Origin of the sequence: Halodesulfovibrio sp., assembly GCF_025210605.1 — a bacterium.
Taxonomy (GTDB): domain Bacteria; phylum Desulfobacterota; class Desulfovibrionia; order Desulfovibrionales; family Desulfovibrionaceae; genus Halodesulfovibrio.
Genome location: NZ_JAOARI010000004.1, coordinates 1 through 57,671, shown reverse-complemented (window position 1 = coordinate 57,671; position 57,671 = coordinate 1). Strand labels below are relative to the sequence as shown.

Here is a 57,671-nt window from a genome sequence, read left to right as displayed (position 1 = left end):
AGGCACGTAAAGTATACGATAGAAACGCATTCCTGCCTAAAGAAATGGCTAAAATGCACGATGCACTCGGCGTTAAATTCCTCGGCTACTACGGTGAAGGTTTCATCGGCGTAGGTACTGTTAAGCCGCTTCAGAACGCTAACAAACCAGGCGTTGAAAAAGGCTTTATGATCCGCGTACCTGGTCTTGACGTATTTAAATTTGGCGCAGAAGAGCTTGGCTTCCGTACATCTTCCCTCCCTTACACCGATACCTACTCTGCATTGCAGACTGGCGTTGTTGACGGCTGGCTCGGTGGTCCTCCTAACCTTAACTACCTCGGTTTCCGCGACGTAATTAAAGAGTACTACCAGTACAACGTAAACTTTGAGTCCACTCAGTACGTTATGAACAAACGCCTCTTCGCAGGTATGTCCGCAGAAGATCAGAAAATTATTGAATCTGCATTCGGTGACGAGTCTCAGAACTCCTTCCTCATGGCTGAAAGCGAAGACGAAATGTACCGCAAAAAGCTTGCAGAAGAAGGTATCAAAGTAATTATGTTCACCACTCAGGAACTTGAGCAGATGGCAGACTATGTTCGCGCAAAAGCATGGCCACGTCTCGAAAAGAACCTTACTCCTGAGCTCCTCAACGGTATTAAAGAGTCTTACAAAAACTAGGTAATACCAACTACGTTCTAAACTTACACGGCGGTGCGGCATGCCGCACCGCCTATTTTTCTGAGAAGTTCAAGGGACACACAAGATGAATAAATCTCTACAAAATGCGCTGAGCATTCCGTGGAAAGGACTCGGCTTTTTCCAAAAGGCTGTCATGGCAACTACCAGCATTCTGATTGTTGGCATGATTTGCTACACCATCATCATCCGCTACGTTTTCGGATCAGACTTTTACGGTTCAGAAGAACTTATTTCCATGCTGGCTTTCTGGCTCTACTTTATGGGGGCAGCACAGGGAAGCCGCGAAAAAAGCCAAATTTCAGCAGACCTGCTCTCCTGCTACATTAAAAATGCCCGTATCCGAGGCGCTGTTCTTCTCGTAAAAGACGCAATCACCTGTGCCATCTGTGTGCTGTTTACCTACTGGGCATTACAGTTTGTATCATGGGCGTTGATTATGAATCCGAAATCCCCTGTATTCCGCCTGCCTATGCTCATCCCGCAAGCAGCAGTCGGTCTGGGTTTTGTTCTCATGTCTTTGTACCACGTCACATATTTTGTACAGGACGCTATCGCTTTCATTAAAGGCGAGAAGTTCGGCTGCACGGGGGATTTTTAAATGTCTATAACAATCGCAATTGCAATCGGCATTCTGGTCGTAACACTCTTTATCGGTGTGCCAATCCCGTTTGCGTTCTTCAGTTCTGCTACCTACCTTATTTTTCAGGGTGGCTATGACCCTAGTTTCCTGCTGCCATACGGCTTTGCAAAAATGAACTCAGTTGTTCTTCTCACTATTCCGCTCTTCATCATGGCGGGTGGTGTTATGGACAAAGGGGGCATCGGCGATAAGCTCATTGACGTAGTTGATGTTATTGCCGGACGTATCCGCGGCGGACTCGGTGTGGTCTGTGTTATCACCTGCGCTATTTTCGGTGCAGTATCCGGTTCTTCTTCCGCAACCGTATCCTGTATCGGCTCTATCATGATGCCGAAACTGAAACGCGCAGGCTACCCTACCGGACATGCTGCGGCGCTCCTCGCAAGCTCCGGCGTACTTGGTATCCTCATTCCACCTTCCATGCTTATGATTCTGTATGCATGGATGGGTAACCAGTCCGTACTTGCTTGTTTCCTCGCAGCATTTGTTCCGGGTGTTATTCTTACAACGTTGCTCAGCCTTGTTAACTTGTACATGCTGCGTAACAACAAAAATATTCAAGTTGCAGACCACGGCGACTTTGCCACTACAAGCAAACTGTTTGTAAAAAAAGGTGCTAAAGCTTCTCCAGCACTTATGATGCCTGTAATTATCCTTGGCGGTATTTACGGTGGTATTATGACTCCGACAGAAGCTGCCGCTGCTGCTGTATTGTATGCTATTCCGGTTGCGTTGTTCGTCTACCGCGGTCTTAAAGCACGCGATCTGATGAAAACCCTTATTGAGTCTGCAACCACCACAGGCGTTATTATGGCTATGACCTTTGCGGTTATGATCCTCTCCCGCCTGTATATTATGGAAGATCTTCCATCTCAGGTAATGGCTGTTTTGACATCCGTATCTGAAAATAAATATGTGATCCTCATGATGATTAACGTGTTCATGCTCATTATGGGTATGCTCATGGATGACGTATCCGGCGTACTGCTTGGCACACCACTGCTGCTGCCGCTGGTAACACAGCTTGGCGTTGACCCAATTCACTTTGCAGCTATCATGGGTGTAAACCTTGGTATGGGTAACGTAACGCCGCCGACAGCACCGCTGCTGTACCTTTCCGGTCGAATCTCCGGTGCGCGTGTAAATACCATGCTCAAACCGACTATTATCCTGATTCTGTTTGCATGGTTACCAACACTTCTCATTACAACTTACATTCCTGAAGTATCATTGTGGCTTGTTAAGCTCGCAATGGGTTAAGGAGTTGTCCTCATGCAGAGCATCAAAGAATTATATCGCATAGGTCTTGGACCATCTTCCTCCCACACCATGGGACCAAAGTTTGCTGCGGAGCGCTTTTTAGCCGCCCATCCACAAGCTGCAAGCTACAGGGTTCATCTGTTTGAAAGTATGGGTGCCACGGGCAAAGGGCACCTTACAGATTGGGCGATCCTTCAGGTTCTTGGTGAAGAACGTACAGAAATTGTATGGCGTCCAGACGATAAACTTCCTGAACATCCGAACGGTATGGTCTTTGAGGCTCTGGATGCAGGCGGTAACGTAACAGCAGAATATACTGTTTACTCCGTAGGCGGCGGCGCTCTACGAGAACCGGGTGCTGAAGGCGAAACAACTGCACCAGTGTACGACCTGACAACAATGGCATCCATCATGAAACACTGTGAGGATTCAGGTCTTACCTACTGGGAATATGTAGAACGTTGCGAAGGAAAGCAGATTTGGGATTTCCTGAAAGAAGTTTGGGAAGTAATGTCTGCTTCTATTGAAAACGGGCTTGCCAATCAGGGTGTGCTTCCTGGCTCCATCGGTCTGCGCCGTCAGGCATGGAACTACCTTAAAAAGAGCAAGCTCGCTGGAAAAGTCCTTCAACAAACAGGACTCATAACCGCCTATGCCCTTGCTGTGTCAGAAGAAAATGCAGGTGGTGGAACCATTGTTACTGCACCTACATGCGGTTCCTGCGGTATTGTTCCCGCAGTCTTACGCTATCTGCAAGAGCAGCATGATGCAACAGAGACAGATATCCTCCGCGCACTTGCTACAGCCGGTCTTTTCGGCAATGTGATTAAACACAATGGTTCTATTTCAGGCGCTGAAGTAGGTTGTCAGGGCGAAGTAGGTTCAGCCTGCTCCATGGCTGCCGCTGCTGCAACCCAGCTGCTTGGTGGTTCCATTAAACAAATCGAATACGCCGCAGAAATGGGGCTTGAACATCATTTAGGACTAACATGCGATCCAGTAGACGGGCTGGTGCAAATTCCGTGTATTGAAAGAAACGCCTGTGCGGCAACCCGGGCACTTTCTCTTGCGGAGATGACACTCTTCTCAGACGGAACCCATCACATTCCGTTCGATGAAGTCGTCGCAGTAATGACTAAAACCGGTCATGATCTGCCAAGCCTGTATCGCGAAACTTCCACCGGCGGTCTTGCAGTCGCATACGCCGACAGGAAATCCTGTGGCGGCTGTACTGCCTGTGGTTCATCATAGACCCAATTCTTAGGTTCAACCTAAGGCATATAGAGCACCGTAAAGGCGCCGTCGGTTCATCCGTCCGACGGCGCCTTTACACATGCAGCAACCTACAAAAATATCGTAGATACTCCACCGTCTTGAACACTCTAGTAGCGTTTCTCCCAAGACACACGCAGTATCAATATATACCCCTAAAATACGAATGAGACCGGTGATGGTGCACCGGTCTCCCCCATTGGCTCACTCTACGTTGCGAGAAGAGTTAGCTTTCAGCCCCTTGCATGGGCATGAATTGGTACTCATGCAGACCTGCTGAATCTGCATAAATAGAATTCGTATACGCTTGTCGTGTATGTTTCCTGCATCCGTTATTGCCGAAAACAAGCGTGAACCTTATGTTGATAAGGAACCACAACTACTGACAAACAAATTTGTTAAAACAACATCGTGAAATAAAAATGTGGAATCCATTTTATTCAAAAATGTCATTTCTGCTGTGATCTATGTTTAGCCTTATCTTTTCCTAATAGTCAACACCTGCCACCCCTGATTATCTCATCTAGAACAATCAGAACAATATCACCCCCACCACACAACCACACCATAACATACCGGATTTATTAAAATAAAGTGCCAGCAAAAGAAAATTCTACATTTTTAACTTTTTTGTAATTAGTTTTCTAACAACAAAAAAAATCCGCCAAAGGCGGATTTTTTTACATACAAGATACCCGAACAGTACCAAACCGTGACACTCACGGTTATTTCGGCTTCTGCTCCAAATCACATAAAGCATCCGCATAAACCGTTGCTACATTATCGCCATCAAGCCACTGAACAGTGCCTGTGTGCAAATCGTATATGCCACCAGCAATTTTGACATTCCCCGCACTGTAGGTTGTACGGATAAGTTCGCTCTGCATAAACAAATCATGCAGGCTTTGCCAAATATTCTGTTCAATAGAAGCATCTAGAACAGACTGTTCTTTCAGCTCTTCCTCTTGATTAAGTACTTTAACCACGGCAGGTTTGATCCTTGTAAGGATCGCATCAATACTCGGAGTCTGTGGAACATCTTTGCCGTACAATTTGGTGATTGTTGCCTGTACCGCACCACAGTTGGTGTGTCCTAAAATAACCAGCAATGGAGTTTTCACCACTCCAACACCGTACTCTACAGAACCTGTTTGCTCTACACCCAAGACGTTGCCAGCAGAACGGACAACAAATGTATCCATAATACCTACGTCAAAGATTCGTTCAACAGGTACGCGGGAGTCTGAACAGGCAACAACTGTCGCAATTGCATGGAAATTCTGGTCGAGTTCCTTTGCCATAATTGTCTGCTCATAGCTCGAGCGCGGGTGTGACGATTCGTTTGCAACGAACCGCTTGTTCCCTTCTTGCAAGGCTTTGAGCGCGCTTTCCGGAGTTCTATCGCGCATATTCGCCCTCGCTTCGTTTAGTGTGAGACTCATCATACAACAAATCGCCATCACATAGCACAGTATCCTTCGCATACTATCCTCCTGATACTGACCGCACAAAAAATCTTAGCTTTCGACTCCAATTTTCCGCACGCACAATACAGATTAAGTATGCAAAATTTAGCAGTAATACACTTATGATTAACAGCAATCAACAACCAGATTGTCATCTGGCTAATGTTCTCTAAAATATTCGGACACAAAAAAAGCGCCCTTCCTTCGAAGGACGCTTTATTAAGCTTCACTGCTTAGAAAGTCAGTCCCGGCAGTTCTAGATACATATTATAGCTATCTTCAAACGGTGTAAACTTTGCTTTGAAAATCAATCTAAAACATTGATGGTTATAGGTCAAAAAGTAACTCTGCTCAAATGTTTCTTTTTTGTTGAAATCATATTCGTAGTACGCACCTACTGCGAACGGATCAAAGTAGTTAATTTCAAGCCTATTTTTCCAAACATTCAAGTTTGTTAAGTTACTTCCTGCATAGGTGATGTCTTCATTAAGATTACGTCTGAAGTCTACACCTGTTGAGAATAAACCGTAAGAAGGTTCTGATACGGTAATGGTATGGTCATGACGATTAATCTGGTGGTCGTAGTATGAAAAGAATGTTCTGGAGCTAACCCAAACATTACTCCACGGGTACAAGCGAAGCTCTGCTTCAAGATCGCCCCACGGTCTGCGTTCATACAATCTACCACTTACAGGAATATCTTCATCACGCTTGCCTTCTTCAAAATCGTACCCCTGAAGCATGCGGAACCACAACAATTCACCATATGAGGTTGCAATAGACGGCAACTCATCTTTTTCTTTATCGCCAGAAACAACCGTTGCCTGTTTTTTCGTAATCAAGTTTACAATAGAAACAGTCAGTTCTTCTTCATCAGTTGTGCGGTCAATATCATCGTAGATAGGTGTATTGCTCAATCCGCTACCAGAGGCATGCAAGTACTGGAAACGCGGCTGAATTGCGTGCTTGAGTCCAAGCAGTTCTGTTTTGCCTGCATTTTCCTGTGTCGGGGTAAGTGTCGGGGTGTAGTTATACACTCGTGCAACTTCAGAATACCCAGATACGCCGAATCTAAAGAGCGTACGGGAATCTCTGCTGTCATCACCTGTTGCAGTTGGCAATGGATCACGGTCAGTGGTGTTGTACCAAAGCTGACGCATACCGACTTCTGGAGTAATAGTACCGTAGGACGTTACAAGCGGCAGACCGAGCGTTGGCAAAAAGTCAATTCGGTTACCATCAGTCCCCTTCTGACGCGCAAACTGCACAGACTGGAAATCAGAAGTCAGCGTAAATGGAAGTTGTTCAAGCCCCGGAATTCTGTTGCGGAAAAGATATGCATCAAACTCAGGCAAGCGCTGAAGAGTGGTATCTGTTGAAGAGTCCGCATTACCGTGCCCTAACGCAGAATTCTGATTGTATTCACCAAGCAATGCTGCGCCGAATCGATTCCAATCGCGGGTAAAGAGCAAACGTGTTGTACGAATAGGGTCACTAACATCATTAAGAGAACGTCCAAAACGATCTTCTAATTCATCCTGAGATTCATCAAAGCCCGCCATTGTTCTGTTAAATTCTCTCAGCATATCCTGATCGGATACATAATCGACATCAGCTTTAAATTTCCAGCGCGGGTCAGGGAACTCACCGTTAACCATACCACGCGCCCAGTAGCGGTTTTGATTGGTACGTAACAGGTTGTCGTATCCGAAATCTCGTGATTCAGCGATAGTATTCACTGTTTCTGCATCGTGCAGCCAATCAACACGTCCCCACACTTTGTTATCTTTTGAAGTACTGGAACGGTATTCAAGTCCCGGCATAAAGCCGCGTTTACTCATATACTGAGCATAAAACGTCATATCCCGTTCTTGATCGATAGCCCAATAGTACGGCTGGGCTACCCAGAAACCTAAGCGGTTTGTGGTACCGAATTCCGGACGAAGAAAACCGGATTCACGGCGGGTTTTAATTGGAAGAACAAAATAAGGAACACCAAAGATTGGATAATCTTTAATTTCAACATCAGCGCCCTTAATTACAGCGTAGCCTTCCAGCTCCAGAGTCGCTTTTGTTGTATTTAACGACCACGCCGGTCTGTCACCGTCACAGGTCGTAATTTTAGCATTAGTAAAGGTGTACGAATCACCCCAGTTTTTCTGAATTCGCTCGCCGGTGAAGTAAATATGCGGCCCTGCGACGAAAACTTTACCATCTTTCATCCACCCGACCTTATTACCAAGGTCGAATTCAGCGGAACTGGCGCTCAGGTTATCGTTGTTCATAAATACTTGAACATTACCGGATAAATATACCCAGTTTGTTGCTGCATAGTATCGGGCAAAATCAGCTTTCAGATAATCTTTACCCTGTTTAAGAACAACATCCCCCTCAGCTTCAATAACCTCCGCATCATTAAGAGATGATACCTTCTGAGCGGACAACTGCCATTCAACAGCTTCCTGATCATCATTTGTCGCAGTAAGTGTTGCACTCTCACCGATAGTGACAGTCAACAGAGTGAAAGCACACACATAAAAGACCACAAGTGCTTTGCGGAACGATACTAACATACATTTTTCCCAACGATTTCAGATAGAAACCAGAACTCGTTTCAACATTAAATTATACTAGATACAACAGCATAGAAGCTATAACACAGCTTCAAATGCAGGGAAAGTCTATAAACTATGCTACATACCCCGATATATCATACATCGTCAATTTTGACTCGTACCATTTATGTATAAATCAGAACATGTTCACGCCCCATGTTCACAACGATAGCACTGCAAATTCCATCTAAGACTTTTTCTCATTTCCATGTGATGACATTTTTTTTTCCATCTGCTATCGTCTCTTCCACATAATTATGTTGACAGAATTTTTCTGTTGCCTTATTAACCCTCGTTCTGCCTTGCTCCCCTTTTTATAGATGGGCGGGCCAACAGTCCATAAGGAGATTGGAATGAGAAAATTCGAAACACTTTTGCTTCTCTCCCCAGAGTTAGCAAGTGATGCTCGCGAAGAACTGCTGAGCAACCTTACAGGTGTTATCGAGCGCGTTGAAGGTAACGTACTCGAAGCTGACCACTGGGGCATGCGTGACCTCGCATACCCAGTACAGAAATTTATGCGCGGCTACTACGTTCGTCTTGAGTTTGAAGCTCCTGGCACCGCTGTTGCCGAACTTGAGCGTATCATCCGTATTACAGATGGTATCTTCAAGTACGTAACTGTTAAGCTTGAGGAGGCAAAATAAGATGGCTTTTAAAAGACGTTTTACTCCACGCCGTAAATTCTGCCGCTTCTGTGCAGATAAAGATCTTCCGTTGAACTACAAGCGTCCGGACATCCTCCGTGATTTCATCACCGAACGTGGTAAAATCATCGCTCGTCGTATCACCGGCACATGTGCTTTCCACCAGCGTGCTCTCACTCGTGAGATCAAACGTTCCCGTCAGATGGCACTCCTCGTGTTCACTTCCACTCACGCAAGTGAAGTGAAAAAGAAAAGTACATTATAGGAGGATATGTCATGAAACTTATTCTCCGCGCTGACGTAGAGAACCTTGGTGTTCTTGGCGATATTGTAGAAGTTAAAGCTGGCTACGGTCGCAACTACCTCGTACCTCAGGGTCTTGCTATGGTTGCAACTGCATCTAACATGAAAGTTTTTGAGCTTGAGCGTAAAAAACTTACTGACAAGATGGAAAAAGTACGTGGCGAAGCACAGTCTCTGGCAGAAAAACTGGAAGCAGCTGAAGTTATCATCGAAGTTCGTGTTGGTGAAAACGACAAGCTCTACGGTTCTGTTACCGCTAGCAACATCGCTGATGCTCTTGCAGATCTCGATCTCAATGTAGATCGTCGCCGCATCCTCCTCGATGCTCCAATCCGCGTTCTTGGCGATTACACTGTACGTGTACGTCTCCACGCTGGTGTTGTAGCTGAAGTTAAGGTTGCAGTTAAAGCTGAAGGCCGCATCATCGAAGAAGAAGCTCCTGTAGAAGAAAATGACGCAGAATCCACCGTGGAATCCGCAGAAGAATCCGCAGAATAGCTTTCACACCGATACCTTCGCCCATGAGGGCGAAGGTTCGGTTTCCGATGCATACGAAAATGTATCGGACGAATTGCTGCGCAATGTTCCCCCACACAGTATTGAAGCCGAACAGGCTGTACTGGGGGGTATTTTTTTGCGTGCGGACGCCTTAAACACCCTCGTTGACATCGTTACTGAAGACGATTTCTACGCCCCTGCCCACAAAATTCTCTTTGGCGCCATGATGGAACTGCACAGGCAGAGCATCGCGGTTGACCCGGTTACTATCGGTCAATACCTGCGTGATAAAAGCTTGCTTGAACAGGTTGGCGGTGCAGTTTACATTGGTGAACTTGTCAACTCCATCATCAGTGCTGCTAACGCAGAACACTACGCCAAAATCGTGCGTGATAAATCCTTACAGCGTAGCCTTATTGAATCTTGCTCTGACATTATCGGAAAATGTTATGACCAAGGAACAGAGGTTGATAAGCTTCTGGATGAATCCGAACAATCAATTTTTGCAATTTCCGAGCGAACCTCCGGTCAAACGTTTATTGACTCTAAAACACTCATCAACAGAGTGTTCGACCAGCTTTCTATCCGCATCGACAGTAAAGATCTTGTAACTGGTGTTACTACTGGTTTTTACAACCTCGACAAAATGACCGCAGGTTTGCAGCCGACCGACCTTATCATCATCGCGGCTCGTCCTTCTATGGGTAAAACAGCGTTTACGCTGAACCTTGCTGTTAACGCAGCGTTGGAAGGCAATACCCCTGTTGTATTCTACTCACTTGAAATGGGTATGGAACAGCTTATGGTTCGTATGCTGGCGACTGTAGCTGGTGTGGACATGAACAAGCTCAGAACCGGTCGCGGTATTGATAATGATGACTGGGGACGTTTGCACTACGCAGCAGATGTTCTTGGTAAGGCACCGATATTTATTGACGACACCCCTTCTCTTTCTACACTTGATCTGCGCGCGCGTACTCGTCGTCTCAAAGCAGAAAAAGATATTGGAATGGTTGTTGTCGACTACTTGCAGCTCATGCGTTCCAGCCGCAAAACAGACTCCCGTGAACTGGAAATTTCTGACATTTCCCGTAACCTGAAAGCTCTTGCGAAAGAGCTGAATATTCCTGTTGTTGCGCTGTCACAGCTTAACCGTAAAGTTGAAGAACGTGCAGACAAACGTCCTATGCTTTCTGACCTTCGTGAATCCGGCGCGATTGAGCAGGATGCTGACGTCATTATGTTCATCTACCGTGACGCTGTGTATAATAAAAAAGAAGACCGAGCAGAAATTCACTCGGCGGAAATTATTATCGGTAAACAGCGTAACGGTTCCGTTGGCACTGCGCAGCTGCAATACAACGGTCAATTTACCAGATTCGAAAACCCTACAGACCTGTACCCTTCAGAAGAAATTCCTGAAGATGCTGGAATGTAGCAGCATATTTTTTCGTTTCTCAGAAGAAAACATTTTTTCGAGCAGGTACATTTTGTACGATATTCATTAGCGAAAACAAAATTCACAAAAGGCTGTCTTGCAGATGCAGGGCAGCTTTTTTTATTCCGAGAACTCCACTATATTTCGCAATATTTTTTTCAAATGCTTATTCTATACAGTCGGTTACTCTTTTACGTGGTTAGCAATAGACAGAGCTTCTATCTCAGCATAAAAAGACCACTGAGAATATAAAAAGGCTGCAAGGAAATTCCTTGCAGCCTCGTCAGGGATCTTATCTTGCTACTGTGTTTTACTATAGAAAACCATCAACAACTGCACCCAGCCGCCGTTGTTGCAAGTTTATCTAATAAATACGTAACGGCTTAAGGTTCCTGTAAAGTTGGTGCGAGAACGATTTCGCGAATGCAAACAGGCTGTGGCTGCTCGTATGCAAATACGATGGAGTTTGCTACATCCTGAGCGCACATAACGCCGCCCATCTGTTCTTTCCACTGGTTGTAACCATCTTTGATTTCGTCAGAAGTTGTGTGGCTGAGAAGTTCGGTTTCAGCTGCACCCGGAGCAATAACAATAACGCGAACGTTATCTGGTGCTACTTCTTCACGGATGTTTTCGCTCATTGCATGAACAGCAAATTTGGTTCCGCAGTATACAGAGTGGTTAGGGAAAGTTTTGCGACCAGCAACAGAGCTGATGTTAATGATAGTACCCTGCTTGCGCTCACGCATGCCAGGAAGTACTGCATGGATGCCGTTAAGCAGACCAAGAACGTTAACATCAACCATTTTCTGCCACTCAGCAGGATCCTGATCGTGAGCCTGACCAAGCAGCATCACACCAGCGTTGTTAACAATACAATCTACAGGACCGTATGTAGCTTCAGCATCAGCAATAGCTTTTACCATTGCTTCGCGATCTGTTACGTCAACTTTAGCACAAATGGTGTTAGGAAGATTTAAAGCTTCGAGTCTGTCGAGACGACGAGCGATAAGAAGAAGTGGAAAGCCTTTTGCGCTTAAAGTACGAGCGGTTGCTTCGCCAAAACCGGAGCTGGCGCCTGTGATAACTACGAGTGGTTTAGACATATATATTCTCCAATTTTTACGGGCTAGGCCCGTTGTCTTTGTTTTTTGTAAGAATACACCTTTTTTTCTCTTTGTATAATATAGAGTTCTTTTGTTTGTGATAGGCACAACCTATACCCCGAAAAAACAACTAGAATTAGAGTATGGTTCAAAATTGTACGTACAGGGCTTCTGACAACTTTCCCCCTTGCAAAACAAAAATATGCTGCCGCATGCAATGCTGCGCCCAAACAGATTTTTTGCTTGTACTGCGCTAAGGAGAAAAGAATGACATCCCTGCAAGTTTGCAATGCAGAAACACACCCTAGCCTCACCTGAATACAGGAGTGCTTATGGATTTACGATTACTACGATATTTTATTGCTGTATTTGAAGAACAGAACATTACACGAGCCGCCCAACGCTGCCATGTTTCTCAGCCTTCTATCTCTAGTGCAATCAAACAGTTAGAAGAAATGCTCGACGTTTCTTTATTCAAACGTAGCAAGCAAGGTGTGGGGATCACAGACGAAGCACACCACTTATATCCGCGTGCAAAACGGTTGCTCGATCAAGCTCATACAATCGAAGACCTGTTTAAAGGGGATGATGAAGAACAGCACATAACAATTGGCGTATTCCCTGACCTAAGTCCACGACGGCTTGCAGAAGTTTTAAAAAAAATGCGGTTACAGCTTCCGAACCTTACTCCAAAGCTTGTTGACGTTAACGCAGAATGCGACCTTCGCATGACCGTTGATGTTCTTCGGAATCAGGGAGAAACTTGGGTTCCACTTTGGGAAGAAGATTATATTTTATGCATGCGTCCCGATCATGAATTAGCTACACGTGAATTTGTTCTGCCGGAAGAGCTTCATCAATTCGATTTTATCGAATGCCCTCCGTGTGAAGCTCATCAGCAAACAATCGGGCTACTTGCCTGCTCTGATTTGCGGATGAATATTGTTGCCAGCGGCGAACATAAAAGTCAGGTTATGCATCTTGTTCAAGCAGGATACGGTATCTCTTTCCTTCCCGATGGGGTTCTGGAAACTGCGCATGATCTTGTCACAGTGCCACTTCGCGCACCACGTATGTTCAGGCGTGTTGGCTTCACATACTCATCGGACAAGTCCAGAGCCGAAGTTCTTTCAAGCGTTGTGAAGCTGTTCATGCAATAACATTCTGCCAACCTTACCAATACTATTTCAAAGCCGGAGCGCTCTATTCAAACGCTCCGGCTTTTTACCTACCATACCAACAAGATATACCTGCAATACTTGCTACGGACTTTTGTATACCTTCTTTCGTCCACCCACTACCTGCCTCTTTATTTTTCCATTCACTAAAAAGCCGCTGCTCATCAACTCTAAAAGCAGTTTTGCGTCCTACTCTCTGCACGTGCTCTTTGTTTTATTTACAGGTAATTGTTGACATTTTATGCCATTTAGCTCTTATACTATTGAGTAAATTAGCAGTATGAGCTTTATCCAACACGTTAGCATACTTCATCTACTCTACCTTCTTTCTACTTCTGAAGCAGTTTTTGGTACACATTCCATCTTTTCTCCCCGAATATAACTCATTCTGCTTTCGTTCTTCTCCGGTCTTGTAGTGACACATACACGCGCATCCGATCTGTCATGTTCTGCATGGTACAAATCAACGGACGCTGGTGTTTGCGGCGCTACACCCAATGTTTCTTGTGGCGTACATGACGTTGTGACTTCTAGTAAGGAGGAATGGTAATGGCACAGCAAGACAAGCAACAAGATGTTGTTGTTGATAAAGGGCAAGCCAGCTGGTCTGATTTAATCAAGCTCGAAGATTATTGGGCAATATGGCTCGGGTTTGCAATTCTTGCTATCGGGCTGATGATTTATCTGCCGAACGAACCAAAAAATTTGCGTGAAACAATTGCTGAATCTAATGCAATTATGCAGATGGAGGCAAACAGAGCACCATTCAAGACCATTGAATATTACAAGGCTGCGGATGCTAAAGGAATGAAAGCGACATCCACTCCACTTGCGAAGCAAATTAAAACGTTTCAAAACAAACCGCATGGCTGGTCAACAAACCCAGTTGATGCCTTTTTTATGGATAGCGAACGCGCAAATGCAAAAAAAGCAAAAGCAGACGCGAAATATCAAAAAGCGAAAGCAGCGGAGCAAGAAGCTCTTGCAGCTGCTACTGTTGCTCAAAAGGCAGCAGCAGATGCAGACTTTGGCAATACAGAGCTGAACCAGAAAGCTTCTGATGCAATCAGCAACTGGCGCAACAAAAAATTTGCTGCCGGTAAAGCTAAAAAGAAAACAAAAGCAAAACCGTACAACCAGCTCATCTGGCTTATTATTCTTTGTATCACGCTCGGCATTTTCTTTGGAATCGGACGTGCCGCAATGGGCTACAGTCCTGTAAAATTCTTTATCGGTTTCTTCTTTGTATTTACAATCGCCACTCTTGCATACGTTGCAGCCCAGCAAAGCACTATGAAGGGCTTAGGAATAGGCTACGCAGCGTGGGCTATCTTATTCGGGTTACTCATATCAAACACTGTCGGCACTCCTAAATGGGTAATGCCAGCCGTGCAAACAGAATACTTCATTAAAACCGGTCTGGTATTGCTGGGTGCAGAAGTCCTCTTCAGCAAAATTGTAGCCATCGGTATTCCGGGTATTTTTGTTGCATGGGTCGTAACACCAGTCGTACTTATCACTACATTTATATTTGGTCAGAAAGTAGTGAAAATGCCTTCTAAGACATTGAATATTGTTATTTCTGCCGACATGTCTGTTTGTGGTGTTTCAGCAGCTATCGCCACGGCAGCAGCCTGCCGTGCCAAAAAAGAAGAGCTGACACTTTCCGTCGGTCTATCCCTTGTTTTCACCTCTATTATGATGATTGTTATGCCTGCATTCATTAAAGCTGTTGAGATGCCGTATATTCTCGGCGGTGCATGGATGGGTGGAACCATTGATGCAACAGGTGCTGTTGCCGCTGCGGGCGCTTTCCTTTCACAAAAAGCACTGTACGTTGCTGCTACTATTAAAATGATTCAGAACGTACTCATCGGCGTAACAGCATTTGGTGTTGCCATTTACTGGTGCACACGGGTTGATTGCACTCCGGGGCGCTCAGTAAATGCATGGGAAATCTGGTATCGCTTCCCGAAATTTGTGCTTGGATTCCTTGCCGCTTCTGTTCTCTTCTCATGGATTTACGCATCAATGGGAGCCGATGTGGGCTATGCAATGGTTGACCACGGCGTTATTCGCGGATTCTCAAAAGCCTTCCGTGGCTGGTTCTTCTGCCTTGCGTTTGTGTCCATTGGTCTTGCCACCAACTTCCGCGAACTCGGACATTATTTTAAAGGCGGCAAACCGCTTATCCTGTATGTATGCGGACAATCCTTCAACCTGCTCCTGACACTCACAATGGCATACATCATGTTCTACTTAGTCTTCCCAGAAATAACCGCGAAGATTTAACATGTAACGATAAGGACATTGCAAATGCAAAAAAGCAGCGCAGCACGCTACCTGTCATTCGCATCTGGCGTGTTCATCATTTGGCTGTTTATGTTCGTTCTCTCTCCCATGCTGCTTAACCATGTTGAGTCCGCACAAACCTTGGCAACTTTTATTGAACAGAATGATATTAACTCCGGTGCAATATATTGGACGGATGTTGAAATCACAGCCGATGCCGAGCTTGGGGCGCGCTCTACCGTAACATATCTCCCTAAAGGAGATTAGCAGATCAAACGAAAGGAGCGGTACATTGTATCGCTCCTTTTACAATGTTCTCTTTTGTTTCGATCAAATAAGAAAATGCTAGACAGATATTTTCGTATCTTTCGGCAGCATAATTTCCTTCTGCCTCTGAAACATATTGTTCCCAAACAACACGAGCTTCAAAAGTTTGCCCATTTCAATCTGAACCCTTTCCTGACTGATGGCACATAGCAAATTTATAGTTGGTAATTAGGCTTCTGCTTAGTGCGGCATAGCCCAACCAGATAACTGTATAATTATTTTACACATTTTTGGACATTTCCACTCATATAGTAATTGCAATAAGCACCCACTTACGCTAATAATTACTAATAACAACAAGGAGAAAATATGAGTTCTGAAATTTCACGCCGTAAATTTATTGCTATGACTACCACAGCAGCTGCTGCCATTGCCGCTCCCGTTACCCTCATTGCCGATGAAAGCCACGCTCAACAAGTACCCTCTGCACGTAAAAAGATGAAAAATATGAATGTGCTTGTTCTGCACGGAAGTCCACACGAAGACGGTAACACTGCTGGTCTTGTAGATATTGCAACAGAAACTTTGACAAAAAATGGACATAAAGTTCAGCGCATTCATGTAGCAGATTTAGAAGTTGCCCCTTGCATTGCCTGTATGGAATGTCAAAAAAATCCAAACAAGCCGGGCTGTGTTTTTGAGGACGATGGAGCCTCAACTCTTGAAGCCATGATACATGCTGATGCACTGATTATCACTTCACCGCTATACTTTGCAGCCTTTACGGCACACATCAAACCACTGATCGACAGAAGTTTTGCTTTATGCAGAAAATTTGGCACTAAAGATCATATGTCTTTTGTTGCGAACAAGCCGACTCTCTTCCTTTCCACAGGAGCAGGACCATACAAAAACAATGGTGAAATTTTAGAAGGCTCTTGCAACGATTACACTCGATTTCTTAAGTTAGATAAGGTCGGATTCTTCTATGCATCCAGCAAACCTGCTGTAAGCGATGAAAAGAAAGCAGAGTTAAAAGCTCTGGTGGAAACTTTGTAGCCTGTCGGTTTTCCCGTTGATTTATATCGACAAAAGCTACGAGTTGCACGCTGCACAGCTTGATACGATATGATGTAACTATTAATTAAAATGGTTAATCTACGCCCTTCATCATGTAGCTATCAAGCTGGATACACTTTTGAGTATCCTCAATGGCTGACTCAACGTTGATGCAGCAATGAAATATGAAAAAAGACCAGCCATCACTATATGGCTGGTCTTTTTTCACGAGTAAATCTGTTGTTAGACAAACAGAATAAGCAAGTAACTATCTTAAAAAACGAATTTATTTTTTTTGCTTTTACTTACTTAGCTTTCTTTTTGCCATTCTTTCGTGTCCACCAATCTCTATCCGGGCCTTTATACCACCAGTCTGTGTGGTCAGTCTCTTTTATGCGTTGCGCAAGAGCACGTCCCACATCTGTACGCAAACGAGGTAAAGCACCTTCCATCCATTTGCCTGCATATGTATTACCGAGGTCAAACTCTTCTTTCAGGTTCAGAATCATATCAATCTGATCTGCATCCTGAGCAAGTTGCGCTTCTAATGACTCAGCTTCTTCCAATTCTTCCCAATATGGAAGTACGAGAGACTCAAGACCGGTACCTTCTAGTGCATGGGCAAATGCGGCACTGGGATCACTGGTATTGTAGATACGGTTTACGTAATTAAAATCTCCAATGCGCGCCTCATGAAAGTCGTGGAACAAACACATCATTGCCGTATGCACAGGGTCTGCACCAGCTTCATTCGCAAGAACAAATCCTACGATAGCTGTACGGAAAGAATGTTCTGCAACATTTTCGCTGCCGGAACCTAAAAACTGGTATCCACTGCGTGGTGTTTTACGCAACATCCCAGCTTCAAATAAAAAATCTGCAAGTCTGGTTAATTTTTCCCGACCTTGTAAGTTTACCTGAGGATCGCAGGCTGTCATCATCTATCTCCTGTACAAACAGCTATATTACACTCTATTTGTTTACTTTTTTAATCACACAAACACAGTCGTGTTTCTCTATGTGCCGCACTCTCATACTCTCTTTACTAACGGCTGTACAGGCGCACATTTCTCACTGCAACATCTTGACAACATGCATATCTAGCCATATTGCTAAATATGTATTCAGGAGAACATATGACCGACTTCATAAAAATAACCAAAGCACTATCAGACCCCACACGAGTCCGCATACTTGGATTGCTTCTCGAAGGAGAAATCTGTGTGTGCAATATTGTTGCTGTTGTAGGCGTTGCACAACCTACGGTCTCCCGTCACTTAAAACAGTGTACTGATGCAGGACTGACACTTGCCCGCAAAGCTGGAGGCTGGACGCACTACAGCCTCGCAACGGACAGTGCCGCACCGTTTGTTGCAACATTTTTACTTTTACTAAAACAAGCTGTGGAAACAGACAGCGAATTTATCCAACTACGCTCTAAACTTCATGCCGTGAAAAAGGCAAAAAATTAGTATAGTAAGGAAATACCAATGAAACCACTAAACATTACCCCGACTCAGGAGAAAGAAAAATGCTCCTGTTCCACACAATGCTGTGATTCTTCAAAAGATGGCGAAGCAGCAGCACAAGCATTCGGCTCACCTAAAGCAGATACTGCGGCACCTGCAAATCCTTTCGAATCTTCTTGTGGGTGTGGGTCACCGAACGTCGAACCAGCCGCAGCTGCAAATCCTTTTCAATCTTCATGCGGATGTAGTTCATCTACAACAGAAGCGGCTGCGCCGATAAACCCTTTTGAATCTCCGTGTGGATGCGGCTCTGCTCCAGTTCACAATGAAAAGTCGCGCTTCTCTCTATCTTTCTATGGAGTTGTTGGCACAATTTCCCTTATTGTATGGGGAGTTGTGTATGCACAGCTACCAGCAATTGCAGACACGCTTACCCGATTATTTTTCGGTGCAGAGACAAGCCACCTCTCAGAAGCAATCCGATTTTTCCTGTATGACACACCAAAAATTTTAATGCTGCTGAGTCTGGTTGTTTTCGGAGTCGGTATTCTGCGTACATGGATTACACCGGAACGGAGCCGTAAATATCTCAGCGGGAAAGAATCACTAGGTAATGTTATTGCAGCCTGTGTAGGAATCGTTACTCCATTCTGCTCCTGCTCCGCCGTCCCGCTATTTTTAGGCTTTGTTGCAGCAGGAATCCCTCTGGGCGTAACTTTCTCATTTCTCATCGCTGCGCCGATGGTAAATGAAATTGCACTGGTACTGCTTTACGGATTATTCGGATTTAAAGTCGCTGCGCTGTATTTAGTAACGGGGGTTACCATTGCGGTTATTGCCGGTTGGATTCTTGGAAAAATGAAACTGGACCACATGCTCGAACCTTGGGTACGCCAAATCCGAGACGATGGAAGCAACAAATCTCCAGTTTATCCAACCTTCGCGCACCGCTTAGATTTTGCATGGGATTCCGTTGTAGATATTATCGGCAAGACTTGGCTGTACATTGTGGCAGGCATTGCCATTGGTGCCGGTATCCACGGATATGTTCCAGAAGGGGCTATGGCATCTATTATGGGTAAAGCTGCATGGTGGAGTGTTCCTGCCGCTGTAGCCATTGGTGTGCCTATGTACGCAAGTGCAGCAGGAATTATCCCTATTGTTTCTGCGCTGCTAGGCAAAGGGGCTGCGCTAGGTACTGCTTTAGCGTTCATGATGTCAGTTGTGGCACTGAGCCTTCCAGAAATGGTTATCTTGCGAAAAGTACTCAGTATAAAACTTATTACAATATATGTAGCCATTGTTGCTACAGGTATTCTGGCTGTCGGCTTCTTATTCAATATAGTTATTTAGCACCTCAAAACTACATTGCACACCGACAACAGTGCCATAAAAAACGGCATGGAAAAGTCCATGCCGTTTTCTTTATTCAGTTCAAGCACCCTGCTACGTAACCAATCTCAAACCATTATTGATAGTGCAGAATGCCTATTCAACTATCCTCGACTGCCCCAACGCTTGCCGAATATCCAAAACAAGACAAGAACAAAGACTGCTCCGAGCGTGTCTGCGAGCATATCTTTTTGAGCATCCCAAACATCACCCTGACTTCCAAGGAATTCAATACCCGCTTCACCGCCTTGGATGACAGCGTACTGCCATTCAATAATCTCATAGGCTGCCGCTACTGACATAATGGTAAATAGAGCAAACAAGGTTGTTACAATTGGGCCTGCTATTTTCCTACTTATAAATAATTCCGCAATAGGATATGCATAAAATCCTACGGAAAAATGTCCTATTCTGTCGAAATGGTTACGCTCAAAGCCGAATAAATCCGTTACCCATTCAAATGGAACGCCTGCAAAGGTGTAATGCCCACCAATCGTATGCCAAAACAGCCACACAGCCATCAATCCATAAGAAACATTCGAAAATCTGAAAAATGGAAATGTAATACACAGCAAAAGAAAGATTGCCGCAACGGGAATAACCTCGGCTATCCAAACTTCTCTCGAAACAGGGTTAATCGCCATCAACGCAAAAAAGATTGCGAAAACTGCTGCGAGGATAAAAGGGAAATTTTGTGCAGTAAAAAAGCGTCTCATGTGCTCCTCCAAGATAATGTATTGCCAAAAGTATTGGGAATGTATACGACAAAATTACTATTGTTAACATTTTTGAACATTGTTCAGCATTTTATTTTACGAGACACATTATGCAGCTGCGATTAAGTACGCTACTCTCAACCATACTATGCTATGCAGTTTTCCTACTACAGCCTGTCCCAGCGCATTGTGGTGAGCCTGTGCTTTTTATTACAGAGCATGTACCACCGCTTGTTTACCCTGAGAAAGGAGTGCTTAAGGGGTACAGTATTGAATTAGCAAAAGCTGTATGGGATAAAATGAATATTGCTAAACCTAATTTTCGCGTTCAGCCATGGGCACGCTCTATTAAATATTTTAATTCTAAAACGCCGACATGTCTTTTTCCAGCATCACTTACAACAAGTCGATGCAAAAAGTACCGTTGTGTCGCGTTTCCTGCATCATATAAAATTGGCATACTTGCGCATAAAAAAGATAAAGCACGGTTTATAACCGACGCTCAACTTAAGCAAAGCCGAATTATTACAGCGCGCTTATCAAGCACTATGAAAATTCTGATACAATTAGGATTTTCTGAAAAAAATTTTGACTATGGGTCTACAGTGCACGCTTGTGTAAAAAAATTTGCAAAAGGACGAGCACCGCTAATAACAGGTGATGTTGCCAGCATTTTGTATAATTACGCAAGCATCGGCAAAAAGAGATCCAATTTATATGTCATCAAAAACATAGCAACGTTGCAGCAGGGTTTTATTTTCAACAATGCTGTTCCCCAAAGCTATGTTCTTGCTTTCAAAAAAGCGTTAACCACAGTCGTTAACTCAAAAAAAGGGAAAGCTCTTCACCGCGCCTACTTCTCCCTTAACAAACCACACCCATAAGAAAAAAGCCCACTTTTCAGTGGGCTTTTTAAACTATCGCTTAGTAGCGAGGGCGACGCTCGCGCGGGCGAGCTTCGTTAACCTTAAGGTTACGTCCTCCATGCACGCTACCATTAAGAGCATCAATAGCTTCTAACGCACCGTTATCTTCCATTTCCACAAAACCAAAGCCGCGGGAGCGTCCGGTTTCGCGATCTTCGATAACGCGGGCTGAAATTACTTCACCAAATTCCTGAAAAAGATCACGCAGATCATCATCACCAACAGACCAGGCAAGGTTGCCAACATAAATGTTCTTAGCCACAAAAATCTCCAAAAAAATAAAAAACGAAAATGCGCAGGCGCATCCACACAAGACCAAATTAGACCTACTATTCTGGCCTTCTCCAAACCAATGGTAAATACCTAAAAGATTATCTACCTATGCATAGCGTAACCGCCAAGGTGCATTTACGCTGAAACATCTACAAAAAATAGAATACAAATAACTGGTTATGTCATGCCTAGAGTAACACTCCTAGCACAAGTGCAACCCGTTTGAAAATAAAATATTGTAATTTTGCACGCACCCGTGCAAATAATAATTAGTATCTATCGTATACTAAAAAATGTCTCATAATCACTTATAACTATTATCAAAACAACACAGCCCTACGTTCCTGCTTCCAGAAGATAGATCGTCGCAGGATCAATCATAAACAGACGCCCTTCTTTTAAATCATCTTCATGCGTGCAAAAACCATTTGAGGGAAGCGCGTAGGTTGCTGTTTTCTCCAGACTAGAATCCATAAATAGTATTTCATTACCAGCAAACTCTTTTACAGCAGTCCAATGGTTTATGAGCGGTGCACCACGAAAAGGTAAAAAACGCTTAAATTGTAACACAACAGCTTTCCCACCGGATCGTTCTCGCAATGATGCACTGTCATCAGACTCAAGGGAACTCCACGAGCCAATAGCATCCAGCACTTCTGCAATACCCGCCTTTCCGTCCGGGAAAGGATGTGTATACTGTAAGGATGTTCCTTCTGCATTGATGATTTCGATAAAGGAACGGACTTCTGCTATGTAGTCAGTGTCGTTCCAAACAATTTTGCCCCAGCTCTCAGTATTTTTTGATAAACCGACGAGACCGGCATGAAATAATTTTCGAGCACTCCAATGGTTGATTCCATGAGTGCGCTGCATTGCATTAAGCACAGCATATAATGCACAAAAATTATCAAGTTTACCTTGGAAAAAAGCTTCCATTTGCCACTATGTCCTTCTGTTAAAAATAGTATTCATGTTCAGATGTGACACAAACGTTTTTCACTAGCAAGAGGCTTGCTCTACCCATGACTATAATTCCCATTATTCCTTTTTTAACTAGACAAGTTATTCTGATGCGTATATTAAGTTGTCAAATATATCTGGATAAATTGATATGCAATTAGTTACTTCACCTTCTGAATTACAAAAAATTTGTCTCCAATGGCGCTGCGACGGCAGTACCGTTGGGCTTGTCCCGACTATGGGATACTTTCACGAAGGGCATAAAAATCTTATGCGGATTGCGCGTGAAAAAGCAGACAAACTAGTTGTCACGCTCTTCGTTAACCCGACTCAGTTCGGCGAAAATGAAGATCTTTCCACGTATCCGGCAGATCACGAAGGCGATGCTCAGATAGCACGCAACCTTGGTGCTGACATTCTATTTATCCCCGATGCAGGAAGCATGTATGCAAAAGACCATGCAACATGGGTAGAAGTGCCACAGCTGGCAAAGGGCTTGTGTGCCACCAGCCGTCCTACACATTTTAGAGGAGTATCCACCGTAGTTACTAAGCTACTTATACTTACTCTCCCAGAATATGCTGTATTCGGCGAAAAAGACTGGCAGCAGCTTGCTATCATACGCCGCCTTGTACGCGATTTACACTTGCCGACAAATATCATCGGCGGTGAGCTTATCCGTGAAAAAGACGGACTCGCGATGAGTTCGCGTAATGCATACCTCACACCAGAGGAACGAGTACAAGCTGCGCATATTAATGCAGGCATACGAGCCGGAGCTGCGGCATTTGAACAAGGTGAGCATGATGTAGAAAAACTTAAAGCCGTTATCAGAGCACATTGGCAACGACATCTACCGCTTGGCAAAGAAGATTATCTCGAATTTATTGATCCGGACTCTCTTGAACCGGTGACAACTATTACTGACAAAGCACGTTGTGCAGTAGCCGTGTATGTTGGAAAAGGAAGATTATTAGACAACTGGCCGTTCTACCTGTAAACGGAGCTTACCATGACTGCAACGCCGAAAAGATGGACTCGTTGGCAGCGCTTAAAGCATTTTTTACGCGTTAACCTTATTGCCGGTTTTCTTTTCCTCGCGCCGATTGTTGTCACTGTCTTCATCCTGCGTGTCCTCCTGAAGTGGGCGGATAACGCTTGGAAATGGGTACCGGATTTTATGAGGATTCCTGAAAAATTAGGAATTCCAGAAACTGGAACCGGTGTCCTGCTTGTTTTTATTGTGTTGCTTTGTACCGGCATATTCGTACGCAACTATGTAGGTAAAAGACTAGCGCGTTCAATTGAAAAAGTGATTCTTAAGCTCCCGGGGGTAAACCGGTTTTACGCTGCCACGAATCAACTTTTTATCAGCGTTTTTAAAAGTCCAGCAAAAGAATTTAAACAAGTTGTTCTTATTGAATACCCACGCCCTAGGCTTTACGCTCTGGCGTTTGTTACAGGCATTGCTGTTGGCGAGATTCAACGAAAAACCAAGGAAAAGGTGCTGAACGTTTTTGTTCCGACTACACCTAACCCTACATCCGGTTTTTACTTGATGGTTCCGCAAGAGGACACTATCAAACTTGATCTTACCGTCGAAGATGCTTTTAAAATTCTCATTTCAGGCGGCATCCTTAACCCTGAGTCTCCTGAGCTGAAACACAAAACGAATTTAACCACTGATACATCATCTAATTAGAGGAGCTTCCATAATGATGATCAACAACAAAGGTAAATACCATTTTACCTCTGAGTCTGTTACTGAAGGTCACCCGGATAAAGTTGCAGATGCAATTTCTGATGCGATTCTTGATACTATTATGGCTCAGGACCCTGAGTGTCGTGTTGCTTGTGAAACTCTCGTTACTACAGGTATGGCTGTAATTGCCGGTGAAATCAGCACTACTGGTTATGCAGACTTCCCGACTGTAGTTCGTGATACCATCCGCGAAATCGGCTACACCAACTCTGAAATGGGCTTTGACGCTGATACTTGTGCAGTTATCTCCTCTATTGATAAACAGTCACCAGACATCGCACAGGGTGTTGACCAGACATCTCCTGAAGAACAGGGTGCTGGCGACCAGGGTATGATGTTCGGTTACGCATGTGATGAAACTCCGACTCTCATGCCAGCTCCTATCTACTGGTCACACAAACTTTCTGAGCGCCTCACTGCTGCCCGTAAAAACAACGACCTCGACTTCCTCCGCCCTGACGGTAAAACAGAAGTTTCTTTTGAGTACATCGATGGCAAACCAACCCGCATCGACACCGTTGTTATTTCTTCCCAGCACAAAGACGGCGTGTCTCAGGACGACATCGTTGAAGGCATCCGAGAAGAAGTTATCAAAAAGACTCTTCCTGAAGAGCTTATTGACAGCGCTACCCGCATCTTCATCAACACCACTGGTCGCTTTGTAATCGGCGGTCCTATGGGTGACTGCGGTCTTACTGGTCGTAAAATCATTCAGGATACATACGGCGGCATGGGTCACCACGGCGGCGGCGCATTCTCCGGTAAAGACCCTTCCAAAGTAGACCGCTCTGCTGCATACATGGGTCGCTACATTGCTAAAAACGTTGTTGCAGCTGGTCTTGCACCAACATGTGAAGTACAGATTGCATACGTTATCGGCGTGGCAGAACCTGTATCCGTACTGGCAACTTCCTTCGGCACATCCGAAATTCCTGATGAAGTTCTTACTAAAGCTGTTAAAGATGTTTTTGATCTGCGCCCTTACGGCATCAGCAAAACTCTTGATCTCAAACGTCCTATTTACAAAAAATCTGCTTGCTACGGTCACTTTGGTCGCGAGCTTCCTGAATTCCGCTGGGAAGCAACAGACGCGGTTGAAGCTCTTCGCACCGCAGCAAAAATTTAATTCCAATAGAACACATAAAGGGTGGAGCCAAAGCTCCACCCTTTTTTATTGTATTAGTGCTTTTTTTACATTTTTCTCATATTTATTAACTAGTGGAAAACATGGAATGTTATTCCACTTCTAATTCCTACTAGCAGTAACGGCATTCTATTGTTATCTAAAATCAATATGTTGGAACGTAAAACAACGTTTTCCATTTTTGAAAAAAATACTCGACTATTCTTCTTTTAGCTCTTATCAAATACACAATCATTTGCAGCGGCACTATTTACTACATATTCATATTGCATAACACACAGTATTTTATCTATGCACACCACTGCCGCATGCAATTTATATATTAACCTCTTTTTAGAGACTTATGTTTGCATTACGAGAATTATACGCAACGTTTACTATCGCAGCAATTTTATCCACATGTATATTACTATGGCTTCATTCCAGTAAATTCTCTACCAATGGAGTACTATACTGGGCATCAGCGATGTGCTCGTTCAGTATCGGTCAGTTACTCATCACTCTGCGCGGCTACCTTCCATTCTGTATCTCTTTCACAGCCGCAAACAATATTATGCTACTCGGCTTTTTATTGCTTTGGATTGGAATCCGAAAATTCCTCAATCTATCAATAACATGGCGAATTTATCTATTTGGTGCGGTTAACATAGCAACCGCAACTGCATTACTTTATTGGTTCACAGCCATTACACCCAGTGTTACCGGAAGAGCCGGTGCTGTAAGCCTATGTGCCCTGCCATATACTATTTTTATTGCGCACAACCTTCTCACAAATACACGACAATACAATTTTACGTGGATATTTGGACTTGCCAATGCCTTTTATGCAATTGTCCACCTTAGCCACCTGTGCAAGTTAATTTCGATATCGCCGCTCACTGACGGACACCCAGATACGTGGATAGCACCATATACGGCTTGGGCAATTGTTTACTTATTTTTCGCAACCGTTACATTTATCATGCTAACAATTGAAGATACGTATAAAAAGCAATCTGCTGTAGAATATAACGATCCATTAACCGGATTATTCAATAGAAAAGCATTACGCGCCATGACATTGGCACAAGACGCTTCCAGCCCAACCGAAAAAAACAACTTAGCAATGCTGGCACTGGATATTGATTGTTTTAAAGAGATTAACACCACGTTCGGTCATATTGCGGGAGATCAGATTTTGCAGGACGCTGCGGCAAAGATATCTTCCGTGCTGCGTGCTGAAGACTTAGTGTTCAGAGTTGGTGGCAAGCGTTTTCTCATTCTCTCTCCAAGCTATTCCGCAGAACAAGCTTTGATGTTGGCAGAAAAAATACGGGCAAGTATTGCTCAACAGCCATACAAACTTGACAGTCTAAGCATACCGTACACCGTCAGCATTGGGTATACTGTAATGAATACGGCAGCTGACTCCATGAAAAAACTTTTGCATCAAACAAATTCTGCATTGTACACTGCTCAAAAACATGGGGGAAACAGAACAGAGCGCTTTATTGCAGAATGCTCCATGCAAGCGATGAAAGAAAAACACACGATGCGTTAGCAAAGTAAGGCTGTCTTATGTCTTATCAGTCTATTCTTTTCAAAACCGCCCGCCTAAGCTCATTTTCTACAAAAGCCTTGTATAATCAATTGCTAGAGTACGCTTCTTCATTGTACACACAAGTACTCTAGACAACTTGTCCTTCTTAAAAGGCAAGAATGCTAACGATGTTGAACAAAGAACACCTTCTGGCTCAATCCACCATGCAGTCAGCATAGGCTGTACAATTTTCGATGCAGACGACACCTGTCCTGAGCCCGTTGTAAAACGGGCTGCTAGTGCTCTTTACTTAGTAAAATCATATGACAAAGCAAAATCGAATTTCATCCCGCACGCTAACTCTGGTGTAAATATAATTTTATTTTCCAGCATTGCTATGATGTTATCACTGCATATCTTTTCATAATTCCTTACAGGACATCACATGCTACCTACACGAGAACTTTACGCCTCACTCGCTGTAACAGCAGCAGTTTCTACTGCTGCACTATTTTGGCTCCAGCATAGCCACTTTTCCACAAAAGGAGTTCGCTGGTGGGCTACCGCAATGAGCAGTTTTTTACTTTCCCTTGTTCTTATTGCCTTTCGTGGATTTATTCCGCCTTTTCTTTCAAAAGTGCTCGTAAATATATGTGCAACTGTTGGGTATCTCTGTTTCTGGTACGGAATTCGAGCATTTTTCAATCGTCCGCTAAATTTTTATGTAATAGCCTGCGGGGTGCTTCTCACCTCAACGACAGCCATTGTATCCAGCCTTTCGTTATTCCTTCCGCAATTTATTCTATACAAAATAATAACGTTAAGCTTCAGCTACTCAATCCCTAATGTCCTCAGTGCATACGAATTACTGCGGTACGGACGTCACTCCAAAACCGCCAAGTACCTTGGGTACATGAATATTGCCTCTGCATTTGTCAATTTTATGCACGGGGTACTTATTCTATACACACACAGCTTCAACACATTCTTTTCTACAGGTGTTGGTACCCTTGTCTACATTTTATGGAGTAATGGCACGTTGCTTTTTACTACGTTCGGACTCATTATGCTTATCGTGGAAGAATTAAACGCGAAGCTCGCTCAGCAAGCTGTCGAAGATCCATTGACAGGACTTTTCAACCGAAGAGCACTTAACGAAGTCAGTTCAACGTACTTCACCAAATCTCAGCAAAAAGAAAAAAGAGTCGGTTTGCTTATGTTAGACATTGACCACTTTAAAGTTGTTAATGACACATACGGACACGCGACCGGAGACCTGCTCCTCAAGCATTTTGCAAACGAAGTCTCATGTTGTTTGCGGGCCACTGACTCCTTATATCGCATGGGTGGTGAAGAGTTTCTTGTCATTATTCCAGATTGCTCTGCCGCTGTTCTGCAAGGGTTAGGCGAACGCATCCGTGCACACATTGAACAGACTCCGCTTGTAATGCCGCACGGTACGATCCATAACACAGTAAGTATCGGATGTTCATTATCATGCGCTAGTGATAGCTGTCTGGATTCCGCCATTGAACGAGCAGATACTGCCTTATACCTCGCCAAAGAAAACGGTCGAAACAGAGTTACAATGCATGAAGTAGCTGTGTAGCTAAGTTCATCCCCCCTTTTGCAACAAAAAAACGCCCTGTTTTTCAACAGAGCGTTTTTTAGCATCATACTGTATTATTGCGTCGGCGTATCTTCATCAAGAAGCAATGCCAACGGCACAAATGGTCCAAGCGGAATCAAATCAAAGTCAATCAACCCTGCCTGTACCATAGGCATTTTATCAATCAAGCTCCGTGCATCTTCAATTGTAGGTGCTTCAAGCACCAGCACAGTACCGGAACGATCCTGACGGAAGTACATTTCACGAACCACATCAGCAAGGTACATCTTAACAGTGTGATTCACTTCTTTCATAAAAGTATCTTTAACTTTATCAGGTGTTGCTTCAGGCATCACCTTATCAATTGCAAGAATTTTCATTTTCTTCTCCTTTATAGGATGCTGTGCAGCAAATCGTGTCACAGGGAATTATTCGCTGAAGCATTCTGCCAAACTACTCCAGAAAACCGTCTGCACGACAGCGAAAGCGCCAGACAACATACAATATCTGTCAACAATTGCGCTGCTCCACAGAATAATCAGCAACAAGGAGTACGAAATTTTCCACCGTACCTCAATCTATTTATGAGGATGCGTGTGATGCAGCCTGCTCATCGCGGGCAACCGGACAAAAGTACCCCTCATTATTACGCAACACACCGAAACATTTGTTACAGCTAATACACGCAGCACTTCGTAAGTCTCCTGACTTCCAGCGATTTGCTAAATCAGGCTCGCGAAGCAACGGTCTGCTCATCGCAACAAAGTCAATCAGCCCATCGTGTAGCAATCCCTCAGCAACACTAAAACTGCGTATTCCGCCCACAAGCATGACTGGTAACTTGGTCTGCTCTCTGAGAACCTGTGCTGCATTACGATACCAAACCTCTTTTGCAGGAGTATCAAAGCGTCCCACACGGATAGCAGAAGTGCGGGGACCATTAGAGAGCAAACCGCCACTAATCTCCACAGCATCAAGCCCTACTGATTCGAGACGCTTGATAACTTCAACACTGTCCGCAAGTTCAAGTCCGCCATCAATGAAATCTTCACAATTAATCTTGAGCAAAACAGGGTAGTCTTCGCCAACAACACGTCTAATAGCTTCGTACACCCGTACAAGTACCCTCATACGATTTTCCAGTGACCCACCATACGCGTCTGTACGCTTATTAATAGCTGGAGAAAGAAACTGACTTAAACAGTATCCGTGCGCTGCATGAATTTGCACTCCGTCAAATCCCGCCGCAACGGCTCTACCTGCCGCAAGCTGAAATGCGCTCACCATGGCATCGATATCATTTTCTGTCATTTCCCCACAAAGCGAACCATCTGTCCGTGTAAAACAGCTTGGTCCCAATGCAGGCATGCCGGTTATGTCCTGTGCAGCCTGACCGCCCGCATGGGCAAGTTGTGCCACAACCACACCGTTCTTATCATGAATACGTTTAACCATTGAACGCAGACCGCTAATACATTCTTCTGAATGAACGGCTAACTGACGCACACCAGCGCGTCCCTGTTCTGCAACAAACATATGTCCAGTAATAATCATACCGACACCGCCGTTGACCAGATCAAGCATAACTTCTTCAAGGGCTGGTGTTACGAAACCTTCATCAGAAGCAAGCCCTTCCCATGTTGCAGACCGAACAAGCCTGTTTGGTACGGTCATTCCATTGATGGAAAATTTATCAAAAAACATCACATCCCCTATTTTGTTGCCAAGTTAAAACGAGAAGACAACATCATACGCATGTTTTTTATACAAAATCAATTCGATTAAAGTCGTATACCGAAACCGCTATCTGCATAAAAACAGTTAGTAATGGCGTACTAGACTTTTTCCGCATGCAGCGATTGCCGCGAGCGCTGCAACCACCCCTCGCCAGAATATAGCGCAAGAGCACTCCAGATAAACATAAACGTAAACAGATGCCCCATAGAAAACGGCTCGTTAAACAAGAAAACGCCCTGTAAAAAAGCCAGACTCGGAGAAATATATTGCAGAAGCCCAAGAGTTGTCAGACGAAGCCTACATGCAGCATACGCAAACCACACAAGCGGCAGCGAGGTAATAATACCGGCACCTACAAGATACATATCTGTAAGTGCGTTTACATGCATAAATGACGCTGTACCCTGTAATTCTATACTAATCAGATAATACAGCACAAACGGAATCAACAGAACTGTCTCAAACATCAACCCCGCTAGAGACTCTACGTTAGCAAGTTTTCTCATTAGCCCATACAAAGCGAAAGAAATTGCCAGCACCAAAGAAACCCACGGAAGCTCACCTAGCATCAAAAGTTCTGTGCCCACCCCTGCTACAACCAGCAGTACCGCACACAGTTGGATAGGGCGAATTGTATCTTTAAAAACACCCACACCTAAAAGCATACTCACAAGCGGCGTAATATAGTATCCAAGGCTCGTTTGCAGTACCATATCACTGTTTACAGCCCAGATATACAGCCCCCAGTTAGCACCAACTAAAAGCCCGCTAAGGGTAAGAAGAAACATTGTTTTTTTAGAAGAAAAAATAGCTTTGAAGGTTCCCCAACCAGAGCGGAACGTCAGCAAAGCTCCTACAAAAAAAAGAGACCACAAAATCCTGTGGCACAACACTTCAAATGCAGGGACATGTGCAACCTGTTTCCAATATACAGGTGCCATCCCCCAAAAAACGAAAGCACAAACAGCAGCAATTGCGCCTGTTCTGCTACTATCATCGGTGTACACAGCTATTTCCTTTTTTGGCTGCCCATTTTAATAAGGCACTTCTAATTTGTAACAAATTGGACTTGTTGCAACTTTCCACCCTTACAAGGCAAAAGTAAAAACTTTGTTAAAAACGCCGCAATGCTACGTCGAAACAGATTTTTTGCGATACCACAGTAAAGAAGAAAAAATGACAGCTGCACAACGTTACACATTAGAAATACACACTACTACGCAGCCACAAAAAAAAGCGGGAGCAACGCTCCCGCAACATTGAACATTTGTTTTTTATCCGAAAGATTTTTCAAAAAGCTCTTGAATTGCTTTTTTTCCATTCTCTTCTAAGAAGCGAGTACCGGTTGCAGTAAAGTGACGGTGCGAAATAGTCGGGGTGTCAACTTCAAGCCATTCATTTTTTTCCCAGCGGAACCAAGCATTTTTAGCCTGACCAAAAACGTACAATGGCTTGTTGCAAATTTTAGCAAATTCAGCGCCCCAGCCTGTACCACCTTTAACTGTATTATCGTCCTGAATAACACCGACTACATAGACTTCATGTCCGCTGGAAACCTGCCAGCAGATAGACTGAAGTACTTTACGGAACAACGGCGCAACAGAGTAGGAACGACTCATCAAGCGGGATACATAGGTAAGACTTACGTCTTTCAAAGCCAATTCGTCTGCGGTTAAAACTCGTAGCCCTCGGGAACGCTCGAGTTTATGACCATCAAAGCTATAGTTAACTTCTTGAAGCCCGTACTTTTCTGCAAGTTCACCAAAGTATGCTTCCGTGCCTCGTGCACCACCGCTATACAGAATATGTTCTGAAGGATTCGCCATTGTGAGACCTCTCAGTGTTGGATTAAATAAACTGTGCGCCTTGCGCTAAAATATCTGCAAGACACACTGTGCAAAAACAGGTGCTTCGTACTTAGTTACCTATCTAAGAGCGTTCGCTTTTACAAGCAATTTCGAATATTGCGGCGATACTCTTTCAGGCTGACAACCTCTCAACGCAGAGCATAACGCCTTACGTAACAGTACGTATAAATTACAGATGATTCCTAGTTTCAAGCATAGCCAATCAGCAAGCGCACCAAGTATATATACCACCCTTATGAAATTCCTTTAATAAAAAATACATTTGTCCGGTACTACCCGTTACAAAAACGCAGTTACAGAAGTCTGTTGCCGCATGTAACGACTGAGCCAATGCAAATCCCCTGTAGTAAGTGGTGCTAAAGGAGAGACAACATCAAGTGTCTTAAAAACGGTGCCTGATTTTTGCACTACTTCAATATACCCTTCCCCTACTCTAGGAACCGCAATACGAATAATTTTGACATCCCGTAGTTCCAGTAAAACAGAGGAATATTCCTTTCCGAAAAGCAATGCTCCGAACCGGACACTTTCATCGTCCCACACAACAAAGCCTTTTCCTCCGAGAGCACGGACAAGCCTACGAAAAATAACAGAAGCAAAAAAGACACAGCTCACGAGTACTACAGCGCCTGCCCATACATTCCCATCACCCAAAATACCTTTTACGACACCGTAGTACCCACCATATACCAGCCCGACCGTAGCAAAAAACATGAGAAGCACATAGAGTCCACCGGGAGAAAGTGACCATGCAAACCCTTTTTTTCCATCCAATGAGAATGAGTGCAGAGCGGGATGCTCCGAAACGTCCCTTTCCAAACTGGGAATGACGGGTGGATATGCAGTACGTGCAGAACGAGAAAACCCCACCTCTGCCTGATCCTCAATAGCAAACCCCGTCATTTCTGCAATTTCCAGTGCTATTGCAGCAAGATCGGGTCCTAATACAGATCGATCAAGCGTTTCATACCCAGAATCGCGGAGCATTACATCTAAATGAAACGGATACCGACTATAGCTTTTCTCCCGTGCAGCACCATCCGGCACGAACAGTTCGCCCTGAGCACTACGCCTTGTAAGCCGGAGCGCAGTAATCATACCGAAAGGAATTGAATACACATCCGATTTGCGTCTACCTAGAAAGTATATACAGCCATCTTCCATGCTTATTTCCACAATCCGCTGCTGTCTCCTCAAGATCATTCCTACAGTCAGAAAAATGAAACATAAATATAGCACGGCAAAGCGCACCAGCGTAATTCCATCCATCAACACGCCGATGAACCCCAGACAAATTGCGCACCCTACCAATGCTCCCACAGCAGTCTGTTGCTCTGCTGATGGGACTAGCCGCAGAGTGGACGAAGATTTTTTCTCTACAGTAATGAGACTCATCATGCTGTAATAACCTGTTGTAATGCATACTTCAATTACAACATCTACTTTTATTTATCACTTTACAGCACACACCAAGGGCGGCTCCGCATTTTGCAGAACCGCCCAGTGTATGTGGTCATACCGCACACGTTGCCCTCAACTGTACCGGACTATGCTCCGGCTACATACAGCCCCCTGATAAACTGGTATTCGTCTGGTTGCGATACCAAAGTATGGAGAGTACGGAGGCTCTTTTTCCCCTCAACAATCAAAAATATAGAAGATAATTACTTGCTTCTGCAAAGTACGCTTTAAAGCAATTGTTGTATCATAGCGTTGTACGCTTTTTTAAAGTCACTATATTTCCCAATTCAATTTTTACAGTAAATTTAATTTCATGTTTCATCTGCTCTCAATCTTTTTCTATATTTAACTGCAAAAACAAAAAAAGATAGTGTCTTTTTCTTATTATCGCACAAATAAAATAGTAAATAACAAATATATTCTAATATTACATTCCAAACTAAGACATAGAAACTATCTACACACATTAAATACTGTCTATACTCTATGTAATTACAATGTAATGCATCGAATTCCACCAGTTGACACAAAAAAAGCATTTTCATAACACACCTACCAACGTACGTGCGCTATGAAAATGCTTTAAAAAGTGGCTATGCCTATTTGCTCGAATATATTTCGCGATATACAGACCGTAACGCCTTTGCCCATTTTGCCAAATCAAACCCTTTTGGTCCCCCCAGAAAAACAGGAGCTTGCGCACACTTGTTCAACTGTGCAGCAAAAGCAGGGATCAACCAACGCTCCGCCCTGAATGAAGCAATCACATACACCTGTGCAAGCCTTCGATACTGGTCGTTAGTATACGCAGGCTGAGGAATAAGAGCATTCTGTTTTTTTACAGTATCTTTTACATACGTACGTATAGGCTGAAGCAGCCCAACATGTAAAAAACGTCCTTTTTTTTGAGCAGCAGATCCGCGAGTTTCAAAATATGTAGACCGTAGCGGACTAAAAAAATCTATGAGCGTTGCAGACTCTCCATTACGCCCGATGAGGACATGCCAGCGTCGACCAAATTGATGTAGATCATTTATCCGCGCTGACACATTTATGTCCGGTGAGAACCGTCTGGAACCAAAGTCAGGTCCATTCGAGTCATGCACAACAAAATACACGGCGGGCTCACCTCGAGCACGCGACACTCGAAGCCCCAAAGCACCACCCACCTCATTCTCACGCAAGCCATGTGCAGCCACATATGCTTCGATTGCATCTCGTGAAAAATCAAACTCGCGCCCTACAAGTTCATCCAGCGTTGACGGCAACCCTTCATCTATTCCGCCGACACCGCCGTTAGCTCCAACAGTCGGAGTAAGGCACAACGCCTGCCCAACCGCATCACCGGAAAACAGCATTGTCCCACTGTTCCAGTAGCATGGTGCAGCAAACGAAGCCGTCATCGGAACAAGCGTCAGCCAAGCGCTTATCCATATACTCACCCTTATTTTTCGCATGCTATTTGATTCCCGTTTAATAAGACTCAGAGCGGGTGTACCACACATACAACACCGCATATTACCAAGCCGCGTGCAATAACGGCTGGTTGCACGTTGTCACACAACAGAATAAATAAATCAATTAAACACGTTAGGTACTCATTCCATAAAGCAGTTACTGAAATGCTTTTTCCGTGCTACATATGGATCGCGGGAGAAAAGTATATGAACAAATATCTTGGATACTTACAAATACTGACAGCAGCTACACTGTGGGGTTTGCTCGGACCTATCTCAAAATATGGTCTGCAAGATGGAATAACTCCTCATGAGCTTGCGTTCTGGCGTGCTTCTCTTGGGGCTTTCTTTTTTATTCTGCACTCTGCTAAGCATAAAACTCTTGCAGTAAAACGAAAGGACATCCCCGTATTTTTCATTTTCGGCGTGCTCGGAATTTCGGTCTTTTTCGGCTCCTACCAAATGGCTATCAAACACGCAGGGGCGGCAATATCCTCTATTCTTTTGTATACAGCCCCGATATGGGTCGCTATTTTTTCCCGAATTCTTTTTAAGGAATTACTATCACCAGCTAAAATCGCTGCACTTTGTATAGCACTTACCGGTACTGCACTGGTTTGCTTCAGCGGACAAAGTTCAGAGATGTCTCTCCCACTCACAGGATTGTTCTTTGGGCTTCTATCTGGTTTTACTTACTCACTTCATTACATCTTCGGAAAAACATTTCTAAAAAATTATGCTCCGGCAACGCTCTATGCATGGTGTCTTCCCGCCGGTGCCATTAGCTTGCTTCCGTGGGTAACTTTTTCAGCATACTCACCAATTAAACTTGTTGTCATAGTGGCTCTGGCTTTTCTTTGCACCTACCTTGCCTACTACGCATACTGCGCCGGACTAAAACGATTGGAAGCGACACAAGCGGCTATTATTGCGAATATCGAACCTGTTGTGGCATCTGTTCTTGCTTATTTCTGGTGGGATGAAAAGCTTACTGTTTCTGCATACATAGGAGGAGTGCTTATTATTGGTGCAGTAATAATTATTGCAAAAATTCTACCAGCAGCGCAAAAAAACACCCTTGCCGCCGCAGAAAAGTAACATCCTCCATAAAATAGATAAAAATTGTAGCTTCACCTATTGTTACAGGTTTATCGATACAGCCACAAAAAGCTCTTTTCCATAATTCCGGCACGTTACAACAGCTTGCCTTTCGACAGGCAACAGAATAAGACTTCACAACGGTACACCTTAATGCTACCTAGGCTGAATGTGCCATACTCTGAGCTAACGGTATGGCAGTAAGCCATGCACCCACGACACTCTCATTATATAGATTAACAGGGTGAACTTTTTTCGGGGATAACTAAGCTAATGATTCCCAAGGGGGGACATCATGTCCAATAACGAAGCGCCAAAAAAACAAAATACAACACTCAAGCGAGCACTTTGGGTTGCGCTTGTCATTCTCGCAATAGTTCTCACAGGTCTGTGGACATTTGAACCCGAAATTGTTGAGACAGAAACGCAGCTTGCGCCAGAAGGCGAAGTAACAAACCAAGTGCGCATTCCGCTTCACACCGCTACAGAGCAAGTTCCAACCACTGAATCAGGAACCACTGAAGCCGGTATTGAAACCGACAATGGAGCCGTTGCGGTTGCACCAAGCGCTACAAATACAGCAAAACCAAACACACCAATTACACCTGTCATTAAAAAAGTGACTGAAGATACTGTCATTCAGCCTTCATTCATTTCAGATTTATCCAAACTGATCGTCACTGCCTACAAGCCAAAAGGAAGCCACCCTGCTGCATCAAAAAGCGCAAAGCTCATGCTTGATGCAAAAGTCATTAATGTGCACTACGGCATCGAAATGACAGGACTTTCATGGAAAGGTGATGATCTTGCCATCGGCAGAAGATCAGTTATGCGCTATGCATTGCGTCCGACTATGATTAACGCGCTGTACATGTTGTACAAACAACGTTTTGTTGATGCCATCGACACAGAGCTTACTAACACAACGCGGACAATTGCTGGCACAGAGCGCACTCTGACAGCAGAAGAACGTAACGACTTCTACCGCCTAGCAGCACAAAGAATCCGTGCCACAGCAGGTGTCATCAAAAGCTGTGCAAAAGTAGATTCTGCCATGTCCGATATCGGGGTATGGCTCCAGTCAGAACGTGACGCCATTGCAGCAAACTTACGCTTCCAGTCCGCGTTGCATGACTATCAGGTTTCTAAAGAAATGAATTCAACTCCATCTGTTACAGATGCAGCAAAACGGAAAATGCAAGCTGAAGGCACTGCCTACGAGGAAGCAATTCGTTCTCGTGAAGAATACAAAGCCGCCCTTGCAAACATGATCCGTAAATTCAAGTGGGCAAAAGACCAAGATGACGAAACCAATTTATACATCGCCTCATGGGTCTTCCGCAGAAGCAAAGACATTTCCAACCCGAAACAAGTCATGATGACTATTCAAGACAGATTGCTTGATCTTGCAGGCACAATGGACTCGCAAGCAAGCCGCTAAAACTGCAACAAAAAGCCGCACGTTGTGCGGCTTTTTTATCAGCTAAATTTGATGTACATGTCTTTCTTAGGCACAAGTTTTTCACTCAAAAGAAAGAAGAGTCATCATGGCTAAAAGCTACGTCCCTCATATGCATACAGCTGAACACATTCTCAATGGAACTATGGTTGCCATGTTTGGCTGTGACCGTTGTTACTCTGCACACATCAACACAAAAAAGTCTAAATGTGATTACACATTTGACCGCCCTATTACCGATGAAGAAGCCGAAACACTCCAGTCTACCGTAAATACCCAGCTTCGACGTAACCTTGAGGTAACAGAAGAAATAATGCCGCTGGAACAAGCGAAAAAGCAGTACAATCTTTCACGGCTTCCTTCCGATGATATTACGACAATCCGCATAGTCCATGTAGGTGATTACGACAGTTGTCCCTGCATTGGCGAACATGTACAAAACACATCGGAAATTGGTGAATTTACCATTAACTCTTACGACTTTGAAAACGGACGATTACGCATTCGTTTCAAATGCAAATCAGCTGACTAAACGAGGAATTCATGCTCCGACATAATTCTACCCTCTGTATTCTTTTTGCCCTTTTTGTCGCCTTAAGCACAGGTTGTATCCGTAACACATCTTTTTTTGGCGACCCTGCAATGCTAGTGAGTCCTCGGTATTTTTCTGCAACACAAAGCTTACCGCAAGAGCTGCAAGACAAATTACCATCAGACGTTACATATTATGAGCCATCCAAAGCAAGCAACAGCTACAATTCACCAAAGTATTTCAGCAAAATTGCCTACAACAATCTTTCGCTGAATTTTCTTTGGACAGGAGCACAGCATAGCCTTCCTGTAGACGGAACAACATATTCTGCCATGCCTTCAGCAGGACAAACCGCTGTTCACAAAGAAACAGAGCTTATTATTTCAAGCGAGTTCAGCAAAGAAACCCTGACGCTCCTCGCAGTCCTCGATTGGGATAATACCGGCAGCACCGATTGGCTTGTGCTCTATTCATTTAAATCCCTAGTGCAGCCGGAAACCTCTACACGGCTGTTGCTCATCCGCGATGTTCAACCGCGCAAAATACTCACCGCAACCGTGCTCAATGCATCTGAGTGCTTCGGCAACAATTGCGAAGAATACTCTGGGTACAAGCTTTCAGAATTTCTTGAATACCAACCTGCGTATTAATGAGAGCATGTGGTGTCTCCGACGGCGCTTGTCAGCGGGACTTTAAGAACCTTTTGCAAAAGGGTCTTAAAAATCTCCAAAAACTTTCATTAGCAACGCCCCCTTGTTGATTGAGTCGTTTAGTAGCCGCATGAACATGTCCTTTCAAAATCGTTAAAACAATATTTGTAGCAAAAAAGAGAGCTGCCCTTCTGTGTGAAGGGCAGCTCTCTTATGTTCTTTTTTTACGTGTAATATATGGCAAAGAGCGCCACAGTTAATACCGCTGTAACTTGCTACTTTTCAAATTTTTCTTTCTCATGCTCAGGCATAGCAAATGAATGTTCTTTAGCAGGGAAGCTACCGGCTTCTACTTCTCGCTTATAATCACTGATGGCGGATGCGGCAATTTCGCGTAAGTTAGCATACTGTTTTACAAACTTGGGCACAAAGCGATCAAACAGCCCAAGAAGATCATGAAATACGAGAACCTGCCCGTCACACTCTGCGCCAGCGCCGATGCCAATAGTTGGAATTGAAATTTCTTGCGTAATACGTGCTGCGATTGGTGCAGGGATAGCTTCCAATACAAGACAAAAGACACCAGCCTCTTCAAGTGCTTTTGCTTCTTCAAGAAGCGACGTTGCAGCCTCAGCAGTTTTCCCCTGAACTTTAAATCCGCCAAGACTCGCCACACGCTGAGGTGTTAATCCTATATGTCCCACCACTGGAATACCCGCACTTACAAGAGCTTTCACCTGCGGGACTACTGTATGACCACCTTCAAGTTTTACAGCGCGTGCGCCGCCTTCCTGAAACAACCGCGCTGCATTGTGCATAGCATCTTCGACACCCGTTTCGTAAGACATAAACGGCATGTCTGCGACAACGAGCGCGCGGTTAGCCCCACGTACAACGGCTTTTGTATGATGCACCATTTCATCAACAGTTACGCTTATGGTATCATCACGTCCCAACATAACCATGCCTAGTGAATCACCAACAAGAATCATATCGATTTCGCATTCATCAACAAGCGTTGCAGAAGAGTAATCATATGCTGTCAGCATGGTAAGTTTACGATTTCCCTTACTCTGACGAATATCTAACGAAGTAACAGGCTTACTGCCCGCAGTAGCTGTGTGCTTACTCATGATTGCTCCTTTTCTGTGCTCAATAATCATAGGGATGAATGCTAAGGTGTGTTTTTAAGTATAGCGAGGAAAAAACATTACGTCGATTTCAAATTGTTATCGATAATCCCACAGACAAGCCACATACACGAACTTTTTTTTAATGAGTCTTGACCTCTGATAATTCCGATTTATTATTGCCGTAATTGTTGTTTAATCTTTTGGATTTCATAGGAGCTTCTTCGTATGTCACAATCATATGAATTTAAGACTGAAGTTAGAAAACTTCTTCATATCATTACCCATTCTCTCTACACCAACCGTGAAATTTTCCTGCGCGAACTCGTTTCCAACGCATCTGATGCACTTGATAAACTTCGCTTTGCAGAAGCAAAAGGTGAAGAAATCACCGCACCGGAGCTAGAACCTTCCATTAAAGTTGATATTGATAAAGACGCGAGCATCATTACCGTTACCGACACCGGTATCGGCATGAGCAAAGAAGACCTTGTGGATAACCTTGGTACAATTGCCCGCTCCGGCTCTGAGCGTTTTCTTGCAGAGCTGGCAGAAAGCAAAGATTCTGCAAGCAATATTATCGGTCGCTTCGGTGTAGGGTTCTACTCAGTATTCATGATTTCTGAAAATGTTACTGTTACCACTCGCAGCTACAAAGCAGGCTCCGAAGCTTTCACATGGAAATCTGACGGACTCGGCGCTTTTGAAATTACTCCGGCTGAAGATGCACCGGAACGCGGTACAGTTATCACTATCCACGTTAAAGAAGACGCAAAAGAATTTCTTGAAAAATTCCGTCTGCAAAGCGCGCTTAAACAGCATTCCAGCTTCATTCCGTTCCCTATCTACCTTGATGGCGAACATCAGAACACAACTCCCGCTCTGTGGCGCGAACCTAAAAGTTCTATCTCCAAAGAGCAGTACAAAGAATTTTATAACTACCTTACCTTTGACGATAAAGAACCACTTGCAACAGTTCACAGCGCAGTTGATGCACCTGTGCAGTTTACAAGCCTTGCCTTTATCCCAACTTTCGGACGCGATTTAAGCAGCATCGGGCGTGACGATTACGGTCTTGACCTGTACGTTCGCCGCGTACTCATTCAGCGCGAATGCAAAGACTTGCTGCCGGATTACCTTTCTTTCGTAAAAGGTGTTGTTGATACAGAAGATCTTCCATTGAATATTTCCCGCGAAACCTTGCAGGAAAACATTCTTATCCGCAAAATAAACCAGACAGTTACCAAGCAGATTCTTTCTCACCTTGAGCGTATGGCTAAAAATGATGCCGATGCTTACAAAGAATTCTGGAACGTGCATGGTAAAGTATTCCGCCTCGGTTACAGCGATTTTGCAAACCGTGACCGCTTTGCAAAGCTGCTCCGCTTCAATACTTCAACTCATGAAACTGCGGACGAGCTGACATCTTTGGATGAATACATCGAACGTGCGAAAGAAAATCAGAAAGCTATTTACTATATTTCTGCCACCAGCCGCGAAGCAGCACGCCTGAACCCGCATCTTGAACTCTTCACACGCAAAGGGCTTGAAGTTCTCTTCCTGTACGAACCTGTGGACGAGTTTGTTATGGATAACCTTGGCAAGTTTGGTGAATTTGACTTGGTTGCAGCGGAAACTGTAAATCCGGATAGCTTGAAAGATTTCAGTGATGTTGTGAAAAAAGAAAAAGCTGAAGAGCTTTCTGAAGAAGAAACCGCAACATTAAGTGACCTTCTCGCACACATTAAAGAATTGCTTGGCGATAAAGTAACTGACGTGCGCTTATCTGAACGTCTCTCCGGTTCACCTGCGATACTCAGCAGCCCGGATGGCGCGACTTCTTCTATGGAAAAGATCATGCGCATGATGAATCAGGATGAGTCTATTCCACAAAAAGTATTCGAGTTGAATGCAGACCACCCTATCGTACGCAATCTGCTCCGTATTTATAAGTCTGACAAAGATGATGCGCTGGTTACAGAAACTGTCGAGCAGCTTTTTGAGTCTTCCTTATTGTTGGAAGGCTACTTAAAAGACCCGCATGCTATGGTTTCCCGAATTAACGATATTCTGGAAAAAGCAGGTAGCTGGTACTCAGAAATTAAAAAAATCTAGATATACTCAGGCGGCAGGCTTTGCTTGCCGCCTGTTAGATTTATGCCCCTGTGTTGCTCAGGGGGGATCAAAAAAAACGGCGCTTCACATGCCATTGTGAAGCGCCGATTTTTTTCAACCGATTGCCAAATCGGTGCGCAGATAAAACTGCAATAAAAGGGGGAGAATCTTTCGCCAAAAATCTCTCCCAAGACCTGAAGCACTACCAACAGATCACATCTCTTAAAAAAAGATGCCGGTCTTTTTTTAAGAGTTGGCGCACCTGCCTTTTAAAAAGTCAAGAGCACCTAAGACAACACAATTTCCTTATACAAAGGAAGAGACTTGCCGTATCAGTTGCCACAACAAGTAAAGACAACCTACACAGCCTCCATTTTTACGTCCATGTACCTGAACAATATTTGCTGTCTTTTTTTATATCTTTCGCAAACAACACCTAATACACACATTTTTCCTCAATCAATACAAGCAATTAAATCAATAAGTGAAATCCAAGCGCAAAATACAATGCGCGTAAATCTATAAGCCAACCCAAATTGGTTGTACCAATATCGCTTCTTATTCAATGATTTCAGAAGGAAGTGTGAAGAGGACAAAAAAGTCCGCCGCTACGGGGGCAGCGGCGGACACCAGTCATGCTACAAAATCATTTAAGCAAAAGAAGGATTCTAGCCCAAAGCCTTCTCTGCAATCATCCGAAAGTGCTTAAGTCCTACAGAGTCACTTTTGAATTCACAGCTCGGGCAAACATGACATTCATCACCATACCGGCGATAAATGGCGGCAACCTTGCCCTTAGAAATGTTCTTTCCCCCATTGGTAATGATGTTACCGGACTGGGTGAACTTAACGCCTAAAGTTTCAGCAGTATCAAAAAAGTGATCTGCAAACAGTTCAGGCTTTGCGAATTTCACTGGTTTCATGACAACCTCCGTCGGACTCTATAGGATTCAGCAATCAGCATGATGGCCACCTCTCACGGTGGGAGCGTACTCATTGCCTCAACCTAAACGATGCGCTTCGACCCACAAAGCAACATCCAAGAGATAGAGGACTTCTCCAGCGACGCTATAAACACATAAAACCAATACTAGGTCAAGCTTTTAATACTGTTTGACCATTCAGTTTGCACTGATTTGTATGTCTCCATCATGTACCTAATACCACACCAAAACCGATATAACGGTAACGGAAAATTACATTCTCTTTAAAACGCTATGTATCATCACATCCTTGTGGTGCTTATCTTTCCTTTCTATGCACTAGCCAGCAATAGTACACTGCCAGTAGGGAGCAATATCATATCTCAATAAAGATACGCAGAAACTACTGCACCCAATATTGCTATGCGCATACGCTTTGCGATGCAAAAACATGCCCTAATCACAACACTACGTTGCAGCATATGTAATCATTTTCTATAAAATGTCGCGTTACGCATTCTAGATATACCTATTTAACGTAGCCGTTAGCAGCGCATTTATGCAACAAACCAACGTAGTGCTCTGCAATACCGTAACGCTCACATTGGGTTCTTTACATTTCTATGTAGCCCAGCAAAATCGAAAAGTGCATTATTTTATATGTATTATAGACTGCTCTTCAAAGTAGATTTCTGTATCCGTTTCAGAAACAAGACAAGATGATATATCATACTACTTCGACATTTCCCTGCCCTATCTGCAACCTTTTCTTTTGTTTTTTAATCTTTTTTTTAGCTAAGTCAGTCTTTCGAAATCCTCATTTTTACAAGGGTTGCTGCCCAACAGAAACTCGAATTTCAAACAAATTTCATTTTTCCCTAATTTTATGCTTGACTCTTAAGTAGTAATAGTTACTATTAAGTCAACAGATACAAACATTCCTACCTTCACAGACAGAACCGTGGTGGGGAGAGTGTGGCAGTTCTCCCCGCCATTCATCAGAGACTGAATAGGACTGTACATATAGCCATTGACTATATTGGAGGAACAATGAGTAACCTTGCACAATTCAGCGATTTACAAATTGACTGGAACATGAGTCCCGAACACGCAGTGACTATGTACCTTGAGTGGGGGAACAACGACTGGCATGCAGAGTATCCACCTGTACGGTCAAAGTCAGATTACTCAACATATTTTGTAGTAGACACATGGGGCGACCAACCTGTTGTTCGGCTCGTACGCAGAAATTCCGAAGCAGCAATTGATCTTATTGAAGTACCATTACCTGCACGTGTCGCAAATACTTTCCTCGCCGAATATGGCGACCTGAAAGGATTGTTCAAACCTACACCGGAAATCAAAAAATGGCTCAAAAAAGAGCTATATGACCAATAACTCGACCTCCTTACCACTCATTCATTAGATTATGAATACCTGTGGTAATTCCCTGAACCGGTAGCATCATCGGGGCTGCTGCCGGTTCTTTTTTATTTTTTTACATTTTTCGTTTTATTTTTTTGATATTTTTTTCACTTTTTCCCCAATTTTCTGATGATAAAATCATCAAAAAACACCTTTCCTCTCAAAGTTACTGTCGCTACTGACTTTACAGGTGCAGCCACTATATGTACTCTGGGTTAAAAATGAATATGCCAGAGGATGTATACGCTATGAATGAATTCCCAAGAATCGACCGACTTCCACCCTATGTATTCGCAGTTGTTAATGATTTAAAAATGGAACTGCGACACCAAAACATTGACGTCATCGATATGGGTATGGGAAACCCCGACCTCCCTACTCCTGACCACATTGTGGATAAACTTACCGAGGCGGCACAAAAAGGCGTTAACCATCGTTACTCAGCTTCCAAGGGCATTCCGAACTTGCGTAAAGCTATTTGTGACTGGTATCAAAGAAAATATGACGTCTACCTCGACCCCGATAGTGAAGCTATCGCAACCATGGGTGCCAAGGAAGGTCTTGCGCATCTCGCCCTTGCCATGCTCTCACCGGGTGATGTAGTTTTTGCTCCAGACCCTACCTACCCTATCCATACATACGCCGCTATTATCGCTGGTGCGGATGTTCGCAGGATTCCGATAGGAAAGGGACGAGATTTTTTTGAGGATTTGACAACTGCTACACAGCAAACATGGCCGCAGCCAAAAGTGCTGATGCTCAGCTATCCACACAACCCGACAACTGAGCTGGCTACTCCTGAATTTTTCCAGAAAGTTGTAGACTGGGCTAAAAAACATAATGTGTATGTTATCCATGACATGGCATACGCAGACTTAGCTTTTGACGGATATGTTCCACCAAGCTTCCTTCAGGCAGAAGGAGCAAAAGATGTAGGTGTAGAATTTTACTCCATGTCAAAAAGCTACTCTATGGCTGGCTGGCGAGTAGGCTTTTGTGCTGGTAACAAAAAGCTGGTTCATGCCCTTACTAGAATTAAGTCATATCTTGATTATGGTATCTTCCAGCCAATTCAGATTGCTGCGACTGTTGCATTAAATGGTCCTGATGATTGTGTGCAGGAAATTGTCGACACATACCAAAAACGCCGCGACGCATTAATTGATGGTCTCGAACGTGCAGGATGGAACGTTCCATCCCCAAAAGCCACCATGTTTGTTTGGGCAGAAATTCCTGAACCATTCAAAAAAATGGGATCAGTTGAATTTGCTAAAAAACTGCTGCTTGAAGCTAAGGTTGCAGTTTCGCCGGGACTTGGTTTCGGGCACTTTGGGGACGATTATGTTCGCTTCTCACTTATTGAAAACGAACACCGTATAAATCAAGCATGTCGTGGAATTAAAAAGTTTTTCCAGAAAGAAGGATGTATTTGTGCCAAGGAATAAGCCCCTCGTTCTAGCCATTGCCGGTTTCGGTACCGTTGGCAGTGGTCTTCTGAAAGTTATTAAAGAAAACCGTGACTCTCTTGTTGCCCGTACCGGAAGAGAGATTGTTGTAAAGTCTGTTCTCGTACGTGATGTATCCAAATCCCGTGCAGCAGAACTTCCTGAAGGAACTGTATTGACAGACGATCCTGCAATCCTTGTTGAAGACCCTGAAGTGGATGTTCTTGTTGAGCTTATTGGCGGGCTTGATGCAGCTAAATCGCTCATCACCAAAGCAATTAAAGCAGGTAAGCACATTGTAACTGCTAACAAAGCTCTGCTTGCTGAAGACGGGCACGATCTTTTTGCCCTTGCACAAGAACACAATGTGCACCTTACATACGAAGCAAGCGTTTGTGGCGCTATTCCTATTTTGGACAGCTTAAAGCAAAACCTTGCGGGCAATCAGGTACAAAGCCTTGTTGGTATTCTTAACGGCACAGCAAACTATATTCTGTCCGAAATGACTACCAAGAAGCTTGATTTCGATACCGCATTAAAAGCAGCTCAGGAACTTGGCTTCGCAGAAGCAGACCCGACGTTAGATATCGAGGGCTTTGATGCAGCGCATAAATTATGTCTGCTTACCCGCCTTGCTTTTGGTGTAGAATACCCGTTCACCGAATTGCCGGTCGTTGGTGTTTCTAAAATTCATCCTAAGGATATCGAATTCGCCCGCGAGTTTGGCTACCGTGTAAAACTGCTTGGTCAAGTGCGTAACGTTGATGGTAAAATTGAGGCTGGTGTGTTCCCTATGCTGGTACACCACACCCTGCTCATTGCCCGTGTAGGCGGCGCATATAATGCGGTTCGTCTCGAAGGCAACGCATGTGGTCCTATCTTTATGCATGGTCAGGGAGCTGGCGATCTTGCAACCGCAAGTGCTGTAATGGGTGATATTCTCACCATTGCACGCGATGCAAACCCGAATAATACAGGGTACGTTGAACAAGTTCCGCCACGAGCCGATATTCTTGCACCAGAAGATGCAACATCTAAATACTACTTCCGTGTAATGGTGAAAGATGTTCCTGGCGTTCTGCGTGATCTTGCAGGTACTCTTGCCGAAGAAGATATCTCTATTGCACAGGCAATACAGAAAGACGGCACAGAAACTACGGCTTCAGTGGTATTCCTTACCCATGAAGCACGTGCCGAAGCTGTCCACAAAGCTGTAGAGGGAATGAAAGAAAAAGGTCTCGTACTTGAAGAGCCTGTTTTCTACCGGATTCTATAAGAATGCATAAGATTATTGTGTGCATAGCAGATGGTGCAGCCGATGCCCCCTCGCTATGTCCTGAAGGTACCCCTTTAGAACGTGCAAACACACCTGTTCTAGACATCATGACCCGCCACAGTGTGGCGGGTCTTTGCTATACAATCCCAGTAGGCTTCAGTCCCGATTCTGATGTAGGTAACATGTCGTTACTCGGCTATAATCCTACCATATATCATCAAGGACGCGCCCCGATTGAGGCACAGGCATTAGGAATTTCAGCATGTTCAGATGATCTTATCTGGCGTGTTACGCTATGCTGCACAGAAAATGATTTGATTACCACGCCGTGCGCCTCGTCCATAACGTCAGAAGAAGCGCAAAACATTGTTGCAGCTCTCAACAACGCCTTTGCACATCATGGCAATATCACTGTCGTTGCAAATAAAAGCTATCGCCTCCTGCTGCTCCAAAAAGATGGGCATGCTCAACTAAAAGCGCACAACGAAATACTGCGAAATAAGAAACTGCCCGAATTGCAAACATGTGGACCGCATATGTTGCAGCAAACGCCTCTTCAAGCCCAAGTTGCACAATACCCTGAGCAACTCCAACAAGTTATTAAGACGGCTCCAAAAGTTCTTTCTCAATGTACAGATAAAACCAATTGCATGTGGCTATGGGGGCAAGGCAGCCCTTACTCATTGCCGAACTTTCCCGATAAGCACGGCACAAATGGCTGCATCATCTCCGGAACCCCTCTGCTGCACGGTCTGGGACATATGGCAGGCTTGGATGTTATCAAAGATACTTCTTTCACGGGACTGCCTGACACTGATCTGGCAAAAAAAGCCTATGCTGCTATCTCTTACTTACAGGCACCAGAAAATACCATTGCGTTTATTCACGTAGACGCACCTGACCATTACGGGCACATAGGCGATGCAAAAGGAAAACGTAGCGCCATAGAAAGAATTGATGCTGAATTGCTGCCTGTGTTGCTACGCGAGATGCCGGAAGCATGTATTGCAGTAACGGCAGATCATCTTACCCCTGCGACGACCAAAGCTCACGCACAAGGTGCAGTACCCTTTATTGCATATCATCCGACGTTACCGAAACAAACTACCGTACGCCGGTTTACAGAGCTTGAATGCAAAAAAGGAGTGCATCTTGCTGAAGATACACTCCTTCTGAATGTGCTAAAAACTCTAAGGTAACAGACACAGACTTGCATCTGAAAATGAAAGTTTGAATTCTGTTCCATTATCAACAGAAATCGTAAGTTTCGCGGAAAGCTGCTCTACCAGCTCATTCACAACCTGCATTCCGAGAGAATCGGACTGGGCAATATCAAAATCTTTTGGGAACCCAACGCCATCATCAACCACTTTTAAGATAAGCTGACCGTCCTGCAATCCTGTGGAAAGGAACAGGCGTCCACGTTCTTTTCCAATAAAAGCGTGTTTGTACACGTTAGAAATAAGTTCATTCAAAATAAGCCCGCACGGCATTGCTGTATCTACAGACAAATAAATTTTTTCTAAATTCATTTCGAGATCAACTGGCACCGTCGCTAAAAAAGCTTGCTCAATCCGTCGTGCCAATTGTTCAACATAGTAACTAAAGTCGATACACGAAAGATCATCAGTCCGGTACAACTCTTCATGCACCAGTGTCATTGATTGTATGCGCCGTTGAGAATCGAGAAAGCGTTCACGGTCTTCTAAGTTCAAAATTCGCTGCGCCTGTAGGCTCAAAAGGCTTGAAACCAGCTGCAAATTATTCTTCACACGGTGATGCACCTCTTTGAAAAGAATATCTTTTTCTCGCAGAGAAGCACATAGCGCATCATGCGCATGCTTACGCTCTGTAATATCTTCTGCAACACCTACATGACGATACACAACGCCGTTGGCATCTTTTACAGGAAAAATGCGGAATCCTATCCACTTAAGAGCTTTTACCTTTCCGACGATAAATCGATATTCAAAATTATCCGGTGTCTGGTTAATATAAATTTTCAGCATCCGGTCAACAGCATCATTTCTGTCATCAGGATGTAATAGCTCTAGCAACAACCCAGAATCCAGCGCCAATTGATCCGGTGTAAGCCCGAACAATTCCGTTGCAGCGGGGCTTACATAAATAAACTCTTTTGTAATGGCATTCCGTACAAAAAACGCTTCACGCACAGTTTCAACCAGCTGCCGGAAGCGGGCTTCACTTTCTTTCAATGCAGCAGCGTACTCCTGCCGCTCTTTTGCTTCGCGCCGCAGCAACGCATTGGCACGCTCTAATTCTTCGGTACGACTACGGACAAGCTCTTTTAAATGTTCACCTTCAAGAGCAGCTTCTTTCATCATCCGTGCTCTATTCAGATTTCGAACAATTGCTTCGATAAGTATATCCATGTTCTTCAGCGGCTTGCGCAGATAATCCCATGCTCCACGCTGCAACGCCTCAATAACTTCTTCAACCTCATCAGTACCGGAAACCACGATTACCGGAATCGTAGGATTCATTTTTGCAAGCCTTGAAAGAACCTCGCCACCGGAAATATCAGGAAGACGCCAATCCAGCAGGATAGCGTCGATATTTTTTTCTTTAATTAATGCAAGCCCCTGCAACCCGCTTTCTGCCTGTGTTACGCTATACCCTTCATCGATTAGATATGCTGCAATGGTCTCCCGTACAACGGGGTCATCTTCCATAGTCAGCACATTTGTTGATACAGCCACGCTACTCTCCCGCTCTTTTTAATGCCCAGCCAAACGCGGGACACCTTCAAGCAATGTATAATTGAGATTCGTTTGCTCTATCATATTAATGCACTTAACGCTTTGTAAAGATAACAAATTTAATTATAAAAATCCCCCGACTGCAAAACAATCGGGGGTGAGCTTTTATAGTACAAACAAAATGTATTAGTGCTTTATTTTTGCGTCCATTTAAACAGCATCACTGCAAAAATTCACTCAAACGCTGTGAAAGATACGTAAAGCGCTTCTGCATTTTATTATTTTTAATTGCCATTGTTAGAGCCTTTGACGACCCAACAAGGATAACAAGTTTTTTTCCTCGGGTGACACCTGTATAGATAAGATTACGCTGTAACAGCACATAATGCTGCGTAAGCACAGGGATAACTACAGCCTGATATTCTGATCCCTGCGATTTATGAATAGAAATCGCATACGCAGGGACAAGCTCATCAAGTTCGTTAAAGTCATAGATAACATTTTTTTCGTCATCAAACCGAACCGTCAGCTTTTTATCCTCTGTGTTAACTACGCAAATACGCCCGATATCGCCATTGAACACGTCTTTATCGTAGTTATTGCGAAGCTGCATGACCTTATCATCCAGACGAAATTCACGGTCACCACGTTTTAAGCAAAGAGGCTGGGGGTTCAATGCTTCTTGCAGCAGATGGTTCAAGTTACCGGAACCGGCAGAGCCTTTATGCATCGGCGTGAGCACCTGAATTTGATCTATCGGATCAAAACGGAATCGGCGTGGAATATGATTTTTCACTAAATCCACAATCATTGCTGCACAGCGCTCAGGCTCATCTTGTCGAATAAAATAGAAATCTGATAATCGCTCTTTGGATGACTCCAGAAATGGAACTTCACCAGCATTAATTTTATGTGCATTCGTAATAATGTCGGATTCCTGAGCCTGTCGAAATACTTCATGCAACTCTGCAACATCCACAACACCTGAAGAAATCACATCCTTCAGCACGTTCCCCGGTCCCACTGAAGGCAGCTGATGAACGTCGCCAACAAAAATAACAGTCGCACCCAGCGGAATTGCTTTAAGCAAATGAAACATCAACATCGTATCCATCATGGATGCTTCATCAATAACAATCAGGCTGCATGCAAGCGGGTTATTTTCGTTTCGCTGAAAACCATCTTCACGCGGTGAATATTCCAGCAAGCGATGAATGGTTTTTGCTTCTACGCCGATTGTTTCAAACATACGCTTTGCAGCACGCCCCGTTGGCGCACACAGCAAAATTTTAGCTTTAAGCTTTTTGTACGCCTGCACAATGGCTTTTGTAATAGTAGTCTTACCAGTACCGGGGCCACCGGTAAGCACCATCATTTTTGTACGTACAGCAGTATGCACAGCCTCAAGCTGCTCTTCCGCCAGCTCAATTCCAAGATTTTCTACCACAGCCTCAACCGTTTCATCAGGATCTTTTATGAGCACTGTTTTAGGCGAGCCTAAAATCTTCTTAATATATGTCGATATGCCGGATTCATATGCATGGTACCGGCTGCGATAGACTGCAACCTGCCCATTGGATAACTCTTCTACAACCACACGCTCTTCGCGCTCAAGTGTATCAATGGCGTCTTCAACAAGATCTGCTCGAATATTCAGCGTGTCTGAAGTCTTTGTGACTAGTCCATCAAGCGGGAAATAGACATGCCCTTCATCTGATGTTTTCGTAAGCATATATAATGTGCCAGCTTCCGCACGTAACGGCGAATCCACATCAAACCCGATCTTCTGGGCAATAGTATCGGCAGTGACAAACCCGATACCGTTAATGTCCATTGCAAGACGATATGGGTTCTCCTGCACCACACTCAAGGCATGCTTTCCGTAGAACTTGTATATGCGCACGGCGTATGCTGTCGAAACTCCGTGCGGTTGCAGAAACATAATAAGATCACGGATGCCTCGATGCTCTGACCATGCTTCTTGAATACCTTTTGCCGTACGTTTTCCAATGCCTTTCACCGCTGAGAGTCGTTCTGGTTCATTATCCAGAATAGCAAAGGTGTCTTCCCCGAACGCATCAACGATTCGCTCTGCTGTTTTAGGACCAACGCCTTTAATCAAACCGGATGCGAGGTAGTGGCGAATGCCCACTACTCCAGCAGGAAGACTTGTCTCATAGGTAAGAATTTTAAACTGTCGCCCAAATTTGGCATTTTCCACCCATTCGCCAGTAAGCTTCAAAGAACTTCCGACCTGCGGGTCTGCCATATTCCCTACAACAGTATGGTTATCACCTGCTGTAGTTTTAAATCTAAGCACAGAATAGCCGTTTTCTTCATTATGAAAGACTATTCGCTCCAATGTGCCATGCAGTTCTGCGGCACTCGGGGGAGTAGTATCGGTAGGTAAGGTAGATTGCATGTAGCTCATGTACTGACAGTTATATTATTCGTCAAACCCTCTAGGTTCTACAACGCCGGAAACAGGCGAAAAGTATTGCTTGCTCTGCTGTAGCAGCACATCCGCCAGCACCAACGCAACCATAGACTTTAAGACCGGAACAACACGAGGAATGGCACAAATATCATGCCGCCCCTTAATCTGCATCGAACAAGGTTCGCCCTTGCAAGTGACGGTCTGCTGTTTCTTTGCAATAGACGGAATAGGCTTAATTGCCGCACGCGCAATTATTGGCATTCCGTTAGAAATACCCCCAAGCACACCGCCACAATTGTTAGACATAAACCCTTCGGCATCCATTGCATCATTATTTTCGCTTCCCAGCATACGTGCTGCTTCAAACCCCTGCCCTATTTCAACGCCCTTTACAGAGCCAACGCTCATAAGAGCATGTGCAAGCAAGGCATCAAGCTTATCGAAGACAGGTTCACCAAGTCCGGCTGGCAGTCCATTAGCTTCAATCTGCACAATACCGCCCAAAGTGTCACCATTACCTTTTACAGCTTTTACCCGTTCATCCCATGCTGCAACCACAGCATCATCCGCAGCAAAATATGGACGTTTTTGTGCTTTGGCTACATCAAGCGCAGAAGCTTTAATGCCGCCAAGTTCCACAGTGTATGCGTTAACGCTTACACCCTGTGTGGCAAGCAGTTGCAATGCAACAGCACCACCAACAACACGACTCACTGTTTCACGACCAGAGGAACGTCCACCACCCCGATAATCACGGAAGCCATATTTTTGATCGAATCCAAAATCTGCATGCCCAGGACGCCATTTTTCCATTATATCGCCGTAGTCACGTGATCGCTGGTCAGTGTTTTCAATAATAAACCCGATAGGTGTTCCGGTGGTCTTTCCTTCGAACACGCCGGAAAGGATGCGTACAGCATCTGCTTCCTTACGTGCTGTGGCAGCTAAGCCGCCTTGACCGGGTTTGCGTAAATCAAGCTCACGCTGAATATCTTCCTCTGTCAATGCAATACCGGATGGGCAACCTTCAATAGTGCCGCCCAAAGCCGCACCGTGAGATTCGCCAAAAGTGCTCAGGCGAAACAGCGTGCCGAACGTATTACCGCTCATATCAGGCTCCTTACTTCAAAATCATACTTGGTTGCCGTGCAAATACAAGAAAGGGGAATCTTTCATTACGAAAAATTCCCCATCAAACACAGAAAATTTATTTCTTAACGAATTACAGTCACAGGACACTCTGCAAGTTGCAGTACTCTATGTGTTGTGCTGCCAAGGAACAAGCCTTTAATATCTGAATAGCCGCGAGAACCCATAATAATCATATCACAATCTTCCCCTTTGGCGACCTGCAAAATAGTATCTTCAGGCGTTCCACCCATAACTACGTCGGTCACTTCCACATGCGCTTTTGCAAAAATCTCTTTATATGGTTCAAGCAACGCCTCTGCATGTGCATCAAGGTCATTAATAGCTTTTTCATATAAATCTTTGCTGAGCAGAGATGTTACTTCAAGACGACACGTTAGCAATATAACAGAAGCACCTACCATTGGTGCAAACTGCGCCGCATATTCTACAGCTTTTCGGGAAAACTCGGAGCCATCAACTGGAACAAGAACTTTATCGATTTTCATATTGCTCTCCTCGCATCATCTTAGGAAGATTTTTTTATTGGTTCCAATCATCTAACTATGAAACTAGTTTCGTTTCAAGTAGTTCCATGATGTTATCAATAATTTCCTTTATGGTCTGCGCCCCATCAACAGTTATATGCGCTGAATCTTCATACAATTGCTGCCGTGCTAAAAGTACTTCTTTTACCTCAGCCAGCAACGTTTTCCCCGTCAGGGAAGGACGCTGTGCCTCCAAAGGGTCTGCACCTAAACGACGGGCTAGCTCTTCCGGTGGAACTTCCAAAAAAATAACAACACCGTTCTCACGCATAGCTTCACGATTTTTCTCTCGCAAAATCATACCACCACCAGTGGCAATGACTTTCTTACTCTCTTTGGCAGCAGCCAACAGCGCTAATGATTCGTAATTCCGAAATGCTTCCCAGCCTTCAGCTTCCACAATCTCTGCAATACTTTTTCCCTGCATTTCACAGAGCAGTGCATCTGTATCTACAAAATCCCATGCTAACTGCTGGGCGAGAGCCTGCCCGACGGACGTTTTCCCACTCCCACGAGAACCTACAAGATAAATCCGCTTGTTATGCTGCATGTAGAAACTACCTGCTATATGTTAAATGCTTAGAAATTGCATGCTTCAATAACTCTGCGGAATTTCCTTCCACAGAGTTGTACGCAAGGGGCAACGTTGTCCATCCACCAGATGCCAAAGGAATTTCAAACGATGCAGCAATATGCAACAGAACTTTGTTATACGCATCATGCACTGCATCCTGACATGCAAGAGTATACTTTATACTCGAAGGGTTCATCCTGCACAGAAATCGAAATTTTTTCGAAACCCATGTGCGGCACACCATAGGGCGGGCGTCATAGCAGGTGCACTCATTATTTTCTAAGAATGGGCAAGCCGCCGTCAGTTTTTTTGTGAGTGCCCCAAGTTCATTCCACTTATCCTCCTGCAACGCTTTCCACAACAATGGCTGCTGTGGAGCAAAGTTGCTCTGCCAAGCAGGAAAACTTTCCATAAAAGCCTTAGAGACTTTTTCAGAATCCATACAATGTATACACGCTACCGCTTCAAATACATCCATAAATATAGGTTGCGAGCAACAGTGGCTGCACCCTTTGGCACATGTTTGTGTATGCTGAGGAATTTCACGTTCAACACATTCATCAACATACTTCCAGAAACCACGCATCAATGCAGCAATGCTTCCCGCTGCTTCTTCAGGAGTTTCAAAACATAATTCTGGAAGTGCATCCGAACCGTTATGCAGAGTTGTAAAAGTTTTTTTACGAATAATTCTTTCTTGTTTTGTTTCTGAAGCCAAAATGTCTTCCCGCCATTATATGTCATTGTTCTCAATATATTTTTTACTACATCGACACTATTGTAAAAACAGAATTGTCAATAATCAGAGCCGTATCATCACCTTTTCTGTAAAAAGTACTTATGGTTCGGGCTTTGAACTCAAAATGTTCCATGCTACAGAAAATAACCATACACTGTACTGGAGGATGAAATTGACTGTCAGACATATCACTCGAATTCTTACTGCATTATTTGCAATCAGCGCTATTTTTTACGCAGGTTGCAGCCAATCTCCCCAACCAACTGTACCAGCTGAAGTACCCTCTCCAGTAGAAGAGCAGCCCGAAGGCTCCAGATTCATACAGCTCTCTGAAACAGAAGCTTGTAGTGTGAGTCAAACTCTTACAATTGGCAAACAGGGAATACGTTCATGGATGGATTTTGCACCATCTCTTCAACGTTCAGCGACCTATGTAGCCAAAAAGCCGCAAGATAAGCTCGCGCTCGACCAGTATGGATTGCAAGTTACATGGAAGACGATAGCGTTGTCGTTACAAAAAATGCAAGCCCTCTTGCCACAGCTTGATGCAGACCCTCAACTGCTTGCAAAACATTTTACATTCTATAGGCTTGATTCTGATCCACAATTTACCGGTTACTACGAGCCAGCTCTTCAAGCGAGTCTTGTCAAAAGAGCGGGTTATTCGTACCCAATATATTCAAAGCCACATGATTTGCAGGTGCTTAAACTTGAAAAAATTCATCCAAGATGGAAGGGACAACGCGCTTACTACCGAATAGAAAATGGAAAAGCTGTTCCATATTATGACAGAAAAGCTATTGATATTGATGGCGTGCTTGATTCGCAGCACCTTGAAATTGCATGGGCTAAAGACCCACTAGATATTTTCTTTTTGCAAATTCAAGGATCAGGAAGACTTCTTCTTAACGACGGATCGACAAAACATATTTTGTACGCTGGGAAAAATGGTAGGCAGTACGTATCACTCGGGCGAGTTATGTATCGCAGAGGACTGCTGCCAAAAGACGGCATTTCAATGCAAGCAATCCGCAAATATTTTACTGAAAACCCAGAAAATACATATCAACTGCTTGCAACAAACCCAAGTTACGTATTCTTTAGACTGTCCGACACGGGACCGTTCGGCTCAATGGGACAGACACTGACACCGAGGGTTTCTTTTGCAACAGACCCGTCGTACCTACCACTGGGAAGTGTGTTTCTTTTCGACGTTCCAATGCCAGAAAAAAGTGCAGAAGGAACTTTCCAGTACGGTGAAAATATGGCTGGCTTAGGCTTAGCTCAGGACACTGGCGGCGCAATTAAAGAGCATCACTTAGACTTTTTCAGTGGATACGGCGAAACTGCAACATGGATTGCCGGACATATGAACACCAATGGCGCTGTCTGGCTGTTACTTCCTAAATAAAAGAAATCCAAGATGTTACTGAATTAAAAGAGGAGAGCCTGCATGCTCTCCTCTTTTTTATTTATGCTGCCCCATCCTTGATTAAGTTCACAACAAAAGGACTTACTCATGAAAAATAAGTACGGACAAGGAGTAAACGCACACAACGGGATTACAATCGTCTGCTTTCGCTCAAGTTGATGAAGTCCCCCTTCGAATAAAGAAAAGGCAACCAAACCGTATTCGCCTTCCTTCATACGATAATGAGCCTACTATATCGCTGCTTCGCTCCACTGAGCTTTATAGTAAGCCGCACACAAAAAGTTTATGCACTATTTCAAAAAGACACTGGCAGCTGAGCGGTTCAAAATTACTAGTGACTTCGGACTTGCTATTCACAGTAGGTTGCCCTCATCCATCATTTACCGAAAAGCGAAAGAAGGTACAGCATCAACTAACTTCATTTATGAGCTACCACTGTGCAAGACTAGCCAGTATAAACAAAAAAAGCCTCGTTAGTCTTACAACTAACGAGGCTTTCGAAATAAATCTTGGCAGCGACCTACTTTCCCACAGGCTCCCCTGCAGTATCATCGGCGATGGTCGGCTTAACTTCCGAGTTCGGAATGGGATCGGGTGTACCCCAACCTCCGTGGCCACCAAGAAAAATTTGGCTTAACCTGATAAGTACGGAAAGAAGTAAATCACATCGTACTAATCGGCATAAAAAAATTCTAGCAACGACCTACTTTCCCACAGGCTCCCCTGCAGTATCATCGGCGATGGTCGGCTTAACTTCCGAGTTCGGAATGGGATCGGGTGTATCCCAACCTCCGTGGTCACTAGAAAAAAATTAGGGTCAGTCAGATATCCGGAAAGGCTAACAATATATAACTTGTTGCTCACATCGAATGGCTAACCCAAAAATATTAATCTAAAGGGAGGAAAAGAATGATTTAGTGTAGAAAAATAAGGCTCACGGACTATTAGTACTGGTTAGCTGAAGACATCGCTGTCCTTACACACCCAGCCTATCAACCTGGTGGTCTACCAGGGTCCTTTAGC

At 44.2% G+C, this 57,671-nt stretch carries 51 protein-coding genes and 3 rRNA genes (1 of these 54 running past the window's edge); 30 read left to right on the top strand and 24 right to left on the bottom strand.

Annotation, left to right across the window (positions count from 1 at the left end; translation table 11 throughout):
- From dctP to N4A56_RS01960, 4 genes are all read left to right on the top strand, one after another.
- Positions 1–662, top strand: partial view of a TRAP transporter substrate-binding protein DctP gene (dctP, locus tag N4A56_RS01975; RefSeq protein ID WP_293668734.1) — the 3' portion only. Its footprint begins 364 nt before the window's first position; only the last 662 of its 1,026 coding nucleotides appear in the window; its start codon lies off the left edge, out of view; its stop codon occupies positions 660–662.
- 85 nt (positions 663–747) lie between these two features.
- Complete coding sequence (locus N4A56_RS01970; RefSeq protein ID WP_293668735.1) at positions 748–1,281, top strand: TRAP transporter small permease; 534 nt, start codon at positions 748–750, stop codon at positions 1,279–1,281.
- Positions 1,282–2,583, top strand: a complete 1,302-nt coding sequence (locus tag N4A56_RS01965) for a TRAP transporter large permease (protein WP_293668737.1) — start codon at positions 1,282–1,284, stop codon at positions 2,581–2,583.
- A 12-nt stretch (positions 2,584–2,595) separates the two neighbouring features.
- The gene (locus tag N4A56_RS01960; protein WP_295544707.1) at positions 2,596–3,834 is read left to right on the top strand and encodes an L-serine ammonia-lyase; all 1,239 of its coding nucleotides are present in this window, start codon (positions 2,596–2,598) and stop codon (positions 3,832–3,834) included.
- Positions 3,835–4,580: 746 nt separating this feature from the next.
- Here the strand turns inward: N4A56_RS01960 and N4A56_RS01955 are convergent.
- Both N4A56_RS01955 and lptD read right to left on the bottom strand, forming a co-directional pair.
- Positions 4,581–5,339: a carbonic anhydrase gene (locus N4A56_RS01955; RefSeq protein ID WP_295544706.1), complete on the bottom strand. Its 759-nt coding sequence runs from the start codon at positions 5,337–5,339 to the stop codon at positions 4,581–4,583.
- Between the two features lie 215 nt (positions 5,340–5,554).
- Complete coding sequence (gene lptD, locus N4A56_RS01950) at positions 5,555–7,894, bottom strand: LPS assembly protein LptD (RefSeq protein WP_295544705.1); 2,340 nt, start codon at positions 7,892–7,894, stop codon at positions 5,555–5,557.
- A 395-nt stretch (positions 7,895–8,289) separates the two neighbouring features.
- Between lptD and rpsF the strand changes: the two genes are divergently transcribed.
- From rpsF to dnaB, 4 genes are read left to right on the top strand one after another with little or no spacing between them, the layout of a single operon-like run.
- Complete coding sequence (gene rpsF, locus N4A56_RS01945; RefSeq protein WP_293668742.1) at positions 8,290–8,583, top strand: 30S ribosomal protein S6; 294 nt, start codon at positions 8,290–8,292, stop codon at positions 8,581–8,583.
- Position 8,584: 1 nt separating this feature from the next.
- Complete coding sequence (gene rpsR, locus N4A56_RS01940) at positions 8,585–8,848, top strand: 30S ribosomal protein S18 (protein ID WP_019999353.1); 264 nt, start codon at positions 8,585–8,587, stop codon at positions 8,846–8,848.
- Between the two features lie 11 nt (positions 8,849–8,859).
- Positions 8,860–9,384 carry a 50S ribosomal protein L9 gene (gene rplI, locus N4A56_RS01935; protein WP_295544702.1) on the top strand — a complete coding sequence of 175 codons (525 nt, stop codon included), beginning with the start codon at positions 8,860–8,862 and terminating at the stop codon, positions 9,382–9,384.
- A complete protein-coding gene (gene dnaB, locus N4A56_RS01930; RefSeq protein WP_293668745.1) occupies positions 9,338–10,822 on the top strand; it encodes a replicative DNA helicase in 1,485 nt (494 codons plus the stop codon). The genes rplI and dnaB overlap by 47 nt, the downstream gene beginning before the upstream one ends.
- Before the next feature lie 383 nt (positions 10,823–11,205).
- Here the strand turns inward: dnaB and N4A56_RS01925 are convergent, their stop codons facing one another.
- Positions 11,206–11,928 carry an SDR family oxidoreductase gene (locus tag N4A56_RS01925; RefSeq protein ID WP_293668747.1) on the bottom strand — a complete coding sequence of 241 codons (723 nt, stop codon included), beginning with the start codon at positions 11,926–11,928 and terminating at the stop codon, positions 11,206–11,208.
- A gap of 332 nt (positions 11,929–12,260) precedes the next feature.
- On the opposite strand from N4A56_RS01925, the gene N4A56_RS01920 reads away from it, so the two are divergent.
- The 4 genes from N4A56_RS01920 (at position 12,261) to N4A56_RS01905 (ending at position 16,724) form a co-directional block, all read left to right on the top strand.
- Positions 12,261–13,088 carry a LysR family transcriptional regulator gene (locus tag N4A56_RS01920; RefSeq protein WP_293668748.1) on the top strand — a complete coding sequence of 276 codons (828 nt, stop codon included), beginning with the start codon at positions 12,261–12,263 and terminating at the stop codon, positions 13,086–13,088.
- 567 nt (positions 13,089–13,655) lie between these two features.
- Positions 13,656–15,398, top strand: a complete 1,743-nt coding sequence (locus N4A56_RS01915) for a putative sulfate exporter family transporter (RefSeq protein WP_295544700.1) — start codon at positions 13,656–13,658, stop codon at positions 15,396–15,398.
- A gap of 24 nt (positions 15,399–15,422) precedes the next feature.
- A complete protein-coding gene (locus tag N4A56_RS01910) occupies positions 15,423–15,665 on the top strand; it encodes a hypothetical protein (RefSeq protein WP_293668751.1) in 243 nt (80 codons plus the stop codon).
- A 369-nt stretch (positions 15,666–16,034) separates the two neighbouring features.
- Complete coding sequence (locus tag N4A56_RS01905) at positions 16,035–16,724, top strand: flavodoxin family protein (protein WP_293668752.1); 690 nt, start codon at positions 16,035–16,037, stop codon at positions 16,722–16,724.
- A gap of 305 nt (positions 16,725–17,029) precedes the next feature.
- Here N4A56_RS01905 and N4A56_RS01900 read toward each other — a convergent pair whose 3' ends face one another.
- A complete protein-coding gene (locus N4A56_RS01900; protein ID WP_293668753.1) occupies positions 17,030–17,662 on the bottom strand; it encodes an HD domain-containing protein in 633 nt (210 codons plus the stop codon).
- Positions 17,663–17,860: 198 nt separating this feature from the next.
- Between N4A56_RS01900 and N4A56_RS01895 the strand changes: the two genes are divergently transcribed.
- Together N4A56_RS01895 and N4A56_RS01890 are read left to right on the top strand one after the other, a co-directional pair.
- On the top strand, positions 17,861–18,196 hold the full coding sequence (locus tag N4A56_RS01895; RefSeq protein WP_295544696.1) for a metalloregulator ArsR/SmtB family transcription factor: 336 nt from the start codon (positions 17,861–17,863) through the stop codon (positions 18,194–18,196).
- A gap of 18 nt (positions 18,197–18,214) precedes the next feature.
- The gene (locus N4A56_RS01890) at positions 18,215–19,546 is read left to right on the top strand and encodes a permease (RefSeq protein WP_366519884.1); all 1,332 of its coding nucleotides are present in this window, start codon (positions 18,215–18,217) and stop codon (positions 19,544–19,546) included.
- 143 nt (positions 19,547–19,689) lie between these two features.
- Here N4A56_RS01890 and N4A56_RS01885 read toward each other — a convergent pair whose 3' ends face one another.
- Positions 19,690–20,301: a DUF2238 domain-containing protein gene (locus N4A56_RS01885; RefSeq protein ID WP_295544694.1), complete on the bottom strand. Its 612-nt coding sequence runs from the start codon at positions 20,299–20,301 to the stop codon at positions 19,690–19,692.
- Between the two features lie 110 nt (positions 20,302–20,411).
- On the opposite strand from N4A56_RS01885, the gene N4A56_RS01880 reads away from it, so the two are divergent.
- Positions 20,412–21,185, top strand: coding sequence for a transporter substrate-binding domain-containing protein (locus tag N4A56_RS01880; protein WP_295544692.1), 774 nt, complete (start codon positions 20,412–20,414; stop codon positions 21,183–21,185).
- 40 nt (positions 21,186–21,225) lie between these two features.
- Here the strand turns inward: N4A56_RS01880 and N4A56_RS01875 are convergent, their stop codons facing one another.
- Together N4A56_RS01875 and N4A56_RS01870 are read right to left on the bottom strand one after the other, a co-directional pair.
- The gene (locus tag N4A56_RS01875) at positions 21,226–21,489 is read right to left on the bottom strand and encodes an RNA-binding protein (RefSeq protein ID WP_293668759.1); all 264 of its coding nucleotides are present in this window, start codon (positions 21,487–21,489) and stop codon (positions 21,226–21,228) included.
- A gap of 347 nt (positions 21,490–21,836) precedes the next feature.
- Entirely contained in the window at positions 21,837–22,436 is a 600-nt protein-coding gene (locus N4A56_RS01870; RefSeq protein WP_295544690.1) for a hypothetical protein, read from the bottom strand.
- 175 nt (positions 22,437–22,611) lie between these two features.
- Between N4A56_RS01870 and panC the strand changes: the two genes are divergently transcribed.
- The 5 genes from panC (at position 22,612) to N4A56_RS01845 (ending at position 28,494) form a co-directional block, all read left to right on the top strand.
- Entirely contained in the window at positions 22,612–23,460 is an 849-nt protein-coding gene (panC, locus tag N4A56_RS01865) for a pantoate--beta-alanine ligase (RefSeq protein WP_295544688.1), read from the top strand.
- Positions 23,461–23,472: 12 nt separating this feature from the next.
- Positions 23,473–24,162 carry a DUF502 domain-containing protein gene (locus tag N4A56_RS01860; protein ID WP_295544687.1) on the top strand — a complete coding sequence of 230 codons (690 nt, stop codon included), beginning with the start codon at positions 23,473–23,475 and terminating at the stop codon, positions 24,160–24,162.
- Positions 24,163–24,178: 16 nt separating this feature from the next.
- Positions 24,179–25,348, top strand: coding sequence for a methionine adenosyltransferase (gene metK / locus N4A56_RS01855; protein ID WP_293668804.1), 1,170 nt, complete (start codon positions 24,179–24,181; stop codon positions 25,346–25,348).
- 361 nt (positions 25,349–25,709) lie between these two features.
- Positions 25,710–26,906, top strand: a complete 1,197-nt coding sequence (locus N4A56_RS01850; RefSeq protein ID WP_295544685.1) for a GGDEF domain-containing protein — start codon at positions 25,710–25,712, stop codon at positions 26,904–26,906.
- A 424-nt stretch (positions 26,907–27,330) separates the two neighbouring features.
- On the top strand, positions 27,331–28,494 hold the full coding sequence (locus N4A56_RS01845) for a GGDEF domain-containing protein (protein ID WP_295544683.1): 1,164 nt from the start codon (positions 27,331–27,333) through the stop codon (positions 28,492–28,494).
- Between the two features lie 74 nt (positions 28,495–28,568).
- On the opposite strand, the gene N4A56_RS01840 is transcribed toward N4A56_RS01845, so the two are convergent.
- The 6 genes from N4A56_RS01840 to N4A56_RS01815 all read right to left on the bottom strand — a co-directional run bounded on the left by N4A56_RS01840 (position 28,569) and on the right by N4A56_RS01815 (position 35,017).
- Positions 28,569–28,874, bottom strand: coding sequence for a hypothetical protein (locus tag N4A56_RS01840; protein WP_293668766.1), 306 nt, complete (start codon positions 28,872–28,874; stop codon positions 28,569–28,571).
- A 202-nt stretch (positions 28,875–29,076) separates the two neighbouring features.
- Positions 29,077–30,198, bottom strand: a complete 1,122-nt coding sequence (locus N4A56_RS01835) for an NADH:flavin oxidoreductase (RefSeq protein ID WP_295544681.1) — start codon at positions 30,196–30,198, stop codon at positions 29,077–29,079.
- Between the two features lie 131 nt (positions 30,199–30,329).
- On the bottom strand, positions 30,330–31,238 hold the full coding sequence (rarD, locus tag N4A56_RS01830) for an EamA family transporter RarD (RefSeq protein ID WP_295544678.1): 909 nt from the start codon (positions 31,236–31,238) through the stop codon (positions 30,330–30,332).
- A 267-nt stretch (positions 31,239–31,505) separates the two neighbouring features.
- A complete protein-coding gene (locus N4A56_RS01825) occupies positions 31,506–32,057 on the bottom strand; it encodes a hypothetical protein (protein WP_293668770.1) in 552 nt (183 codons plus the stop codon).
- Between the two features lie 321 nt (positions 32,058–32,378).
- Positions 32,379–33,497, bottom strand: a complete 1,119-nt coding sequence (locus N4A56_RS01820; RefSeq protein ID WP_295544676.1) for a hypothetical protein — start codon at positions 33,495–33,497, stop codon at positions 32,379–32,381.
- 662 nt (positions 33,498–34,159) lie between these two features.
- Positions 34,160–35,017, bottom strand: a complete 858-nt coding sequence (locus tag N4A56_RS01815; protein ID WP_295544675.1) for a hypothetical protein — start codon at positions 35,015–35,017, stop codon at positions 34,160–34,162.
- Between the two features lie 207 nt (positions 35,018–35,224).
- Here N4A56_RS01815 and N4A56_RS01810 point away from each other — a divergent pair, with 207 nt between their 5' ends.
- The 4 genes from N4A56_RS01810 to N4A56_RS01795 all read left to right on the top strand — a co-directional run bounded on the left by N4A56_RS01810 (position 35,225) and on the right by N4A56_RS01795 (position 38,756).
- Positions 35,225–36,115, top strand: a complete 891-nt coding sequence (locus N4A56_RS01810; protein WP_295544674.1) for an EamA family transporter — start codon at positions 35,225–35,227, stop codon at positions 36,113–36,115.
- Between the two features lie 295 nt (positions 36,116–36,410).
- Positions 36,411–37,556, top strand: a complete 1,146-nt coding sequence (locus N4A56_RS01805) for a hypothetical protein (RefSeq protein ID WP_295544672.1) — start codon at positions 36,411–36,413, stop codon at positions 37,554–37,556.
- Between the two features lie 106 nt (positions 37,557–37,662).
- Positions 37,663–38,106, top strand: coding sequence for a hypothetical protein (locus N4A56_RS01800; RefSeq protein ID WP_293668776.1), 444 nt, complete (start codon positions 37,663–37,665; stop codon positions 38,104–38,106).
- An 11-nt stretch (positions 38,107–38,117) separates the two neighbouring features.
- Complete coding sequence (locus tag N4A56_RS01795; protein ID WP_295544670.1) at positions 38,118–38,756, top strand: hypothetical protein; 639 nt, start codon at positions 38,118–38,120, stop codon at positions 38,754–38,756.
- A gap of 275 nt (positions 38,757–39,031) precedes the next feature.
- On the opposite strand, the gene panB is transcribed toward N4A56_RS01795, so the two are convergent.
- Positions 39,032–39,889 carry a 3-methyl-2-oxobutanoate hydroxymethyltransferase gene (panB, locus tag N4A56_RS01790; protein ID WP_295544668.1) on the bottom strand — a complete coding sequence of 286 codons (858 nt, stop codon included), beginning with the start codon at positions 39,887–39,889 and terminating at the stop codon, positions 39,032–39,034.
- 225 nt (positions 39,890–40,114) lie between these two features.
- On the opposite strand from panB, the gene htpG reads away from it, so the two are divergent.
- The gene (gene htpG, locus N4A56_RS01785) at positions 40,115–42,001 is read left to right on the top strand and encodes a molecular chaperone HtpG (RefSeq protein ID WP_295544666.1); all 1,887 of its coding nucleotides are present in this window, start codon (positions 40,115–40,117) and stop codon (positions 41,999–42,001) included.
- A gap of 668 nt (positions 42,002–42,669) precedes the next feature.
- Here htpG and N4A56_RS01780 read toward each other — a convergent pair.
- Positions 42,670–42,924, bottom strand: coding sequence for a hypothetical protein (locus N4A56_RS01780; protein ID WP_293668781.1), 255 nt, complete (start codon positions 42,922–42,924; stop codon positions 42,670–42,672).
- 1,050 nt (positions 42,925–43,974) lie between these two features.
- Between N4A56_RS01780 and N4A56_RS01775 the strand changes: the two genes are divergently transcribed.
- The 4 genes from N4A56_RS01775 to N4A56_RS01760 all read left to right on the top strand — a co-directional run bounded on the left by N4A56_RS01775 (position 43,975) and on the right by N4A56_RS01760 (position 48,269).
- Complete coding sequence (locus N4A56_RS01775; RefSeq protein WP_293668783.1) at positions 43,975–44,322, top strand: DVU0772 family protein; 348 nt, start codon at positions 43,975–43,977, stop codon at positions 44,320–44,322.
- Positions 44,323–44,597: 275 nt separating this feature from the next.
- A complete protein-coding gene (locus N4A56_RS01770) occupies positions 44,598–45,794 on the top strand; it encodes an aminotransferase class I/II-fold pyridoxal phosphate-dependent enzyme (protein WP_293668784.1) in 1,197 nt (398 codons plus the stop codon).
- Positions 45,781–47,070, top strand: a complete 1,290-nt coding sequence (locus tag N4A56_RS01765; RefSeq protein ID WP_295544663.1) for a homoserine dehydrogenase — start codon at positions 45,781–45,783, stop codon at positions 47,068–47,070. The genes N4A56_RS01770 and N4A56_RS01765 overlap by 14 nt, the downstream gene beginning before the upstream one ends.
- A 2-nt stretch (positions 47,071–47,072) precedes the next feature.
- Entirely contained in the window at positions 47,073–48,269 is a 1,197-nt protein-coding gene (locus N4A56_RS01760) for an alkaline phosphatase family protein (protein ID WP_295544661.1), read from the top strand.
- On the opposite strand, the gene N4A56_RS01755 is transcribed toward N4A56_RS01760, so the two are convergent.
- The 6 genes from N4A56_RS01755 to N4A56_RS01730 form a co-directional block, all read right to left on the bottom strand.
- Positions 48,261–49,790, bottom strand: coding sequence for a response regulator (locus N4A56_RS01755; RefSeq protein WP_295544659.1), 1,530 nt, complete (start codon positions 49,788–49,790; stop codon positions 48,261–48,263). The two genes, N4A56_RS01760 and N4A56_RS01755, sit on opposite strands and share 9 nt — an antisense overlap.
- A 220-nt stretch (positions 49,791–50,010) precedes the next feature.
- The gene (locus tag N4A56_RS01750) at positions 50,011–52,212 is read right to left on the bottom strand and encodes an ATP-dependent RecD-like DNA helicase (protein WP_295544657.1); all 2,202 of its coding nucleotides are present in this window, start codon (positions 52,210–52,212) and stop codon (positions 50,011–50,013) included.
- Between the two features lie 24 nt (positions 52,213–52,236).
- Complete coding sequence (gene aroC, locus N4A56_RS01745) at positions 52,237–53,337, bottom strand: chorismate synthase (RefSeq protein ID WP_295544656.1); 1,101 nt, start codon at positions 53,335–53,337, stop codon at positions 52,237–52,239.
- Between the two features lie 104 nt (positions 53,338–53,441).
- Entirely contained in the window at positions 53,442–53,864 is a 423-nt protein-coding gene (locus N4A56_RS01740) for a universal stress protein (protein WP_295544654.1), read from the bottom strand.
- 55 nt (positions 53,865–53,919) lie between these two features.
- On the bottom strand, positions 53,920–54,453 hold the full coding sequence (gene aroL / locus N4A56_RS01735) for a shikimate kinase AroL (protein ID WP_295544653.1): 534 nt from the start codon (positions 54,451–54,453) through the stop codon (positions 53,920–53,922).
- A gap of 7 nt (positions 54,454–54,460) precedes the next feature.
- Complete coding sequence (locus N4A56_RS01730) at positions 54,461–55,195, bottom strand: YkgJ family cysteine cluster protein (protein ID WP_295544652.1); 735 nt, start codon at positions 55,193–55,195, stop codon at positions 54,461–54,463.
- A 193-nt stretch (positions 55,196–55,388) separates the two neighbouring features.
- On the opposite strand from N4A56_RS01730, the gene N4A56_RS01725 reads away from it, so the two are divergent.
- Positions 55,389–56,627: an MltA domain-containing protein gene (locus N4A56_RS01725; RefSeq protein WP_295544651.1), complete on the top strand. Its 1,239-nt coding sequence runs from the start codon at positions 55,389–55,391 to the stop codon at positions 56,625–56,627.
- 528 nt (positions 56,628–57,155) lie between these two features.
- Here N4A56_RS01725 and rrf (N4A56_RS01720) read toward each other — a convergent pair.
- From rrf (N4A56_RS01720) to N4A56_RS01710, 3 genes are all read right to left on the bottom strand, one after another.
- Positions 57,156–57,270, bottom strand: a 5S ribosomal RNA gene (rrf, locus tag N4A56_RS01720).
- A gap of 68 nt (positions 57,271–57,338) precedes the next feature.
- A 5S ribosomal RNA gene (gene rrf / locus N4A56_RS01715) occupies positions 57,339–57,453 on the bottom strand.
- A gap of 118 nt (positions 57,454–57,571) precedes the next feature.
- A 23S ribosomal RNA gene (locus N4A56_RS01710) occupies positions 57,572–57,671 on the bottom strand; the annotation flags it as partial.

What these genes read in the sequence shown, in the direction of transcription:
- N4A56_RS01970 (WP_293668735.1), top strand. Translation starts at nt 748, where the DNA reads ATGAATAAATCTCTACAAAATGCGCTGAGCATTCCGTGGAAAGGACTC.
- N4A56_RS01965 (WP_293668737.1), top strand. Translation starts at nt 1,282, where the DNA reads ATGTCTATAACAATCGCAATTGCAATCGGCATTCTGGTCGTAACACTC.
- N4A56_RS01960 (WP_295544707.1), top strand. Translation starts at nt 2,596, where the DNA reads ATGCAGAGCATCAAAGAATTATATCGCATAGGTCTTGGACCATCTTCC.
- N4A56_RS01955 (WP_295544706.1), bottom strand. Translation starts at nt 5,339, where the DNA reads ATGCGAAGGATACTGTGCTATGTGATGGCGATTTGTTGTATGATGAGT.
- lptD (WP_295544705.1), bottom strand. Translation starts at nt 7,894, where the DNA reads ATGTTAGTATCGTTCCGCAAAGCACTTGTGGTCTTTTATGTGTGTGCT.
- rpsF (WP_293668742.1), top strand. Translation starts at nt 8,290, where the DNA reads ATGAGAAAATTCGAAACACTTTTGCTTCTCTCCCCAGAGTTAGCAAGT.
- rpsR (WP_019999353.1), top strand. Translation starts at nt 8,585, where the DNA reads ATGGCTTTTAAAAGACGTTTTACTCCACGCCGTAAATTCTGCCGCTTC.
- rplI (WP_295544702.1), top strand. Translation starts at nt 8,860, where the DNA reads ATGAAACTTATTCTCCGCGCTGACGTAGAGAACCTTGGTGTTCTTGGC.
- dnaB (WP_293668745.1), top strand. Translation starts at nt 9,338, where the DNA reads ATGACGCAGAATCCACCGTGGAATCCGCAGAAGAATCCGCAGAATAGC.
- N4A56_RS01925 (WP_293668747.1), bottom strand. Translation starts at nt 11,928, where the DNA reads ATGTCTAAACCACTCGTAGTTATCACAGGCGCCAGCTCCGGTTTTGGC.
- N4A56_RS01920 (WP_293668748.1), top strand. Translation starts at nt 12,261, where the DNA reads ATGGATTTACGATTACTACGATATTTTATTGCTGTATTTGAAGAACAG.
- N4A56_RS01915 (WP_295544700.1), top strand. Translation starts at nt 13,656, where the DNA reads ATGGCACAGCAAGACAAGCAACAAGATGTTGTTGTTGATAAAGGGCAA.
- N4A56_RS01910 (WP_293668751.1), top strand. Translation starts at nt 15,423, where the DNA reads ATGCAAAAAAGCAGCGCAGCACGCTACCTGTCATTCGCATCTGGCGTG.
- N4A56_RS01905 (WP_293668752.1), top strand. Translation starts at nt 16,035, where the DNA reads ATGAGTTCTGAAATTTCACGCCGTAAATTTATTGCTATGACTACCACA.
- N4A56_RS01900 (WP_293668753.1), bottom strand. Translation starts at nt 17,662, where the DNA reads ATGACAGCCTGCGATCCTCAGGTAAACTTACAAGGTCGGGAAAAATTA.
- N4A56_RS01895 (WP_295544696.1), top strand. Translation starts at nt 17,861, where the DNA reads ATGACCGACTTCATAAAAATAACCAAAGCACTATCAGACCCCACACGA.
- N4A56_RS01890 (WP_366519884.1), top strand. Translation starts at nt 18,215, where the DNA reads ATGAAACCACTAAACATTACCCCGACTCAGGAGAAAGAAAAATGCTCC.
- N4A56_RS01885 (WP_295544694.1), bottom strand. Translation starts at nt 20,301, where the DNA reads ATGAGACGCTTTTTTACTGCACAAAATTTCCCTTTTATCCTCGCAGCA.
- N4A56_RS01880 (WP_295544692.1), top strand. Translation starts at nt 20,412, where the DNA reads ATGCAGCTGCGATTAAGTACGCTACTCTCAACCATACTATGCTATGCA.
- N4A56_RS01870 (WP_295544690.1), bottom strand. Translation starts at nt 22,436, where the DNA reads ATGGAAGCTTTTTTCCAAGGTAAACTTGATAATTTTTGTGCATTATAT.
- panC (WP_295544688.1), top strand. Translation starts at nt 22,612, where the DNA reads ATGCAATTAGTTACTTCACCTTCTGAATTACAAAAAATTTGTCTCCAA.
- N4A56_RS01860 (WP_295544687.1), top strand. Translation starts at nt 23,473, where the DNA reads ATGACTGCAACGCCGAAAAGATGGACTCGTTGGCAGCGCTTAAAGCAT.
- metK (WP_293668804.1), top strand. Translation starts at nt 24,179, where the DNA reads ATGATCAACAACAAAGGTAAATACCATTTTACCTCTGAGTCTGTTACT.
- N4A56_RS01850 (WP_295544685.1), top strand. Translation starts at nt 25,710, where the DNA reads ATGTTTGCATTACGAGAATTATACGCAACGTTTACTATCGCAGCAATT.
- N4A56_RS01845 (WP_295544683.1), top strand. Translation starts at nt 27,331, where the DNA reads ATGCTACCTACACGAGAACTTTACGCCTCACTCGCTGTAACAGCAGCA.
- N4A56_RS01840 (WP_293668766.1), bottom strand. Translation starts at nt 28,874, where the DNA reads ATGAAAATTCTTGCAATTGATAAGGTGATGCCTGAAGCAACACCTGAT.
- N4A56_RS01835 (WP_295544681.1), bottom strand. Translation starts at nt 30,198, where the DNA reads ATGTTTTTTGATAAATTTTCCATCAATGGAATGACCGTACCAAACAGG.
- N4A56_RS01825 (WP_293668770.1), bottom strand. Translation starts at nt 32,057, where the DNA reads ATGGCGAATCCTTCAGAACATATTCTGTATAGCGGTGGTGCACGAGGC.
- N4A56_RS01820 (WP_295544676.1), bottom strand. Translation starts at nt 33,497, where the DNA reads ATGATGAGTCTCATTACTGTAGAGAAAAAATCTTCGTCCACTCTGCGG.
- N4A56_RS01815 (WP_295544675.1), bottom strand. Translation starts at nt 35,017, where the DNA reads ATGCGAAAAATAAGGGTGAGTATATGGATAAGCGCTTGGCTGACGCTT.
- N4A56_RS01810 (WP_295544674.1), top strand. Translation starts at nt 35,225, where the DNA reads ATGAACAAATATCTTGGATACTTACAAATACTGACAGCAGCTACACTG.
- N4A56_RS01805 (WP_295544672.1), top strand. Translation starts at nt 36,411, where the DNA reads ATGTCCAATAACGAAGCGCCAAAAAAACAAAATACAACACTCAAGCGA.
- N4A56_RS01800 (WP_293668776.1), top strand. Translation starts at nt 37,663, where the DNA reads ATGGCTAAAAGCTACGTCCCTCATATGCATACAGCTGAACACATTCTC.
- N4A56_RS01795 (WP_295544670.1), top strand. Translation starts at nt 38,118, where the DNA reads ATGCTCCGACATAATTCTACCCTCTGTATTCTTTTTGCCCTTTTTGTC.
- panB (WP_295544668.1), bottom strand. Translation starts at nt 39,889, where the DNA reads ATGAGTAAGCACACAGCTACTGCGGGCAGTAAGCCTGTTACTTCGTTA.
- htpG (WP_295544666.1), top strand. Translation starts at nt 40,115, where the DNA reads ATGTCACAATCATATGAATTTAAGACTGAAGTTAGAAAACTTCTTCAT.
- N4A56_RS01780 (WP_293668781.1), bottom strand. Translation starts at nt 42,924, where the DNA reads ATGAAACCAGTGAAATTCGCAAAGCCTGAACTGTTTGCAGATCACTTT.
- N4A56_RS01775 (WP_293668783.1), top strand. Translation starts at nt 43,975, where the DNA reads ATGAGTAACCTTGCACAATTCAGCGATTTACAAATTGACTGGAACATG.
- N4A56_RS01770 (WP_293668784.1), top strand. Translation starts at nt 44,598, where the DNA reads ATGAATGAATTCCCAAGAATCGACCGACTTCCACCCTATGTATTCGCA.
- N4A56_RS01760 (WP_295544661.1), top strand. Translation starts at nt 47,073, where the DNA reads ATGCATAAGATTATTGTGTGCATAGCAGATGGTGCAGCCGATGCCCCC.
- N4A56_RS01750 (WP_295544657.1), bottom strand. Translation starts at nt 52,212, where the DNA reads ATGCAATCTACCTTACCTACCGATACTACTCCCCCGAGTGCCGCAGAA.
- aroC (WP_295544656.1), bottom strand. Translation starts at nt 53,337, where the DNA reads ATGAGCGGTAATACGTTCGGCACGCTGTTTCGCCTGAGCACTTTTGGC.
- N4A56_RS01740 (WP_295544654.1), bottom strand. Translation starts at nt 53,864, where the DNA reads ATGAAAATCGATAAAGTTCTTGTTCCAGTTGATGGCTCCGAGTTTTCC.
- aroL (WP_295544653.1), bottom strand. Translation starts at nt 54,453, where the DNA reads ATGCAGCATAACAAGCGGATTTATCTTGTAGGTTCTCGTGGGAGTGGG.